General features: G+C 68.1%; 22 protein-coding genes and 1 pseudogene (1 of these 23 running past the window's edge). 9 read left to right on the plus strand and 14 right to left on the minus strand.

Annotation, left to right across the window (positions count from 1 at the left end; genetic code table 11):
* The 7 genes from WS69_RS29020 to WS69_RS29035 all read left to right on the plus strand — a co-directional run.
* On the plus strand, positions 1-2107 hold a 2107-nt coding region (locus WS69_RS29020), incomplete at its 5' end, for a hemagglutinin repeat-containing protein (RefSeq protein WP_442854930.1).
* Positions 2108-2110: 3 nt separating this feature from the next.
* Positions 2111-2326 carry a colicin E5-related ribonuclease gene (locus WS69_RS35200; protein ID WP_269434763.1) on the plus strand — a complete coding sequence of 72 codons (216 nt, stop codon included), beginning with the start codon at positions 2111-2113 and terminating at the stop codon, positions 2324-2326.
* A gap of 6 nt (positions 2327-2332) precedes the next feature.
* Positions 2333-2662: a toxin-immunity protein system imunity protein CdiI gene (cdiI, locus tag WS69_RS32725; protein WP_082716589.1), complete on the plus strand. Its 330-nt coding sequence runs from the start codon at positions 2333-2335 to the stop codon at positions 2660-2662.
* A gap of 97 nt (positions 2663-2759) precedes the next feature.
* Complete coding sequence (locus WS69_RS33930; protein WP_156438456.1) at positions 2760-3116, plus strand: hypothetical protein; 357 nt, start codon at positions 2760-2762, stop codon at positions 3114-3116.
* Between the two features lie 178 nt (positions 3117-3294).
* A complete protein-coding gene (locus tag WS69_RS29025; protein ID WP_059474090.1) occupies positions 3295-5055 on the plus strand; it encodes a ShlB/FhaC/HecB family hemolysin secretion/activation protein in 1761 nt (586 codons plus the stop codon).
* Between the two features lie 5 nt (positions 5056-5060).
* The gene (locus WS69_RS35585) at positions 5061-5813 is read left to right on the plus strand and encodes a hypothetical protein (RefSeq protein WP_197419329.1); all 753 of its coding nucleotides are present in this window, start codon (positions 5061-5063) and stop codon (positions 5811-5813) included.
* A gap of 306 nt (positions 5814-6119) precedes the next feature.
* A complete protein-coding gene (locus tag WS69_RS29035) occupies positions 6120-6320 on the plus strand; it encodes a hypothetical protein (RefSeq protein ID WP_059474092.1) in 201 nt (66 codons plus the stop codon).
* Between the two features lie 189 nt (positions 6321-6509).
* Here the strand turns inward: WS69_RS29035 and WS69_RS29040 are convergent, their stop codons facing one another.
* From WS69_RS29040 to WS69_RS29070, 7 genes are all read right to left on the minus strand, one after another.
* A complete protein-coding gene (locus tag WS69_RS29040; protein ID WP_156438458.1) occupies positions 6510-7298 on the minus strand; it encodes a hypothetical protein in 789 nt (262 codons plus the stop codon).
* Positions 7299-7363: 65 nt separating this feature from the next.
* On the minus strand, positions 7364-9826 hold the full coding sequence (locus WS69_RS29045) for a penicillin acylase family protein (protein ID WP_059474094.1): 2463 nt from the start codon (positions 9824-9826) through the stop codon (positions 7364-7366).
* 46 nt (positions 9827-9872) lie between these two features.
* Positions 9873-11633, minus strand: coding sequence for a cyclic peptide export ABC transporter (locus WS69_RS29050; RefSeq protein WP_231747252.1), 1761 nt, complete (start codon positions 11631-11633; stop codon positions 9873-9875).
* Entirely contained in the window at positions 11609-13627 is a 2019-nt protein-coding gene (gene fhuB, locus WS69_RS29055; protein ID WP_082716591.1) for a Fe(3+)-hydroxamate ABC transporter permease FhuB, read from the minus strand. Before fhuB ends, WS69_RS29050 begins: the two co-directional genes overlap by 25 nt.
* Positions 13624-14553: an ABC transporter substrate-binding protein gene (locus WS69_RS29060; protein ID WP_059474096.1), complete on the minus strand. Its 930-nt coding sequence runs from the start codon at positions 14551-14553 to the stop codon at positions 13624-13626. Before WS69_RS29060 ends, fhuB begins: the two co-directional genes overlap by 4 nt.
* A 1-nt stretch (position 14554) precedes the next feature.
* On the minus strand, positions 14555-15412 hold the full coding sequence (locus WS69_RS29065; RefSeq protein ID WP_197419330.1) for an ABC transporter ATP-binding protein: 858 nt from the start codon (positions 15410-15412) through the stop codon (positions 14555-14557).
* 10 nt (positions 15413-15422) lie between these two features.
* A complete protein-coding gene (locus WS69_RS29070) occupies positions 15423-17618 on the minus strand; it encodes a TonB-dependent siderophore receptor (RefSeq protein WP_059474097.1) in 2196 nt (731 codons plus the stop codon).
* 265 nt (positions 17619-17883) lie between these two features.
* On the opposite strand from WS69_RS29070, the gene WS69_RS29075 reads away from it, so the two are divergent.
* Complete coding sequence (locus WS69_RS29075) at positions 17884-18684, plus strand: AraC family transcriptional regulator (RefSeq protein WP_082716592.1); 801 nt, start codon at positions 17884-17886, stop codon at positions 18682-18684.
* A gap of 47 nt (positions 18685-18731) precedes the next feature.
* On the opposite strand, the gene WS69_RS29080 is transcribed toward WS69_RS29075, so the two are convergent.
* The 7 genes and pseudogenes from WS69_RS29080 to WS69_RS29110 all read right to left on the minus strand — a co-directional run.
* Positions 18732-24275 (minus strand): non-ribosomal peptide synthetase, encoded by a 5544-nt coding sequence (locus WS69_RS29080; protein ID WP_059474099.1) that lies wholly within the window; start codon positions 24273-24275, stop codon positions 18732-18734.
* Between the two features lie 7 nt (positions 24276-24282).
* Positions 24283-35343, minus strand: coding sequence for a non-ribosomal peptide synthetase (locus WS69_RS29085; protein ID WP_082716593.1), 11061 nt, complete (start codon positions 35341-35343; stop codon positions 24283-24285).
* Positions 35344-35379: 36 nt separating this feature from the next.
* Positions 35380-52539, minus strand: a complete 17160-nt coding sequence (locus tag WS69_RS29090; protein ID WP_059474101.1) for a non-ribosomal peptide synthetase — start codon at positions 52537-52539, stop codon at positions 35380-35382.
* A gap of 132 nt (positions 52540-52671) precedes the next feature.
* The gene (locus tag WS69_RS29095) at positions 52672-54117 is read right to left on the minus strand and encodes a peptide synthetase (protein WP_059474102.1); all 1446 of its coding nucleotides are present in this window, start codon (positions 54115-54117) and stop codon (positions 52672-52674) included.
* Between the two features lie 73 nt (positions 54118-54190).
* Positions 54191-54943 carry a thioesterase II family protein gene (locus WS69_RS29100; RefSeq protein ID WP_082716595.1) on the minus strand — a complete coding sequence of 251 codons (753 nt, stop codon included), beginning with the start codon at positions 54941-54943 and terminating at the stop codon, positions 54191-54193.
* Between the two features lie 9 nt (positions 54944-54952).
* Positions 54953-55201: an MbtH family protein gene (locus WS69_RS29105; RefSeq protein WP_059474104.1), complete on the minus strand. Its 249-nt coding sequence runs from the start codon at positions 55199-55201 to the stop codon at positions 54953-54955.
* 765 nt (positions 55202-55966) lie between these two features.
* Positions 55967-56801 (minus strand): annotated as a pseudogene (locus WS69_RS29110) (IS5 family transposase); the annotation flags it as partial.
* 482 nt (positions 56802-57283) lie between these two features.
* Between WS69_RS29110 and tssF the strand changes: the two are divergent.
* Positions 57284-57671 carry the 5' end (the start) of a type VI secretion system baseplate subunit TssF gene (gene tssF, locus WS69_RS29120; RefSeq protein ID WP_059474106.1) on the plus strand. 1463 nt of this gene lie beyond the right edge of the window, so the window shows 388 of its 1851 coding nt (coding positions 1-388); it begins with the start codon at positions 57284-57286; its stop codon lies beyond the right edge, outside the window.

Raw genomic sequence — 57671 nt, forward strand, 5'->3', positions numbered from 1 at the left:
CGTCGGTTCGAGCCATAGTTCGATGCAGTCGTCCGAAGACCAGACGATTCAGCGGGGTTCCAGCATCAATGCAGGCGAAACCACGAAACTGATCGCGACAGGCAACGGCACGCCGAAGGACGGCAACATCACGATCGCAGGCTCGACCGTGAACGCGGCCAACGTGGCGTTGATCGCGAACAATCAGGTCAATCTCGTCAACACAACCGATACGGACAAGACGCAAAGCTCGAATTCGTCGTCGGGATCGAGCGTTGGCGTGTCGATCGGCACGAATGGCATCGGCGTGTCCGCGTCGATGCAGCGCGCACACGGCGACGGCAATTCGGATGCGGCGATCCAGAACAACACGCACATCAACGCCAGCCAGACCGCGACCATCGTGAGCGGCGGCGATACGAACGTGATCGGCGCGAACGTGAACGCGAACAAGGTCGTGGCCGACGTGGGCGGCAACCTGGACGTGGCGAGCGTCCAGGATACGACCGTGAGCGCCGCGCATCAGTCGAGCGCGGGCGGCGGCGTCACGATCAGCCAGGCGGGCGGCGTCGGCGGGAGTTTCAGTGCGCAGAACGGTCACGCGGACGGCAACTATGCGGGTGTGAACGAGCAGGCCGGCATCCAGGCCGGTGCGGGCGGGTTCGACGTGACCGTGAAGGGCAACACCGACCTGAAGGGCGCGTATATCGCCAGCACGGCCGATCCGTCGAAGAACAGTCTGACGACCGGCACGTTGACGACGAGCGACATCGAGAACCACTCGCACTACAGCGCGAACAGCGCGGGCTTTAGCGCGGGTGCATCGGTCGGGCCGAGCAACAAGGCAGTGGGCCCGTCGTCGGTATCGGGCTCGGGCGGCGTGACGCCGATGGTGTTCCAGAACGACAGCGGCGACCAGAGCGCGACGACGAAGAGCGCGGTGAGCGCCGGCACAATCAACATCACGAAGCCGGGTGAGCAGACGCAGGACGTCGCGAACCTGAACCGCGATACGACGAATCTGAACGGGACCGTTTCGAAGACGCCCGATGTGCAAAAGACGTTGTCGCAGCAGGCCGATACGATGAACGCGGCGCAGGCGGCCGGACAGACGATTTCGCAGGGGATTGGTCTGTACGCTGACAACAAGCGCGATGCGGCGCTGAAAGCAGCCCAAGCGGCATATGACAGCGGCGACCTCGCCGGCGCGCAAGCGGCGCTGAACGAGGCCAAGGGTTGGATGGAGGGTGGTGCGTCGCGCGCGGAATTGCAGATGGGCGGCGGTGCGCTGATCGGCGGGCTCGGCGGCGGCAGCGCGCTCACGGCGATTGGTGGCGCAGCGGGTGCCGGCATGTCGTCGCTGCTGGCGAACCAGGCGGAGAAGATCAGCAAGTCGGTGGGCGATACCACCGGCTCGTCGCTGGTCGGCAATATTGCTGCGAACGTCGCGGCAACGGTCGGTGGCGCACTGGTTGGCGGTAGCGCGGGCGCGGCGATGGCGTCGAATGTGCAGCTTTACAATGCAGGTAACGATTCGAACAATCAAACGTCAAACGACATTTTTGCATCGTTGTCGAAGAAGGTCGCTCAAGCCATCGTCATGACGGCAGATGGCAAGGCCGGTGTCTGGAACGGAATGGTCAACGTCGCGGGCGTGATCGTCAACCTTCCGAACGGTGGGCCGTTTGCCACGCCGGGCGATCCGGGCTATGTCTCGCTTGACGGGCTGAAGAAGCCGTACAAATCGGGGACGTCGGTTGGTCCTGACGCGGAGTTCTGGACACCTGTCCTGGCGACACTGGGTCTCGGTGGCAAAGCGGCAGCCGGAACCGGTGCGACAACAACATCGGTGGATGGGGTCACGGTTGGAAACGGTGCGCTCAAAACCGCCAGTGGAGACTTGAGCGCAGCCGGCAATGCGGCAAGAACCCAACCGTATGGCAATGGCGCAAGCGCGTCACCCTCGCCGGGTACGGCGACAGCGGGGAGTTCGGGAGCGAATGCGCAACTTCCAACGGCCAATGGTGGAGTTGCGACGGCCGGTACATCATCGGCCACAAACGTGGGCAAGGTTGTTATCGACGGCAAGATCGGCGGCCAACTTGAGGCTCGTGGATGGACGCAGTAAGAAGTGCAAGCAGTCGTAAATGAGGGACCTGTCGGAACGACGATGGATAATCGATCCGCGGGGAAGACCCCAGATGGGGTGCCGAGAAATGATTCCGCATCCGTGTACGGTTCTAAGAGTGGTTACGTTGTGGTCAACGACCGGACCGGCGAAGTTGTCCAGGTGAGCGGCAAAAACGATCCTGGTTGGATTCCCGATAGTCGAATTAAATGGAAGTGAGTCGCGATGAATATTGATCTCCAACGACGCTACGATTCGTCGGATGACTTTTTCTCACTCGGCGGAAGCGTTGTGATGAAGCTGTCTGCCGATGCAGCAATTGCGGTTTGTGAACGGGCGGGTCAGCACGGTTTGGTTGTTGCTCGGGTCGAGGGAGGTATTTGGCATTTCCCTGGATTTGAAGCGAGGCTCGATTGCATTTGGGATGGAGTCGATCCGCCCGTTGATGTTGGTGTTGCGGAACAAAACAATCTAGCCGCGGCTGAGTTCGTTCGTTCAGAGAGTCAAGAGCACGATGTCTTTGTTGTGACGGCCCCCCAGATGACGGGCTGGTAAAAGTGATTGTGAACGGGATTGAGTTCGCGGTGCCTATCAGAGTGACACCGGGTTCGCCGCCGTCGGTTCCTACCGCATATCCAATACGAGGTGCGAAATGAAGTGGGGTCATGCGCATGAAGTCGAGGGGCCCGAACAACTACTTTATTGGGTTCTGACATGGGTGGTCGCACAGTCAGTGCCCTTGGATCATTGGCTGACTCCTATATTGCAGCCTAATGGAGGGTTGGGAGGCGATCCGGGATGGGAAATCGATCATATCCCAGACACAGATCACCCTGGGAGGTACAAGGTGTGGGCTGATCCTGATGTGAGTGGAATTGAGCCACCTGAAAGAATTTTTGACGCCGAGGTGTTTCGAAATGCCTTGAAGGTGACGTTGTTAGCCTTTGGGGATGAATTCCCTGAAAGGGAGAGAGAGGCTCGCGATGTTATTGTGAGATTTGATTTGTGAATTTAAATTTCACCAATTTTAAGATTGCTGGTTATTGGTGTGGCGCTGATGGGGATAATCGAGCGTGGTTGGGGCGTAGTCTACGAAATGACGTTGCATACACCATCTTAGAGTTCATTTTCTTCATTAAATTGCGAGAAATTTTCAGGCCGCCGGCAGAATCCAGGATTAAATTAAAATGAGAATAACTAAACGGCTGGTGGCGCTGTCGATCACGGCCTTGGTATCTCTCGCTGCGCAAGCACAACAGGCTCCGTCTCCGAACGACCAGGCCGCTGCTGCCCGCGCCAATGCAGAGCAGAACCAGCAAGTGCAGCAACGTCGCGACGCGCAGCAGCGCGACGCCACGGTGCAAGCGTCGGGCGTGCGCTCGGACGTGCCGCGTCCGGAAGCCTACCCGGTCCTGCCGACCGAGACGCCGTGTTTCCGAATCGATCGTTTCGCGCTCGACGTGCCCGACTCGTTACCGGCCGCTTCAAAGGCGCAAGGCGCATCAGCCTTGCCGATGGATCGCTTCGCCTTTGCCCGCGAGTGGCTCGCACACTACGCTGGTCAGTGCGTCGGCAAGCAAGGCGTCGACATCATCGTCAAGGGACTGTCGCAAGCCATCCTCGCCCGCGGCTACATCACGACGCGCGTGCTCGTGCCCGAGCAGGATCTATCTGGCGGCACGTTGAGGCTGGCCCTGATTCCGGGCGTGATTCGCCATGTTCGTTTTGCCGATGAGAAGCTACGCGGCACGTGGAAGACCGCTTTCCCGACTCGCGACGGCGACGTGTTGAACCTGCGCGACATCGAACAAGGGCTTGAGCAGATGAAGCGCGTCTCAAGCCAGGATGTGTCGATGCGGATCGCACCGGGCGACATGCCTGGCGAAAGTGATGTCGTGCTCGACGTGAAGCGCGGCAAACCATGGACCGTTGTTGCATCTATCGACAACTCGGGCACACGCGCAACCGGCAAGCTGCAAGGCAATGTGTCGCTCGGCATAGACAACCCGCTGGGCCTGAACGACATCTTCAACGTCGGCTTCAACCAGGATCTGGAATTCGGAGACAAACGTTTCGGTTCGCACGGCTGGAACGCGTTCTACTCGATCCCTTGGGGATACTGGACCGGTACGCTATCGGCCTATACCAGCACGTACTTTCAACCGCTCGCGGCCGTGAACCAGACGTTCGTTGCCAGCGGCAACATGAAGACGGTCGACTTCAAGCTCAACCGCGTACTGACCCGCAGCCGGAACGATGTGTTCGGTGCTCAGGTTCGCCTGACGCGCCGCTTCGGCGACAGCTACATCGAAGGCACGACGATACCGTCGTCACACCAGAACGCCACCTTCCTTGAGTTCGGGCTGAACGACCGGCACTATTTCGGCTCGGCGCAGTTCGATGGCTCGCTTGCCTATCGTCAAGGGCTCGGCTGGCTCGGCTCGACCGACAGCATGTTCGCGGTGGACGGCGGGCCGACTTATCGATTCAAGATGGCCGTGCTCGATGCGAATCTGTCGATACCGTTCGTGATCGGTACGCAGCCGTTCAAATACGTGACGACCTTTCATGGCCAATACACGGGCAATACGGTTTCGTACCTCGATAGCATCACGATCGGTAGCCGTTATACCGTGCGAGGGTTTGACGGTGAAACGCTGCTGGCGGGATCGCGCGGGTTCTACTGGCGCAACGAGTTACAAGTTCCAGTCGCGCAGACCGGGCTGTCAGCCTATGCCGGTCTCGACTACGGTCGTGTATGGGGGCCGGAACCGATTGCCTTGGTTGGCACGCAGCTCGCTGGGGCAGTGATTGGCGTCAAGGGTAGTATCGCAACGCGGTTCGGCGGATATGGTTACGATCTATTTGCCGGCACGCCTGTCTACAAGCCCTCGGGTTTTCCGACCGCGCGTGTGACCCTCGGTTTCCAAGTGACTGCACAATTCTGAAGACAATGAGCCAAGGCACTTCTCCGACACGTACACGTCGCAAGCCCGATGTTGCATATGCCCGTCTGGTCGAGGTTGCCGCTGAACGGGGGCTTACGCTTCTGACGCTCGAATGGCGCGGGCTGAAGTCCTACTATGAATTCCGCTGCGCGTCGGGCCATGACGTCACTCGCATAGGCACGGTCGCGATGCGAGGCACGATAACTTGCCTCGAGTGCGAGCAAATGCGCGTGCAGGACCGCTTTCGGGAGCTACCGAGTGAACGCGGTCTTGTTTGTCATGAGGGAACCTACCTCGGTCAAACGGCGCGGCAACATTTCACCTGTCGTTCTGGACACGAATGGACTACCGAGGCGCGCAAGATTCTAGACGGCCATGGCTGTCCACGATGTGCCAAAAACGAGTTGGCTGCTGAGCTTCTCCATTCCGATGGCTTGGAACGTCTTCATGACGCGGCGACGGAGCGCGGCGGTCGTTGTCTCACTGACACGTATAATCATGGCGTCGAGGCCGTTCTTGCCGAGCGGCTTGAGGCGTTGCTCACAGTCGGTGAGTTGCCCGATCTCAAGCAGTTGCAGCATGAATTTGCGCCGAGCCAAGCGCAGTGTCCGGACGTGGCGGTCGGCATGTCGACGGCGGCGCTCTACGACAGGTTGATCGGCGAGGAGGTCGTGTCGTCGGGCTCCAGGCCCTTGAACTCGGCCCAGGGTGCCCGAAAACGAGCAAGTAACGCTTCGTTCATGATCAATTCGCTTTGAACTCTTGATGACATCATGGATGCAGACGCTTGTTCAGCTTTGCCTAAACACAGGGTGAACGTCGAAAGGTTGCGCAGTAATCGAGTGTGATGACAAGCCAGGTAGGACCGGGACTCGCTAAACCTGCATGCCGTGTAGAGCTTCGAGCTCGCCAGGAGAATGAGGTGCGAGTCAGCGTATTTCATAGGGGCCCGCAGCGGGCAGTATCGGCTGCAACAAGGCCGGGTATAGAGCTGCAGCCCATCCTGTCAAGTCTGACCACACGAAAACCGTTGCAAACGGGACGCGTTCATATTGAGTGGCAGCATGAACCGGCTCACCGACAGATTGGCGCTGATCGCCTTCGCGATCGTGATTACGGCGGTCGTATGGGCGTTGCTACATTACTCTGGCGAATGGTTTTTTCCAGTCGCGACGCTGACTGCTCTCACGCTGCTCGTGATCCAGAACCAGAAGCTCAAAAAGCGCCTCAAGGACCTCGGTGACGACGGCGGAAGCCGAAAATAGGGTGTAGAGTCAGTCGTCCGACGCTCTCGTCCAGATGGTGTGGTCGTCCGCGGAGATTATTCGCGCTTCGCTGCCCGTGCTCCGGGCGCACTCGTGGGGCGAACAACGAATGCATTTCGCCCCGCCAGCAGCCACGTCCCGCGTATGCCGAACAAGTGCGGCCCGCTGCGCGATGTAGTAAACGGACGCTCAGATCTTTTTCCAACCGAACGCACGTATTTCCGTCACCGATTGCGCAACAGATACGGCAGCTCGGATCTCTCCAGGCATGGGGACATCGATGACATGCCAGCGCTGAGTTGCCTCGACCGTCACGAAGCGAGCACTCGCTACACTACTTAACGAGCATTGAGCAACGTCAGCCGGCAAATCTTTCGATGCGCCGAGCAAGCTGTGCAAACGGGCCTGCTGTTGCGAATGGCCCGCATGTCGACGCGCTTCCGTGACATGATCCGGCATGGTCATGGTCCATACGCTCGATCTGGCGCCCTCTGGTAGCACGGCAGTAACGCCAGGTATCGGCATCGTAATGCCGATCCCCAGTGCGGTCGATGCAACGCCGATCACGATCCAGATGCCGCCGTATGCGATGTCCGCACATAGCGGTTCCGAGTCCGTCAGGAACCGGATGCCGGGATGGGTTGCCTGGCCATCGACGAGTTGCACGTCTCGCGGATCCATGTCCAGCAAGTTCGATGCGATCCAGCGCAGCACCACGCGTCCGGCGATGAATCGCTTGAGCAGTGCAGCATTTGGTCCCAGTCTCGCCCGTTCACGTTCGCTCTCGGAGAGCCAGCTTTCGCCTTTCTGCACTGTCACCGGAAGCCATCCGTAACGGAATCGCCAGAGATGCAGTTCGCCTGCGTGAGGTGGACGAAGTTCGGCCGGGTATTGCCGAGTCAGGCGCTGAGGATAAAAGGCGAATGTGTTGGCGTCGATCATCACGTCGGGTGAGCATTCGCGTATCACTTGATGCATCGGCGAGGGCGCCGACGAAGAGACTCGCGGGAGCATGCGATTTCCTCCTTCATGCACGATGATGCCTAGCGAGACGGTATGTCGCGCGAAGTCAATCGGTGCGTGATCAGCATCGGATCGCGTTCGATTGCCGCGTCGGAAAATGGCACCTGCAGCCAGCGCTTCGCGGCATACGCGCGCGTGCCGTCAGCGTAGTGCGGCGAATCGGAGTCGTCGGACTCGGAAGAGGCGAGCAGCGTCCGCGCGGAGACGCCATCGTCTGCGAACGATACGATCTGCAGATAGGTGTTGCCGAGCAATGTCCCGCTGGCGGGTGACGCGTGCGGATTCGGCTGACCGGACACGCAGGCCGCCGTGAAATAGCCGGCTGCATCGCACCCGCCGAACAGTGCGATGCGCTCGTTCTTGCGCTGCACGTACAGCGTTGCGTCGCGCGGCGCGTCAAGCGCGATACCCGCATTGCGCAGCACCGCGATGGCTTCGTGCAGCGCGGCGGCGAGCTGGGCAGGGGCGGCGGCGATGCCGGCAGGCGTCGCCAGCGGCCGGCTTGGATCGAACGGTACGGCATAAAGCTGTTCGGGCGGGATCAGCAGCAGGCGCCGCCACAGCGCGTCCCACAGAGCGGCACCGGCTGCATCGCTGGCGCCGGTGTCGTTCCATGCGGCGAGCACGGCGCATGCTTCGCGAAGCTCGTCGGGCGATGCTTCGGCCGGTCGCGTGTTACCGCACAGGCGATCGAGGACAGGCTTCTTGTAGAGTCGAGCCGACATTGACGTGCTGTCGAGCGCGGCACTGCCCAGCGCGTTGGCCGACACGCCCTCCGGGTCGGCCTGAAGGCGCATGGCGATCGCGTGGCCGAGGCGTGTGCGCAATGATTGCGGCACATCCGTCTGGCCGACGATCCGGGCATAGCCCGTCAGGGGCGTCGCTGGGTTGGCGAGCCAGTAACTGCCGTTGAAGTTGCCGACATAATCGCGCCGTAGCAGGCTCGGCATCTGTTCGGCCGGGAGCGCCCCGGCTTGAACTGAACGCGTGTCGACTTGCCAATTGCACGCGGTGTTCGAGCCGTCAAGCACCGGCACGCCCGGCATCACATGCGCGATCGCCACGCCGGTCGACGGCGTGCAACGTTGGATGAGCGCGTCCGGCGCATCGGGAACCGCGCCGATGTCCGCATACCACGCGCGCGGATCGCCACGTCCGATCGCGAGCGTATTCACCCAAGGTACAGCCGCGTTCTTCCGCTGGATGCGAATGAAATCGTCAAGCGAGCTTGCCTGGTCCCATTCGAGGAAGTTTTCGAACACGCGGAAATTGTCGGCGTTGACGTCGCGTATCGCGAAGGCCTGCTGCGTGTTCCAGGCGAGCGCGGGCGACATTGAACCGAGATTGACGAGCGGACCGAATCTCGAACGGTACAGCGTGCGCGAGACCGTCTGAAGCGAGCCGTCTGCGGCACGCACGGCGACCTGGATGCGGGTCGCCGTCATCGCCTCGACGCGGCCGTCGTAGACATACGTGGTCGGCGAGCCCGGCGCGAGCTTCAGTCTGAACAGGCCGAAACGCTTTGCGGTCGACACCGTATGCGTCCACGCAACGTTTCGGTTGAAGCCGATGACGATCAGAGGGACGCCGAGAAAGGACACGCCGCTCACGTCAAGTTTGCCGGGAATCGTCAACTGCGCCTGGTAGAAGCGGTCGGGTCCGGTCCAGAACCAGTGCGGATTGCCGAGCAGCAGTGCACTGCTGTTCCGGGTGGCATCGGCGCCGAATGCGAGGGCGTTGCTGCCGATTCCGGCGTGTCCGCCGACGTAGGGCAGTGGTGCATCGCTGGCGAGGGCGCCGGCCGGCCGGTTGCCGCGCAGGGGGCGGGCGCCCAGCGTAGCGGCTGCCGGGGCCGTTGGCGCTACTGCCGTCGCGATCGCGCTGGCAAAGCGGGCTTCTCCACCCGCCAGATTCGCCGCATACAGGCGCCGATACACATCTGCGCTGGTGATTCTGCCCACCCAGGGCGCTGAGCGGCATGCGCCATGCGCCGCAGGCACGGCGGCGTGGGCAAGATCGTCGAGATAGCGGTTGTAGCCTTCGGCAAATCCGTCGATCAGCGCGCGCATGTCGCGGGTCTGCGCGCGCCGGTAGCGCGCGACGGCCGCATCGTCGTCGACGAAACGGAAGAAGAAATCCGCATCGAGATTGTCCGGTTGCCCGAAGGTTGCCTGGTCGCTGGGACGGGCATTGGCGCCAAAATAGCGCGAGCGTTCGCCGCGATACGTGACGAAGCTCTCGGCCATCGTGCACAGATTGTCCTGTGCCTGCACGTAGCCGTAGCCGTAGCCGAGGCTGCCCCAATCGTCGGCCTTCAGGTGCGGAATGCCGAGGGCGGTACGGCGAATCTGCACCTGATAACGGGTGTCGGAGACAGGGTGCTCGCCGCCCGGATGGACGCAGCTTTGCAATCCGAGCGCGAGGGGCACACATGCGAACCAGCGAAGAAAATGATTGCGGCGTGACGGTAGTTTCGACGGCATGAGATTCTTTACGGTCGGGGTAACGTGCCGATGAGGCGGAAGATCGTCAGGACACGCGTGCGGCCGCAGGCGCGGCAGGTTCGACGCGCTGCAGCCGGACTTCCTCGACGATGCGACCTTCGTCGAGACGGATGTAGCGATCGGCGGCGCCGAAATAGCGGTCGTCGTGGGAGATCACGATCAGCGTTTTGCCCTGGCGTTTCAGGTCCGGCAGGATCTCTGTGTAGAAAATGCGCCGGAACGTCGGGTCCTGGTCGGCCGCCCATTCGTCGAGCACCATCACGGGGCGGCGTTCGAGATAGGCGTGCACCAGCGCGAGCCGTTTACGCTGGCCCGTCGACAGATCCGTGGTGGAGAATGCGCCGTCGCGGATGGCGACTTTGTGAGCGATTCCGAGGCGCTCCAGATAGCGTTGCGCCTCGGCGGTGATGTCGGCTTCGCCGGGCAGCAGCGTGTCGAACAGATAGTAGTCCGAGAACACAGCCGAGAACAGCTGGCGATACGCGTCAAGTTGCTCGTCGCCCACGGGTTTTCCGTCGAGCCGCAATTGCCCGGCGTCGGGCCGGTAAAGACCGAGCAGCAGCTTGATCAGCGTTGTCTTGCCGCAGCCGTTCTCGCCGACGATGAAGAGCGTTTCGCCGCGCTCGATCGTCAGGCTGAGCGGCCCGAGCTCGAATCCGCCGCCGCCATGAACCGGTGTGTCGCGCTCGTCTTGCGGCTGTGCGAAGCGGTAATGGGCATCGGTGAGCGAGAGGGTGCCGAATGCACCGTTGCGCAGCGCGGTATCGGCCGCCGGGTTGCCATCGACGAGCGACGGTTCGCGGGTCGAGAAGCGGGCAGACAAGTCCGTGATGCGCTGGAACGCGACCTGCGCGCGTCCGATCGACGGCAGGGCCGCGACGATCTCCTGGATTGGCCCTTTCATGTACAGCAGTACCAGCACGAAGCCGGTCACGACCGCCCGGTCGGCGTCGGGCGACCAGCGCTGCAGGGCGAGCATCAGGCCGACGACGAAGAAGAACAGCAGCGAGCCGAACGCGTTCGCACTGACGAATACGTTGGCGGCGCGAACCCGCAGACGGCTGATCGCGTCGATCGTGCCCGACAGTTCGTGTCCGTACACGAAGCGGCGGCGCGGGCTGTTCAGGCGCAACTCCTTCGCGCCGTCCGTGATCGAGCGATAGTGCTTCTGCAAGCGGTCTTCCGCATCGCGCGCCGCGCCGAAGCGGCGGATGCCGACGCGTCGGGCCAGTGCCTGCACGATCGAGCCGAACGCGATCGCGACCAGCGCGACGAGCAGCATCGTGGGCGACAGGAAGAACAGGTAGCCGAGGCATCCGATAATCGTCGCGGTCGCGATCGCCAGGCTGGAGAACAGGAAGGCGAAAGCACTGATCGTGTCGATGTCCTGGTTCAACGCGGTGACGAGCCGATGCGTGCGGAACTGTTCGATCTGGCTGACCGGCGCGGCGATGATCTTCTCGCACAGATCCCGGCGTAGTGCCGCAATCACGCGCTGGCCGACGAGGTTGTTGCCGATGTCCGAGACGATCTCGCCGACGAGCGCGAGCGCGCACAGACCGGTGAAGCCCCACAGCAGCGCGGGCAGGGAGGCGGTGTCGTCGTGCAGCGAACGGTTGGTGACGGCAAGCAGCGCTGCGGTCGCGATGCCGCTCGCCGTGCCCATGGTGGTGGCGAGCGCGCTGATTGGCCAGAGTCGTTTGAGCAGTCCGAAAAGTTCTGCAAGCATCGAATGTTCCTCGTTTCTCTCGGGTTCCGGATTTAGCGGCGCCGGCTGAGCAGCCACATCAGATAAGGGGCGCCGATCAGCGTCGCGACGAGGCCGGCGGGCAACTCGCGCGGCATCAGCAGCGCGCGGCCCAGCCAGTCGGAAACGACGACGATCAACATGCCGATCAGCGCGGCCAGCAGCGCCTGCTGGCCCGGCCGGCGCGCACCCAGCAGGCGCGCGAAGTGAGGCGCAGTCAGGCCGACGAACGACAGCGGCCCGACGACCAGCGTGGCGGCGGCGGTCAGCAGGGCGACGAGCATCAGCAGCACGAAGCGGGCGCCGCGCGTGGCGACGCCAAGCGCGCGCGCCGACGCGTCGCCGAGCGGCAGGATCTGCAGCCAGCGATCGCACAGCGGCGCCAGCGCGCACAACGCGATGGTCAGTGCGGCGGCGTGCATCGCGTCGCCGGGCGTGATCGTATAGGTCGAGCCGGCCAGCCATTGCAGCAGCGCGGTCGCGCGCTCGCCGCCGCTCGCGATCGCGACGGCGACGACTGCCTGGAACAGTGCGCCGATGGCGATGCCGGCGAGCAGCACGCGGTCGGGCGCAAACCGCGAGCGCTGCGAAAACCACAGGATCGAGAGCAGGGCGGTCAACGCGCCGGCTGCCGTCGCGGCGATGCGCGCGGCGTGCCCGGTGTCGTAGCCGCCGACCACGAGCACGATCAGGCCGAGCGCCGCGCCGCCGCTCACGCCGAGCACGTCGGGGCTCGCGAGCGGGTTGCCGGTCAGGCGCTGCATCAGCGTGCCGGCGACCGCGAGCATCGCACCGGCCGCCGCCGCGGCGACGGCGCGCGGCACGCGCCAGACGGCGACGCGGGACAGTTCGGCAAGCGCACTGAAATGCCAGCCGTACGCGTCGCGACCGAAGTCCAGCGCCAGCACGCCTGCCGCGATCGTCAGCAGCACGAGCCCGAGCGCGCGTCGGCGCAGCGTCGAGGCGTCGACGATGCGAGCGCGGCTCGCATCCGTGTTGCGAGCGGGTAGCCGTGTGGCGCGATGAAGGCGGGCGAGAAGCAGCAGCATCAGTGGTGCGCCGAACAGCGCCGTCGCCGCGCCGGTCGGAATCAGGTCGCCCATGACGCCGGAAAGCTGCTGCACGGCCTGATCCGCGAGCCAGAGCAGCAGCGCGCCATAAAGCGGCGCGATCACCAGGCGCTTCGGCAGGCGCCGTGCCCCGGACATCTGCGCGAGCGCGGGCGCCGCGAGGCCGACGAAGCCGATCACGCCGACAGCGCCCACGACCGCCGCGCTCAGCGCCACCGCCAGCGCGAGCGCCGCCAGCCGCATGCGCTGCAGCGGCAGGCCGAGGCCGCGCGCGTTGGCGTCGTCGAGCCCGAACAGCGTCATGGGCTTCAGCAGCAGGAACGCGAACAGGCCGCCGATCGCGAGACGCGACGCGAGCAGTGCCACGTTGCTCCAGTCCTGCTGGACGAGCGAACCGCCGCCCCAGATGAACAAGCCGCGCAGGTAGGGCGCGTAGAACAGTTGCAACGCGACGCCGATCGAACCGCAATACAGCGTGACCACGAGCCCCGCGACCGCGACGCCGGCTGGTGCGAGGCCGCTGCGCCAGGACAGGCCGAACACGATCAGCGCGGCGAGCAGCGCGCCGCCGAAGGCGATCCATTGCGATGCATCGAGCAGAACGGGCGCCCACAGCGTCGCCACGGTCAGCGCGAGCTGCGCGCCGGCGGACACGCCGAGGGTCATCGGCTCGGCGAGCGGATTGCGCAGGACCTGCTGGAAGACCGTGCCGGCGAGCCCCAGCACGGCGCCGCACAGCCAGCTCACGAGCAGGCGCGGCAACCAGCTGTCGTGAACGACGATCTGGTGAAGGTCGCGCGCATCCGGCGACCACAGCGCGCGCCACCAGAGCGCGGGCGGCAGCAGGGCCGACAGGCTGACGATGCTGAGCGCGACGGCGATCGTCAGTGCGATCGCCGTGCACAGCGGCGGCAGCCACGAACCCGATGGAATGCGCGAGGCGCGCAGGCTGGCGATGTTCATGTCCTGCTCCGCGCGTCCGGCGTGCCTGCCTGCTTGAACGACGCAGTCAGCAGGCGGGAGAAGCGGGCGGCCGACGGCAGCATGCCGAAGCCCCAGAACGGCGGCAGCGGCGCGACGCGTCCGGCGCGGACCGCGGGCAGCGCGCGCCACAGCCGATTCGCCGCGAGCGTGCGCGCGACGCCGGCGGGCAGCGGATCGAAGAACAGCACGTTCGCGTCGGGCGTGGCGGCGAGCTGCTCGATGCCGGCCACGCCGATGCCCCAGTAGTCGGTCGGGCCGCGCCACGCGTTGGCGACGCCGAGTGCGTCCATCACGTCTTGGAACAGGCTGCGCGCGCCGTAGATGCCGATATGACGACCGTCGAAGAAACGTATCAGGTAGAGCGGCCGCGACGCATCGCGCGGCCGCATCGCGCGCCGGTACGCGGCGATGCGCGCGCTGTCCTGTGCGATCGTGCGCGCGGTCGCGTCGACCAGCGCCTGTCCGGCGCTCGCGCGGTCGCACAGTGCGGCCAGTTGCAGCGTGACGTTTTCCGAATGGCGGTACGGCGCGCCGGCATCCGTATACACCGCGAAAGCGCGCACCGGCGCGATGCGTTCGAGCATCGCGCGCTGCGATTCCTGGCTCGAATTGATCAGGATCAGGTCGGGCGCGAGCTGCTGGAGCAGTTCGAGGCTCGGCGCGAGGCGCAGTCCGACGTCGGGTACATGGGCGGGCACGCGCGGCGTGACCACACTGTCGTTGTACGCGCCGATCTCGGCGACGCCGGCGGGTATGACGCCCAGTGCAAGCAGCGTCTCCACGAGCCCCCAGTCGAGCACGACGAGCCGGGGCGCGCGGGCCGGCGCCGCGGCTCGCGTCGCCGGCAGTCCGGTGGCGAACAGCGACGCGAGCATCGCGGATTGCAGGAAGGGGCGACGCCGCATGTCAGCGCGCCACGCCGAGCCGGCTGCCGCTATGCGGGTGCACGACGATGTCCATCGGAAGACCGTAGATCGATTCGAGCACGTCGCCCCGCATCAGCTCGGCGGGCGTGCCGCTCGTGAGCAGCCGGCCGCTGTGCAGCGCGACGAGTTCGTCGCAGAAGCGGGCGGCCAGATTGATGTCGTGCAGCACGATGACGACGGTCAGGCGTTGGCGGTCGGTCAGCTCGCGCAGCAGCCGCAGCACCTCGATCTGATGTGCGATGTCGAGTGCCGACGTCGGTTCGTCGAGCAGCAGGCACGACGCGCATTGCGCGACCAGCATCGCGAGCCAGACGCGCTGGCGCTCGCCGCCCGACAGGTGATCGGCGAGCGTGTCGGTGAAACGCAGCGTGTCGGTGACGCGCATTGCTTCGTCGATCCTCGCATGATCGTCTGCGCGCAGGCGGCCGAGCGGACCGCGCCACGGATAGCGGCCGAGCGCCACCAGCTCACGCGCCGTCATGCCGGTGTCGAGCGGCGGATTCTGCGGCAGGTAGGCGACCTGCCGCGCGAAGTCGCGCGCTGCCCACGTGGCGAGGTCGGCGCCGTGCAATTGCAGCGAGCCGCCCGACGGCCGTTGCTGGCGGGCGAGCAGCTTGAGCAGCGTGCTCTTGCCCGAGCCGTTGTGACCGATCAGCGCGATCATCCGCCCAGTGGGCAGCGACAGGTCGAGCGGCTGCAACAGGACCCGGCCGTCGGCTCTGAACGATACGCCGTCGAGCCGATACAGCGCAGGCGCGGCCGCGCAACCGGCCGGCGTCGCATGCTCGGCCGGTTGTCGTTCGCATGACTGCCGGATCATGTCGGTCAGCACGTTCATCCCTCCGCGGTTACCAGCGATAGCGGGCCGTGGCGAGGACTTCCACGCCATCGCCGTAGTTACAGATGCCGCCGGTCTGGCACGATGCCACGTAGGTGCGGTTGAACAGGTTCTTGCCGTTCAGCGAGAACAGCCAGTGCTTGCCTGTGTCGTAGTGGACGGTCGCGTCGACCAGCGTGCGCGAGCCTACATGGATCGTGTTCGTCTCGTCGTAGCTCCCGCCGATGTAGCGCAGCCCGCCGCCGAAGCCGAGGCCGCGGAACGCGCCGCCGTGCAGCGTGTAGTCGAGCCATGCGGATGCCACGTGACGCGGAATGCCCCACGTTTGCAGCCCCTGCAGCGAAACCGTCGCGCCGGCGAGCGTCGTGCCGGTCAGGTTGGTGTCGGTGCTGACGTCGTTCAGGTACGTGTACGACGCGGCAACGTCGAGGTTGTCGGTCAGGCTCGCATGGCCTTCGAGCTCGAGCCCGCGCGCACGCACCTGGCCGATCTGGACGCTGTAGCCGAAGTGGTCCGGATCGCTGCTGGCGACGTTGCGTTCGCGCAGATCGAACAGCGCTGCGGTCACGAAGCTGTTGTAGCCAGGCGGCTGGTACTTGACGCCGATTTCATACTGCTCCGCGGTACGCGGGCGCAGCGGCCCGCCCGCATAGGTCAGGCCGATCTGCGGGTCGAACGATTTCGCATAGCTCGCATACGGAGCGATGCCGTTGTCGAACAGATAGACGACACCGGTCCGCCAGGTGAATGCACGCGACGATTGCGTGACGTCGTAGCCCTGCAGCGGATTGTTGTCTTCGGACGATGCCCAGTCCTCGCGCACACCCAGCAGGACGCGCCACTTTCCGTACGCGATCTGGTCCTGCGCATAGACGCCGAACTGTTTCATGCGCTCCATGTCGTCGGACGTGGTGTTGGGGGCAGCGATCGGCAGATACACCGGGTTGAACAGGTTCAGCGACGGCTCGGCGAAATTCGATCCGACGGTCTCGTTGTACAGCACGCGCTGGAAGTCGAAGCCGAACAGGACGGTGTGCGACAGCGGCCCGGTCGCGAATTTGGCCTGGACCTGGTTGTCGATGTTGAAGAACTTGCCGGTTTCCTCGTTTCTGAACGCATACCGGTTGACGGTGGTGTTCGACCCGGCGACATAGCCGTTCGAGAATGGGAAGACGTTCGCGAAATCGTCGCTCACGACCGTGTAGCGCAAGTTCTGGCGGAACGTCCAGGTGGGATCGAAGCGATGCTCGAACTCGTAGCCGACCGAATACTGGGTGCGCGTGTGGTGGTCGAAATCGGGGTCGCCGACGTTCGTGTGGCTCGAAATCCTGCCGTTCGGGTTGAACAGCACGCTGCCGACCGCCGGCACGTAGTTGTAGTAGCCGACGCTCGGATCGCGCTGATACTTCGCGAGCACGGTGAGCGTGGTGTTTTCGTCCGGTTTCCACGTCACGGCGGGGGCGATGTAGATGCGCTGCTGCTTAACGCCGTTGACCTGCGTATCCGCGTCGAGCCCGACGCCGGTCAGGCGGTACGACAGCTTGCCGTCCGGCGTCAGCGCGCCGCCGAGGTCGAAGCCGAGCTCGGCGCGATTATGGCTGCCGGTCGTGAAGAACACTTCGTGGATCGGCGTCGTTGTCGGTCGCTTGCTGACCAGGTTCGCGATGCCGCCGGGGTTGGCCTGCCCGTAGAGCACCGACGACGGGCCGTGCAGCACGTCGATGCGCTCGAGCCCGTACGGATCGAAGTTCGGGATCGCGTAGCCGAACCCGGTGTCGCTCGGCAGGCGCGTGCCGTCGAGGAACTGTTCGAGCACGAAACCGCGGCTGTACAGGTACGGCGCGCCGGCCGTGGAGTCGCCGCGGATTTCCGGCAGCACGCTCGCGGTGTAGCGCAAGGCTTCGGCGACGCTGCGCGCGCCCTGGGCGGTCATCTGGTCGTTCGTGACGACCGACACGGACTGCGGCGTCTCGATGAGCGGCGTGTCCGTCTTGGTCGCGGTCACGGCGGTGATCGGCACGTAGCCGCCGGCGTCGCCGGTGCGCGATGCGGGGCGCTGACCCGTCACGGAAATGGTCGGCAATTGCCCGCCGTTCGACGACGCATCGTTCGACGGCGTCTGCGCGTGCGCGGCGGAGATGCCGCCCAGCAAGCAGATCAATAACGCGTTGTTCAGCGCAACGGCTCTGTACACCCCGGTCGTCATGTAGCTTCCTTCAGTCGTTAGTGAATAATGGTGCGAATGATTCGTAATAACTTCTCGGGTGCTGCACTGCCCGGGCTCTGATCGGCCGTCGGCAGGAATTCAAAACGAGTGGGGGGGACAACGGAACGCGAAGCGCGTGGTCCTGAATCAGACCAATTGCCACTATAATCCGGGCTCTTGTTGTCAGTCAGGACAACATTGGCATAAAGATGGACATTTTTGTCTGATTCAATGCATTGTTTCGAAATTTGTAACTGATCAGGTCATGGCCAAACCCATGTTGCAGACCTTCGGCGACGGATTCGCTGCGAGGAAGGTGATCGCGCAGGCGATCGACTACGCCGACGGCACCCATGAAATCGCGCACGTGCACTATCGTGCGCAGCTCGTCTACGCGACGAGCGGCATCGTGCGCGTCGTCACGCCGTTCGGCCTCTGGATGCTGACGCCCGGCAATGCGTTGCTGATCGGTTCGCAAGTCGAGCACGAATTGCATATGGTCGGACAAGTCGCGATGCGCACGCTGTACATCGATCCGGACGTGCTGGCGCTGCAAAAGCAGGCGTGCCGGGTGATCCCCGTCGGGGATCTGCTGCGCGCGTCGATCCTCGGCCTGTTTGACACCGATTCCGACGACGTGGAGGAAAGCCGCACCGCGCTCATCGTGCCGCTGATCCTGCGGCTGCTGCAGGATGCGAAGGACGAGCCGTCGACCGTGCGCCTGCCGTTGCCGGCCCACGCGCGACTGCGGCAGATCTGCGAAAACCTGATCGCGCAGCCCGCCAGCGCCGATACGCTGGAGCGCTGGGCCGAGCGGGTCGGCGCCAGTTCGCGCACGGTCGCGCGGCTGTTTCGGCAGGAAACCGCGATGAGCTTCGGGAAGTGGCGCGAGCAACTGCGGCTCGCGGAAGCGATGTCGCGGCTCGCGATCGGTCATTCCGCGGCGCAGGTCGCGGAGGAACTGGGCTATGCGGACGTGCGCACCTTCACCGTGATGTTCAAGCGCGCGTTCGGCAGTACGCCGCAGCAGTTCCGGCAGCAGTTCCGCGAACCGGCGGCGGTGTGACGCGCGCCGGGCACCGGGCGCGCGCAGCGGCGGCGATGCGGTGCCGCTCATTCGAACAGTCCGCGCACGCTGTCGAGCAGCATCGGGTGATGCATGATGCTCGTGTGTCCCGCCGGCACTTCGGCCAGCACGGTTTCGGTCGTGCCGATGCGCGCCGCCCAGTCGCGCGGCTTGCCGCTTTCCACCGATTCGGTCGACCACCACAGCGCGAGCGGCGTGCGCAGCGCCGGCATCCGGAACGTATCGGCGAGGCGGCCGTGCTCGAGAATCACGTCGCATGCCGCTTCGAATAGCGCGCGCTCGGCGGCATGGAGGCCGAGCGCGGCGTGTCGTGCGATCCACGTGCGCAGAGCGCGGACTTCGTCCTGTACGTTGTCGTCCGCGTCGCGATCGGGCAGTGCGTCGATCAGGCCGGCCAGTGCGACCTGCTGTGCGTCGCGCTCCAGGCGCTCGACCATCGACACCAGCACCCGGGCGCCGAACGACCAGCCGAGCAAGCGATACGGGCCGTCTGGCTGCACGTCGCGGATGCGGGCGACATAGTCGGCCGCCAAGTCGTCGAAGTCCGCCGCGCGCCAGCGCGGGTCGCCGAGCCCGGGGGCCTGCAGGCCGAAAAACGTCGCCCGCCCGTTCAGCGCCCGGGCAAGCGAACGGTATTCGGCCACGAGGCCGTGTCCAGCGTGAATGCAGAACACCGCGTGCGGCGCGCCCAGGTCGTTCAGCGGAACAATGCCTGCCGGCAGCGGGCCGAAGCGGCGCTCCGGCCCCGACGCGATCTTTCGCGGCGGCGCGAACCGGCTGCGGGCGAGCGCGCCGAGCGCGATTTCGAGCCGTACGCGCTGTCGCCACAGAGCGAAGACTGCGCGGTCCGCATCGTCGGCAGATTCGGCGTCTCCCTGGCTGTCTGGCAGCGTGACGGGCGATACGTCAGCCGGCGCCGGAGTCGGCGCATCGCGGCGGCCGCTCTCCGCCGGTTGCGTCGCGTCACGGCCGATCAGATCGAGGAGTACCGCTTCGAACCGGTTCGCCAGCCGCGCAACGGTTGCCTCGCTCAACACCCCCGGGCTGTATCGCCAATGTACGTTCAGCCGATCCGACGACACGAGCGCGCCGATATCGAGCGCATGGTCCATTGTGTCGCGATCGTCGGTTTGCGGGCCGGCATGCTCGCCGGAGAAGCGGAAACGCCCGTTCGCCGGCAGTGTCTGGTCGAATCGGCCGAGATAGTTGAAGCGCAGCGACGGCGCCGGCAGCGCGGCCAGCGTCGCGCGGCTCGCGTCGTCGCCGAAGCGCAGCAGCGATCCCCACGAAAACCCCTTGTCCGGCACCGCGCGCAACAGGTCGCGCACGGACGACAGCGTGCGCGCGGCGTCGCCGTGATGCGGCAGCGCAAGCGGATACTGGGTCGTGAACCAGCCGATCGTGCGGCTTAGGTCGATGCCGTCGATCAGGTCTTCGCGACCGTGGCCCTCGAGGTCGATCAGCAGGCGCGATGCGCCGGCCCACGGTCCCAGCGTCTCGGCCAGCGCGGCCAGCAGCAATTCCTCGGTGCGTGCGTCGTCCGGGCGCGCGCCGCGTCGCAGAAGCGCGCGTGTGGCTTGCTTCGGCAACGCGACGGTCACGACCCGGCTTTTCGACAGGCGCCGGTCACCGTCGCCTTCGAGCGGAAGCGCGGCGCTCGCGCCGTGCAGCATGCGCTGCCACCACGCGAGTTCCCACAGGCGCTCGGCCTGCTGCGCATGGTGCGGCTGGCGGGACACCCATTCGCTCCAGGGCGTCGTGACGGGCGGCAGCGCATCGTCCGGGCGTGCATGGAGCGCCTGCAATTCTTCGAGCAGAATGCGCCACGAGACGCCGTCGACAACAAGGTGATGGACGACGATCAGCAGCCGCCGGACGACGCCGGCATCGACGTACGCCGCGCGCAGCAGCGGTCCGTGCCGGAGGTCGAGGCTGCGGTGCAGCACGGCGCCTGCGGCCGCCAGCCCGGTTTCCCATGTGTCCGGTTCGAGCCGGACATGCCGCAGCAGCGTGGCCGGTTCTTCCGGTGCGACGCGTTGTCTCCAGTGCTGCGCGGCCGGCGACGAGAGCGATGCGGCGTCTGTGCGTTCGAAGCGCAATCGGAGCGCGTCGTGGCGCGTGACCAGCCGGCGCAGCGTGGTCTCGAGCGCCGCAGGATCCAGTTCGTCGCGCACTTCCAGCAGCACGGCCTGGTTCCAGTGTGCGAGACCGTCGGGGTGCTTGTCGAAGAAGGTTGCCTGGATCGGCGCGAGCGGCTGCGCGTCGTGCCGCTCGGCGGCCGCGGGCACGGCGTCGTCGTCGATATCGCGGGCGACCTGCGCCATCTGCGCGACGCTCGGATGCTCGAATACCTGCTTGGGCGTGAGCAACAGGCCGGCATCCCGGGCGCGCGACAGCAACTGCAGGCTCAGGATCGAATCGCCGCCCGCCGCAAAGAAATTGGCGTGAACGTCGCCGATCTCGCAACCGAGCACCTGTTCCCAGATTGCCAGCAACGTTTGCTCGCGCCGGTTGCGCGGCGCGACGCACGCGGCACCGGCGCCGGCGGCGGACGCGGGCTTGGGCGCCGGCAGCGCGCGCCGGTCGAGCTTGCCGTTCGCCATGACCGGCAGTCGATCGAGCAGGACGAAGGCGGCCGGCACCATGAACGCAGGAAGGCGCCCGGCCAGCGCCGCGCGCAACGTATCGGCGCCGGTGCCCGTGGCGGCGACGACGTAGGCGACCAGCCGTTGCTGCGAGCCGTCCGTATGCAGTGCGACGGCGGCTTCCGCGACGTTCGCGTCAGCGCGCAGCGCCGACTCGATTTCGCCGAGCTCGATGCGCTGGCCGCGCAGCTTGACCTGCTGATCGAGGCGCCCGAGAAACAGGATGGCGCCGTCGTTGCCCACCCGGCACAGGTCGCCGCTGCGGTAGAGCCGCGCGCCGGGCGGCCCTTCCGGATCCGGCACGAACCGCTCGGCCGTCGGCGACGCGCGGCCGAGGTAGCCGCGTGCGACGCATGCGCCCGTGATGCACAGCTCGCCCGCGCCGCCGTGGGGCATCCGGTTGCCGTCGGGATCGAGCACGACGGCGCCGCGCTCGGGGAAGGGGCGCCCGATCGGCACGACCGCTCGGTCCGCGTCGAAGGCGGCAGTCGCATGCCGTAACGCGGCGATGGCCGTTTCGGTGGGACCGTACAGATTGTCGAGTGCGATATGCCGCAGCGGCCCATGGTGCCAGCGCCCGAGTTCGTCGCGGGGCAGCGCTTCGCCGCCCACCGTGATCTGGCGCAGCGCATGCAGCGCCGCGGGCGGCGGCGCATGGCGCTGCCACTGTTGCCAGAGCGCGGTCGGAATTCGCGCGAAGGTGACGCCGCCGTCGACGAGCGTCGCGTTCAGCGTATCGAGCGTCCAGGCCTGCGGCCCGCGCATGCGGACTGCGCCGCCGGCGAGCAGCGCCGGCAGCAGTTCGTGCAGCGCGACGTCGAAATTGATCGTCGACGATTGCAGCATGATGTCGTCCGCGCCGATGCGGTAGGTGCCGCAGAAGTCGCGCAGATGCAGGCTGAGCGCCTCGTGATCGAGCGCGACGCCCTTGGGGCGGCCGGTCGACCCGGACGTGTACAGCACGTATGCGAGCTGGCGCGGATGCACGGATTCGTCCCATCCCGTCGCGTCTTCGTGAGCGACGTCGCCGACGTCGACCTGCGTGCGGCCGGCCAGCAATTCCCCGAGCTGCGCGCCGCATTCGCGATCGACGACGACCGCGCGGATGTCTGCATCGTCGAGCATGTCCCGCAGCCGCTCGCGCGGATAATCCGGATCGAGCGGCACGTATGCGCCGCCGGCCTTCCAGACCGCCAGCAGGGCCGCTGGCAGCGCGGCGGAGCGCGTCATGCAGACGCCGACCCGGGCGTCCGGGCCGATGCCCGCGCGCTTGAGCCTGCGCGCGATCCGGTTGCTCCAGGCGTCGAGCTCGCGATAAGTCAACCGCGTTTCGCCGCAATACACCGCGATCGCATCGGGGCGCGACGCGGCGCGCGCGAGGATGCGCGGCACGACGGGCTCGAACGGTTCGCGGCGCAGGGGCTGCGACGACAGGGCCGCGCCGGATAGCGCGATGTCGCCCGGCAATTGCTCCGGATGCCCGGCGAGCTGTGCGAGCACGGCGCGATAGTCGCGGGCCAGCCGCTCGACGGTGGCTACGTCGAACATGTCGCACGCGTAGCTGAATACGGCCCGCAGGCTATCCGCCGCCTCGACGATGTTGAGCGTGAGATCGAAGCGCACGGTGCCGGCGTCGCTGTCCACCGGCGTCGCGCGGAGGCCCGGCAGCTCGACGCGGGCGGCCGGATCGGCGTAGTCGAAATTGAACATCACTTGGAACAGCGGCGCTTGCGACAGATCGCGATCGGTTTGCAGCGCGTCCAGCAGTTGCGCGAACGGCAGGTCGGAGTGAGCCTGTGCGTCGAGCACGGTGTCGCGCAGTGTCCGCAACTGCTGCTGCAGGGACCGTGCCGGCGCGAGGCGGCTGCGGATCACCAGCGTGTTGACGAAGAAGCCCATCACCGCATGCGTCTCGGCGCGCTCGCGTCCGGCCACCGGCACGCCGACCCAGATGTCGGTTTCGCCGCTGTAGCGGTGCAGCAGCAGGTTGAACGCATGCAGCAGCGTCATGAAGAGCGTAGCGTCGTTGCGGCTCGCGAGGCGCCGCAGTCCGGCGGCGAGCGCCGGATCGAGATCGACCGCCACGCGAGCGCCGCGGCCGTCGCGTGCCGCAGGCCGGGGCCGGTCCGCCGGCAGCGACAGCACCGGCGCCGGCCCGGCCAGTTGCGCGGACCAGTACGACAGATGCCGGGCCAGCGCGTTGCGGTCGACCCACTCGCGTTCCCACGATGCGACGTCGCGGTACTGCAGCGCAGCCGGGGCCGGCGGCGGCGCGTCCTGCCGCTGCGCTGCACCGTACAGCGACACGAACTCGCGGATCAGCAGCCCCATCGACCACGCATCGGACACGATGTGGTGAATCACGATCTGCACGACGTGCGATTGCGCGCCGATGCGCAGCACCTCGAAACGCATCAGCGGATCGTGTTCGAGATCGAACGGGGCCGACGCGGTCAGCCGCAGGTTCGCGCGGAGCGCTTCGCTGCAGGCGTCGTGCTCTTCAGGCGAGGCTGCCGCGCGCAGGTCCCGATAGACCGCGCGCGGCCCACCGTCGACCGTGCGTACGTGCTGAAACGGCACGCCGCCCGCTTCGCCGAACGCAGTGCGCAGCGCTTCGTGGCGCTCGACGAGCGCGGCGAGCGCCGCGTCGAGCGCTGTGACGTCGAGTGGCCCGTCGATTCGCAGCGCGCGGACGATGTTGTACGCGCTGCTGGCGGGATCGAGCCGCCACATGAACCACAGGCGCTCCTGCGCGTGCGACAGCGGCGCGTGGGCGGGGCGTTCGGCGAGCGGCACGATCGGCAGAACCGAGCCGTCGATGCCATGCTCGCGCAGTCGCGCCTTGAAGCGTGCGCGCTTGTCGGCGGGCAGCGCGGCATAGCGTTGCGCGATGTCGAGATTGTCTTGTCTTGCGTCGGCGAGCATGGGGGTCTCAATCCAGTTCGGCCAGCAGCTGTTTCATCGTGTCGCGCTGCGCGGCGTGTGCCTGCCGCGCATGCGCGTCGGCATCGGCGGCGTCGGCCAGGTGCGCGGCCAGCCGCGCGACCGTGGGCTGCGCGAGCACGGCCGCCAGCGCGACCGGCCGCTGCAGCGTGCGCGTGAGTCGCGCGGCGATCTGCACTGCGAGCAGCGAATGCCCGCCGAGTTCGTAGAAGTTGTGGTGCACGGATACCGTCGACACGCCCAGCACGTCCTGCCAGACGTCGGCGATGGCCTGCTCGACCGGATCGCGGGGCGCCACCGGCTGCGCGTCCGCAGCGGATTCGGGCGCGGGCAGCGCGCGGCGGTCGAGCTTGCCGTTCGGCAGCAGCGGCAGCCGGTCGAGCGTGACGAAGGCAGTCGGCACCCAGGCTTCCGGCAGCCGGGCGCGCAGCGCGTGCGCCAGCGACGCGGGGGCGGCGTCGCCCACGACGTACGCGACCAGGCGCTCGCGCTCGCGTTCGCCATCGAGCGCGACGAGCGCGTCCGTCACGCCTGTGCACTGCCGCAGCGTCGCCTCGATTTCGCCGGGCTCGATGCGCTGGCCGCGCAGCTTGATCTGCTGGTCGATCCGGCCGAGGAACTGCGCTGTGCCGTCCGCGTCCAGGCGGCAAAGATCGCCGGTTCGATAGAGGCGCGAACCGGGCGGGCCGTCCGGGTCCGGCACGAACTGCGCTGCCGTCAGCGCCGCGCGGCCGAGGTAGCCGCGCGCGAGACAGTCGCCGCTGATGCACAGCTCGCCGATTCCTCCATGCGGTACGCGCAGGCCGGCTTCGTCGAGCAGCGCGACGCCGCGCCCCGGGTAGGGGCGCCCGATCGGCACGATCACGTGCGTCGCGTCGGCCGGGCCGGTGCGGTGATGCAGAGCGGCGACGGCGGTCTCGGTGGGGCCGTACAGGTTGTCGAGACGGATGCCGGCGAGCGGCCCCGCTTGCCAGCGCGCGAGTGCGTCCCCGGCGAGCGCTTCGCCGCCGACGGTGATCTGCCGCAACGCCGCGAGTGCATCGGCGGGCGGCGCGGCGAGTTGCCATTGACGCCACAGCGATGTGGGGATGCGGGCGAACGTGATGCCGGCGCCGACGAGCGTCGCATTGAGCGAGTCGATGTCCCATGCGTCGGGGCCGCGCATCTCGACTCGTCCGCCCTGCAGCAGGGCGGGCAGCAATTCGTGCAGTGCGACGTCGAAATTGATCGTCGACGATTGCAGCACGACATCCTGTGCGCCGATCGCATAGACCGACTGGAAATCCGCGAGGTGCAGGCTCAGCGCGCGATGGCTGAGCGCGACACCCTTCGGCTTGCCGGTCGATCCGGACGTGTAGATCACGTACGCGAGCTGACCGGGTTCGATCCGCGGCTGCCAGCCGGCGGGCGCCGGCGCGACTCTCGCGTCGCGTTCGACCCGGATCACGCGGCGCCCGGCGAACCATCCGCCCAACTGGCGGATGCACGCATCGTCGGCGACGACGTGGTGCACGCCGGCGTCGTCGAGCATGTCGCGCAGGCGTTCGGGCGGATACACGGGATCGAGCGGCACGTACGCGCCGCCCGCTTTCCAGATGCCGAACAGCGCGGCGGGCAGGCCGACGCCGCGCGTCACGCATACGCCGACGCGCTCGTCGGCGCGCACGCCGGCGCAATGCAGTTGCCAGCCGAGCTGGTCGCTCCATGCATCGAGCTCGCCGTAGCCGAGTGTTTCGCCGCGGCAGGCGATCGCGACGGCATCGGGCTGCCGTGCCGCGCAAGCGGCGAAGCGCGGCATCACCGGCGAGAAGTCGTAGACGCGCTGCGGCTGCGAATCGAGCGCGCCGCCCGATAGCGCAATGTCGCCGAGCACGGCGGCGCGGCCGTCGGATGCGGTTGCGCGTTCCGTCACGGCGTCCGCCAGTTGCGTGAGGATCCGCGCGTAATCCGCCGCGAGCGCGTCGACCGTTGCGCGCTCGAAGCATTCGCCGTCCCACGACCATTGCAGGTCGAGCCGGGTGCGGGGCAGCACCGCGAGCGTCAGCGGGTAATGGGTGCGGTCCGCGCTCAGCACGCTGCGAATGGACAGGCCGTCGTCGTCCGCGCCGGCGATCTGGTCGAGCGGATAGTTCTCGAACACGAACAGCGTGTCGAACAGGTTGTCGCCGCTGCGGCCGGTCCATTGCTGGATGCGCGTGATCGGCGTGTGCTCGTGCTCGCGCAGCGCATGGTTGAGCGCCTGCAGGCCGCGCAGCCAGTCCGTCGCCGGCGTGCCGGCGGGAACATCGACCCACAGCGGCACGCTGTTGATGAAGAGGCCGGTCATGCGCTCGACGCCGGGCAGGTCCGCCGGGCGCCCGGACACGGTCACGCCGATCGCCGCCCGGCGCCGCCCGCCGTATCGTGCGACGAGAATCGCCCACGCGCCCTGCATCAGCGTATTCAGCGTGACCTGCGCGCGTTGCGCCGCCTGCAGTAAGCGCGCGTGCAGCGTGTCGTCGAGCCGGGTCGACGTATCGTGCGAGCCGGGCCGCGGCGAACGCGGGCGCGCGAGCGCCGGCGCGAGCAGCGCCGCTTCGTCGGCGTCGGCCGCGAGCGATCGCCACCAGCCGGCATGGTCGCGCGCGGCCGCGTCGTGCATCAGCCACCGGACGTAATCGCGGTACGGCGTGGCGGCGGCCGTGTCCGCAGGCGGCTCTGCGCCGCCCGCGCGGACGCGATAGGCGGCGCAGAGCGCGGCCAGCAATTGCGCGCTGCTCCAGCCGTCGAGCAGTGCGTGATGGCTCGTCCACACGAGATCGTGCGCGCCGTCGGGCCGCGCGAACAGGGTGACGCGCATCAGTGGCGCCGCGCCCGGCTCGAAGTCGGCGCGCACGTCCGATGCGAGCCACGCGGCGAGCCGGGCATCGTAATCGGCGCCGGCCTCGCTGAAATCGTGCGCCGCGAAAGGAAGCTCGACATGGCGATGCACGACCTGCAGCGGCCCGCTTTCCTGGCCGAGTTCGAAGTGCGTGCGCAGGACCGGGTGGCGGTCGAGCATGTCTTGCCATGCGAGGCGCAATGCCTGCGAGTCGAGCGCGCCGTCGATCGTCAGGCGCAACTGGTTGACGTACATCCCGGCGCCCTTGTTCAGCAGGCTGTGAAACAGCAACCCTTGCTGCAGCGGCGTGGCGGGATAGATGTCCTCGATGTCGCCGAGCGGCAGCCGCATCGCGTCGAGCGTGTCCTGACGCAAGCGCGCGAGCGGGAAATCGGCGGCGGTGGCGCCGGCAGGCGCCGCGGCGCAATGGTCGATCAGTGCGCGCAGCGTCTGCGCGGCCTGCGACGCGATCCGCTCGACATACGCCGGCGCCAGCAGGCCGGGACTGAAGCGCCAGTGCAGGTCGAGCGCGCCGTCCACCACGACGGCGGTGAGGTCGAGCCGATGATCCATCGTGTCGTGACCGGCGATCGGCGCACCGGCGAAGTCTGCGGAAAAGCGCAGGCGCGGTTCGTCCGGCGCGCCGTTCGCGGCTGCGGCAAGCGCCTGGTCGAACTGCCCGAGATAGTTGAAGCGCACCTGCGCGTGGCGCCATGCATCGGCGCTTGCCGGCAGGCGGCCGGCCGAGCGGAGGCGGCCGAAATTGAAACCGTGCGCCGGCACGGCGCGAAGCGACTCCTTGACGGCGATCAGCGTGGCGGTCTGCGTCGTCGCGTGCGGCAGCGCAAACGGATGCTGCACCGTGAACCAGCCTACCGTGCGGTCGAGATCGCAGTCGTCGAGCGGCGCGCTGCGGCCGTGCGCCTCGAGCTCGATCAGGATCGGCGCGTCGTCGGCGCCGATGTCGGACGACTCGCGCAGCGTGTGCGCGAGCGCGGCCAGCAACAGGTCGTCCGGACGGGTTCGATACGCGTGCGACGTATGCTGCAGCAGGCGTCGCGTCGTATCGGCGTCGAGTGCCGTGGTGATCGTGCGGCTGGCCGAGAGGCGGCGGTCGGCCGCGGGGGCGACGGTGTCGCGCCAGGCGTGCCGCGCGTCGCGCAGTGTCCGGGTCCAGTAGTCCGTTTCGGCCTGTTCGTGGTTCGCGCCACCATCCTGTGCGGCCACCCATGCGCTCCACGGCATCGTGATCGCGGGGAGCGGCGCGCCGGCGTACAGCGCGCGCAGGTCGTCGAGCAGCACGCGCCATGACACGCCGTCGACCGCGAGATGGTGGATCGCGATCAGCAGGCGGCGACGCGGGCCCGCTTCGAACCAGGCGGCGCGCAGCAACGGGCCGTGCTCGATGTCGAGACTTTGCTGGATTGCCGCGCCGCCGCTTGCCAGCGCGTGCTCCCAGTCGGCCGGGCTGATGGAGACGGACTGCAGCAGCGGCGCATCTTCGTGCTCGATCACGCGCTGGCGCCAGCCGGTGTCGTCGCGCACGAAACGCAGCCGCAACGCGTCGTGGCGCCGGACCAGCGCGGCCAGCGCGGCATCCAGGCGCGCAACGTCGAGCGGGCCGGCCGCATCGAGCAGGACCGACTGGTTCCAGTGCGATTCACCGTCGGGATGTTTCGCGAAGAAAGCCGCCTGGATCGGCGTCAGCGGCAGCAGGTCGTGCCGCTCGATCGCATCGGGCGTGCCGCTGCGACGCGCCGTCATCAATTGTGCTTGCTGCGCGATCGTCGGGTGCTCGAAGATCTGCCTGGGCGTCAGATGCCAGCCCGCGCTGCGCAGCCGCGAGATCAGCTGCAGGCTCAGGATCGAGTCGCCGCCGGCCTGGAAGAAGTTGATGTGGACGCTGGCGACGGGGTGGCCGAGGACGGACTGCCAGATGTCGAGCAGGGCGGCTTCGCGCGGCGAGCGCGGGGCGACGGCGGGAGTGTCGTCGTCCTGCCAGGCGGGGTGGGGCAGCGCGCGGCGGTCGAGCTTGCCGCTGGGCGTGAGCGGGAAAGCGTCGAGCGTGACGATGGCCGACGGCAGCATGTGGGCGGGCAGCGTGTCGGCCAGTTGTGCGCGAAGCGCGGCGCTATCGGCATTGCCGGTCACGTAGCCGACGAGTTGCTGCCGCGGCGCTTCGCCGTGCAGGGCGACGGCGGCGTTCTTCACGCCGTCGCAGGCGCGCAGCGCGGTTTCGATCTCGCCGGGCTCGATGCGGAAGCCGCGCAGCTTGATCTGCTGGTCGAGGCGGCCGAGCGGCTCGGGGCGGCCGTCTTCGCGCAGGCGGCAGAGGTCGCCGGTGCGGTACAGGCGTGCGCCCGGGGGGCCGTCGGGATCGGGGACGAAGCGCTCGGCGGTCAGGCCGGGTCGGCCGAGATAGCCGCGGGCGAGGTTGGCGCCGCCGATGCAGAGTTCGCCGAGGCCGCCGTCGGGGACGGGGAGGCCGTGTTGGTCGAAGACGCGCAGCACGGTGTGGGGCAGCGGATCGCCGTGGGTGATGGGCTGGCCGTCGAGGACGGGTGCGCCGGCCGAATAGATGGTGGTTTCGGTGGGCCCGTAGAGGTTCCAGAGGGTCACGCCGCGCGCGATGAGATCGGAGGCGAGATCGTCGGGGAGGGCTTCGCCGCCGCTGAGGCCGAGTAGCGGCGGATGAGCGACGTTGAGATCGTTTCGCCAGCCGGCTTCGACGAGCATGCGCCATCCGGAGGGGGTGGCCTGGAAGACGGTGGCGCGGGACGCGTCGAGGCGCTGGGCGAGCGCGATGCCGTCGCGTGCGGTGTGGGCGGAGACGAGTTCGACGGGAATGCCGCGCACGAGGGGGAGACAGAACTCGAGCACGGAGATGTCGAACACGGGGGCGGACTCGCTGAGCCAGAGATCGCCGTCGCGCAGGCCGGGCCGACGGGCGATGCTGGCGACGAGGCGATCGAGCGCGCCGTGGGTGACGCCGACGCCCTTGGGTTGTCCGGTGGAGCCGGAGGTGTAGATGACGTAGGCGAGCTGGTCGGGGTGGACCGGAGCAGGCGTAAAACGCGAATGGGCCGCTGCGCCGCGCAGTGCGGACGGATGGATGACGGCGAGCTTGTCGAAAGCGGCGGGATGCTGATCGATGACGGCGTGAGCGACCCGGGCATCGGCGAGCATGGCGGCGATGCGGGTTTGAGGATAGGCCGGATCGATTGGGAGATAGGCTGCGCCGGCCATCCAGACGCCGAGCATGGCGGCGATGAGAGCGGGGGTGCGCTCGAGGCAGACGGCGACGCAGGCATCGGGCTGCACGCGATAGGCGCGCAGGCGCTCGGCGATGGCGGAAGCCCAGTTGAGCAGTTCGGGACCGGTCAGGGAGTCGGCTTCGCCGACGAGTGCGATCCGGCCGGGGTGCGACGCGGCCATGTCGGCGATGCGTTGCGCGACGGGCACGAACGCATGGCCGTCGAGCGGCACGGCGGTACGCGCCGGCGCACCCAGCGCTAGCGAACGCAGCTCGATACCCGGCGTCGCGATCACCCGATCCAGCGTTTCGACGAAATGGTCAGCGATCTGCTCGATCATGCGCGTCGCGAAAAGATCGTCCGCGAAATCGAAATGCAGCCGGACATGGTCCGCCGCGCCTGTCACGTCGAGCTTGAGGTCGAACTGCACCGCATCCGCCTGCGCGGCCATCGGCTCGATGCGCAATCCGGGAATCGGCTGAGCGACATCCGCCGCCTGCTGGTAATTGAACATCACCTGAAACAGCGGGGAGGTGTTCAGCGCGCGATTCGGCTGCAGCGCCTCGACGAGCCGTGCGAACGGCAGGTCGGCATGCGCCTGCGCATCGAGCGCGCGTTGCCGCACCTGGGCGATCAGCGCAGCGAATGTATCCGCGGCGCCGACGTTCGCCGTCATGACGAGCGTGTTCACGAAGCAGCCGACCGTGCGTCCGGTGTCGGCGTGCGTGCGGCCCGTGACCGGCACGCCGACGCGAATCCCGTCCTGGCCGGCATAGCGTTGCAGCAGCACGTCGAAAGCGGCCAGCATCACGATGAAAAGACTGGCCTGATGCGACGCCGCGAGATCGCGCAGCGCCCGTAGGCGCGCGGCGTCGATCGTGCGCACGATGCGGCCGAGCCTGCGTTGCCGCTGCGCGGCGCGGGTCCGGCTGAGCGGCAGTTCAAGCACGGCGTCGTCGTTCCCGAGCATCCCGCGCCAGTAGTCGAGCTGGTTCGCGAGTTCGGCGCTGTCGGCATGGCGGCGCTGCCAGCATGCGTAGTCGCCGTATTGCGCATCGGGCGCCGGCAGCGCGGCGGCCAGGTCGCCGCCGGTGCACGCCGTGCGATACAGCACGGCCAGTTCGTCGATCATCAGATCGAGCGATTCGCCGTCGCCGATGATGTGATGCAGCGCGAGGTGCAGCACGTGACGAGCGTCGCCGGCGCGGGTCAGCGTGACGCGCAGCAGCGGGCCGTCCGTCAGGTCGAACGGCGCGCGCGCGGCCTGCTGCCACAGCGTCGCGACAGCGGCGTCGCGCATGTCCGCCGGATTCGCGCGCAGATCGTGCTCGGTCCATGCAAAACGCGGCAGCGCGTGAATCTGCTGGTAACCGACACCGTTCTCCTCGCCGAACGACGTGCGCAACGCTTCGTGCCGGATCGACAGCGCGTCGAAGGCCCGGCGCAGCGCCGCGGCATCGAGCGCGCCATGCAGATTGACCGCGCAGGTGATGGTGTACGCGGTATCGCGCGGGTCATACTGCCAGAGGAACCACAGACGCTCCTGCGCATGCGACAGCGGCACGCGCGTCTCCGATGCGTCGCGTCGTGCGATCGGCTGCCGCGATGCCGGCGTGACCGTGCCAGCCGCGTCGATCCGCTCCGCCAGCGCATCGAGCCGTGGATGATCGAAGAACGCGCGCAGCGGCAGGCGTACGCCGAACGTCTGCTCGATGCGTGCTCCGAGCGCAATGGCCAGCAGCGAATGGCCGCCGCGTGCGAAGAAGTCGTCGCAGGCCTCGACGCGATCGACGCCCAGTACGTCACGCCAGAGGGCCGCGAGGCGGAGACCGGTCGCCGTCAGCGGCGTGGCGGCGTCGCCGGCAGGCGCATCGAAAGCAGCGTCGTCCGGCACGGGCAGCGCGCGGCGATCGAGCTTGCCGTTGATCGTCAGCGGCATCGCGTCGAGCACGACATAGGCCGACGGCACCATATGTGCGGGCAGGCGAGCGGCCGCGTGCTCGCGCACATCCCGCCGCAACGTTGCGATGGCGCGGCGCGCCACCAGGTAGGCGACCAGTTGCGCGCCGCGCCGCGGATGGTCGTGCACCACGACTTCGGCCGCGGCGATGTTCGGATGATTCAGCAGCGCCGCGCGCGTCTCGCCGGGTTCGATCCGGAAGCCGCGCAGCTTCGCTTGCGCATCGTTACGTCCGAGATAACGGAGCTCGCCGTTCGCAAGCCGTCGCGCGAGATCGCCGGAACGATAGAGGCGCGCGCCGGACCGGCCGTAAGGATCGGGCACGAAGCGCTCGGCGGTGAGCGCCGCGCGATTCAGATAGCCGCGTGCAAGCCCTGCGCCGCCGACATACAGTTCTCCCGTCGCGCCCGGCGGAACCGGGTTCAGATCCGCGTCGAGCAGATGGAGTTGAAGATCGCCGAGCGCGTCGCCGATCGGGCTTGCCGCCGCACTCGACGCGCCGTGAATATCGTCGCTGTGCAGCGCGCGATGCGTGACGTGTACGGTCGTTTCGGTGATGCCGTACATGTTGACGAGTGCCGGCGCACCGGCGCCGCGGGCGTGCTGCCACGCGGCGAGCGCGGCCGGCTCCAGCCGCTCGCCGCCGAACACGACGACGCGCACGTCGCCGAATGTTTCGGGAGCATCGAGGTCTGCCTTCATCAACGCATCGAACGCGGACGGCGTCTGGTTCAGCACCGTCACGCGCTGCTCGCGCAGCAGGCGCTGCATCGCGGCGGGATCGCGGGTCGTCCAGTACGGGACGACCACCAGCCGCCCGCCGTGGACCAGCGCGCCGAAGAGTTCCCACACGGAAAAATCGAACGCGTGCGAATGGAACAGCGTCCACACGTCCTGCGCATCGAAGCGGAAGTGCGCGGCCGTGCTGTCGAACAGGCGCGCGAGATTGGCATGGGTGATGCCCACGCCCTTGGGGCGCCCGGTCGAGCCGGACGTATAGATTATGTAGGCGAGCTGCTCCGGATGCGGCGCGGCGTGCGGCATCGGCGGTGCGGCGTCGGCGCCGCACGCGTCTTGCAGCGCGGTGGCGTCGATCATCGTCATCCCGCGCGCGGCGGCCCAGTCCCCCAGCGCGGCGAGGCCTTCGGCGTCGGCGACGATGCTGCGCACGCCGGCGTCGAGCAGCGTATCGTGCAGGCGCTCGGCGGGATAGCGCGGATCGAGCGGCACGTAGGCCGCGCCCGCCTTCAGGATGCCGAGCGTCCCGGCGACGAGGGCGGAGGAGCGGCCGGTGCACAGGCCGATGTGCGCGTCGGCCTTCCGGTTCGCGGGAAGCTGCGCGACGATTCGCGAGCCGATCCGGTTCGACCAGCTGTCGAGTTCGCGGTAAGTCAGCGTGCCGGCGTCGGTGGTGACCGCGGGCGCGTCGGGACGCAGCCGCACGTGGTCGGCAATCCGCTGCAGCACGTCGCGCGGCGGAGGCGCGCCGTCCGCGAGCCCGGCGGCCGGCCGCGCTCGCACCGCATCGCCGACCTGCAGGTCGGCGATGCGGTGCGTCATGTCGTTTGCCAGTTGGGCGAGCAGCGCGAGGTAGTGATCGGCGAGCCGTTCGATTGTGGACGCGTCGAAGCGCTCGGTGGCATAGATGACGTTCAGTCGCGCGCCGTGCGCGTGCTCGACGAGATTGAACGACAGGTCGAACTGCGCGCTGCCGGTTTCGACCGGCCGCGCAGCGACCGTCAGCCCGGGCAGCCGCGCGAGCGCCGCGCGGTCGCTGTGCTGCATGCTGAACATCGCGTGAAAGAGCGGCGCGTCGTCGGTGCGCGACGCGCGCAGCGCCTGTACGAGACGCGCGAACGGCAGTGCGCGGTGCGCTTGCGCGTCGAGCAGCGTCTGGCGCGTGTGCACGAGCAGCGAGTCGAATGTCTGCGTGCCGGTCACGTGCTGACGCACGACGAGCGTGTTGACGAAAAATCCGATCAGGTTTTCCGTGCCGACATCGTCGCGCCCGCTCGAAGGCACGCCGATGCGCAGGTCGGTCGCGCTGCTGTAGCGGTACAGCAGCACGCCGAACGCAGCGAGCAGCGCCATGAAGAGCGTCGCGTCGTGCGCGGCGGCCCGGCTTTGCAGGCGAGCAAGCCGCGCGGCATCGATGTCGCGCTGTACGCGTGCGCCGGCGCCGGTGGCGTGAGACGGTCGCGGCCGATCGAATGGCAGCGGCGACGGCGGCGTGTTCGTGCCCAGTTGCGCGCGCCAGTAGTCGAGATGCACCTGCAGCGCGTCGTCGTCGAGCCATTCGCGTTGCCAGGCCGCACAGTCGCGAAACTGCAGCGCGGGTGGCTCGGGTTGCGCCGGCTCGCCGCTCGTCGCGACGCGATACGCGTGCACGAGCGCCCCGATCAGCACGGTCATCGAATGCCCGTCGGTGACGACATGGTGCAGCGTCAGCAACAGCACGTGCCGCGCGTCGCCGATCTGGAACAGGTCGGCTCGCAGCGGGGGGCCGGATTCGAGATCGAACGACTCGACGGCCGCGTGCCGTAGCGCTTCGTCGAGCGTCTGCGGAGCGCCGCGCAGGTCGTGCAGCCGGAGTGCCGGCAGCGGCGCGTCGCGGACGGTCTGGCGCAACGTGCCGTCCGGTTGCCGGACGAACCGGGTGCGCAGGCTCTGGTGCTGCTGCGAGACGATGCGCAATGCAGCCGCGAGCGCGGCGACATCGAGGTCGCCGTCGAGATCGATGGCGCCCGGCATGTGGTAGGCGGGATTGTCCGGCTGTAGCTTCCACAGGAACCACAGGTGCTCCTGTTCGAACGACAGCGGCGCGTCGTCGCCGGCGGTCGCGATCGGCACGATCGGCAGCGTGGCGGGATCGATTTGCTGAGCGACGACCCGTTGCCGGAAGGCGGCGCGCCGTTCGGGCGGCAGCGCGGCGTATCGGAGCGAGATGGTCCGCATGTGCGGCGTGGCTTGAGTCATGAAGTCGAATCCAGGGTGGGAGATGGAGCCATGGCGTTACTCGAGGTCCGCAAGCAGTCGGCCAAGCACGACGGCGTCGGCATCGGCGGCGCCGGCATGCGCGTCCTCGGCGTCGAGGTAGTCGGCGAGCGCGCGGATCGTCGGATGGCGGAACAGCACCGCGAGCGGCACGGTGCGCGCGACCATCTGGTTGATGCGGGCTGCGACCCGCACGCCGAGGATCGAGTCGCCGCCGGCCTGGAAGAAGTTGATGTGGACGCTGGCGACGGGGTGGCCGAGGACGGACTGCCAGATGTCGAGCAGGGCGGCTTCGCGCGGCGAGCGCGGGGCGACGGCGGGAGTGTCGTCGTCCTGCCAGGCGGGGTGGGGCAGCGCGCGGCGGTCGAGTTTGCCGCTGGGCGTGAGCGGGAAAGCGTCGAGCGTGACGATGGCCGACGGCAGCATGTGGGCGGGCAGCGTGTCGGCCAGTTGTGCGCGAAGCGCGGCGCTATCGGCATTGCCGGTCACGTAGCCGACGAGTTGCTGCCGCGGCGCTTCGCCGTGCAGGGCGACGGCGGCGTTCTTCACGCCGTCGCAGGCGCGCAGCGCGGTTTCGATCTCGCCGGGCTCGATGCGGAAGCCGCGCAGCTTGATCTGCTGGTCGAGGCGGCCGAGCGGCTCGGGGCGGCCGTCTTCGCGCAGGCGGCAGAGGTCGCCGGTGCGGTACAGGCGTGCGCCCGGGGGGCCGTCGGGATCGGGGACGAAGCGCTCGGCGGTCAGGCCGGGTCGGCCGAGATAGCCGCGGGCGAGGTTGGCGCCGCCGATGCAGAGTTCGCCGAGGCCGCCGTCGGGGACGGGGAGGCCGTGTTGGTCGAAGACGCGCAGCACGGTGTGGGGCAGCGGATCGCCGTGAGTGATGGGCTGGCCGTCGAGGACGGGTGCGCCGGCCGAATAGATGGTGGTTTCGGTGGGCCCGTAGAGGTTCCAGAGGGTCACGCCGCGCGCGATGAGATCGGAGGCGAGATCGTCGGGGAGGGCTTCGCCGCCGCTGAGGCCGAGTAGCGGCGGATGAGCGACGTTGAGATCGTTTCGCCAGCCGGCTTCGACGAGCATGCGCCATCCGGAGGGGGTGGCCTGGAAGACGGTGGCGCGGGACGCGTCGAGGCGCTGGGCGAGCGCGATGCCGTCGCGCGCGGTGTGGGCGGAGACGAGTTCGACGGGAATGCCGCGCACGAGGGGGAGACAGAACTCGAGCACGGAGATGTCGAACACGGGGGCGGACTCGCTGAGCCAGAGATCGCCGTCGCGCAGGCCGGGCCGACGGGCGATGCTGGCGACGAGGCGATCGAGCGCGCCGTGGGTGACGCCGACGCCCTTGGGTTGTCCGGTGGAGCCGGAGGTGTAGATGACGTAGGCGAGCTGGTCGGGGTGGACCGGAGCAGGCGTAAAACGCGAATGGGCCGCTGCGCCGCGCAGTGCGGACGGATGGATGACGGCGAGCTTGTCGAAAGCGGCGGGATGCTGATCGATGACGGCGTGAGCGACCCGGGCATCGGCGAGCATGGCGGCGATGCGGGTTTGAGGATAGGCCGGATCGATTGGGAGATAGGCTGCGCCGGCCATCCAGACGCCGAGCATGGCGGCGATGAGAGCGGGGGTGCGCTCGAGGCAGACGGCGACGCAGGCATCGGGCTGCACGCGATAGGCGCGCAGGCGCTCGGCGATGGCGGAAGCCCAGTTGAGCAGTTCGGGACCGGTCAGGGAGTCGGCTTCGCCGACGAGTGCGATCCGGCCGGGGTGCGACGCGGCCATGTCGGCGATGCGTTGCGCGATGGGCATGAACGCATGGCCGTCGAGCGGCAGCGCCATCCGTAACGGCGCGCTCGGAACAAACGTTCGCAACTTCCGCTGCGCAGCTGCGACTTCCGGCGTACCGCATTGTGCGAGTTGCGTCAGCAGTTCGACGTAAGCGCGGGCCAGCCGGTCCACGGCGGATGCGTCGAGCCGCAGTCCGTTCCATTCCCATTCGAGTCGCAGCGTCGGCTTCGGAACCACCATCAGCGTCAGCGGATAGTGGGTTCGACCGGTCGACTGCACGGCGCTCACGTTCAGCGCGCCTTCCTCATCGGCGCCCAGCGCATCGAGCGCTGCGTCGAGCGGGTAGTTTTCGAACACGAACAGACTGTCGAACAGCGCGTCGCCGCTGCGTCCCACCCAGCGTTGCAACTGCACGAGCGGCGTGTGTTCGTAGCGCCGCAGGTCCGCGGCCTGTTGCTGCAGCCGGCGCAGCCACGCACCGACCTCCGCGTCGCCGGGCAGGTCGGCCCAGACGGGCAGGCTGTTGATGAACAGCCCCAGCATCCGCTCCGCATCGTCGAGCGCTTCCGGGCGGCCCGACACGGTGACGCCGAACGCGACCTGCTCGCGGTTCCCGAAGCGGGCGAGCAGCAGTGCCCACGCGCCTTGCATCACCGTGTTGAGCGTCACGCCGAACGTGCTGGCAGCGGCGCGCAACCGCGCGTCGAGCGTCGCGCCGAGTTCGCGTTCCGCGCGAAACGCGCCGGGCCGCGGCACGGGCGGCGGCGCGAGCGATGCGGTCAGTGTCGCGGGATCGTCGCAGGCCGCGGCTGCCGCGCGCCACCAGTCACGCCCGTCGGGCTGAGCCGCGAGCCAGTCGACGTACGCGCGATAGGGTGTCGTGCGGACTGCGTCCAGGCCTATCGCGTCGTCGAGTGCGGCGCTCGATGCGCGATAGGCTTCGCCGATTTCCGCCAGCAGCCGTGCCGCGCTCCAACCGTCGAGCAGCGCATGGTGCGTGGTCCACACGAGATCGTGCCGGCCGTCGGGGCGCGCGAACAGGTCGATGCGCATCAGCGGCGCGTGCGTCGTGTCGAAACCGCGCGCGAGATCGTCGCGCATCCATGCCGCGATGCGCGCTTCGTACGCATCGATGGTGTCGTCGCGCGCATCGTGCATGCCGAAGGGCAGCTCGACGGTTCGTTCGACGACCTGCCACACGGTATCGTCGCGCCATTCGAAGCGGGTCCGCAGGATGTCGTGGCGGGTCGCCGCGCGCTGCCACGCGGCGCGCAGGCGCGCGACATCGAGCGAGCCGGCGAGCGTCAGGCGACGCTGCGTTACGTACATGCCGCCATTGTCGTCGTGGTTCTCGCGTTGGGCGAGGCTATGGAACAGCAGGCCCTGCTGCATCGCTGTTGCCGGATACGCGTCCTGCACCTGCCGCGGGTCGAAGCCGAGCGCCGCGAGCGCATCCGCGTCGAGCGGCGTCGTGGCCGGCGGGGGCAGCGCGCCGGCTGCATCCGGACGAAGCGGCTGGGCGAGCACGGCGAGCGCGCGCACGGTAGGCTGCGCGAACAGGTGGCGCGACGTGATGACGAGGCCGGCACGGCGCGCTTGGGCGATGATCCGGAACGCGTTGATCGAATCGCCGCCCGCCGAGAAGAAATCATCGTCGATACCCAGCGCGGGCTGGTGCAGAACCTGCCGCCACACATCCAGCAGCGTGCGTTGCAGCGGCGTGTCGGGCTCGGCGGCGGCGCCGGCCGCGCCATGCTCGCGCGGCTCGGGCAGCGCACGGCGGTCGATCTTGCCGTTGCGGGTCAACGGCAGCGCGTCGAGCACCACGATCGACGCGGGCACGAGCGCCGCGGGCAGACGGGCGGCGAGCGCATCGCGCAGGGTTGCCGCGTCGAGGGCCGCGCCGACCGCGTACGCGATCAGCCGTGTCCGTTGCGACGCATCGGGCCGGCCGATCGCCACCGCGTCGCGCACGCCCGGCAGCGCGCGCAGATGCGCGGCCACTTCGGCCGGTTCGACGCGATAGCCGCGGATCTTCAACTGGTCGTCGGTGCGGCCGAGGAATTCGAGCTGGCCGTCGTCGCGCATGTGCGCTTCGTCGCCGGTGCGATAGAGGCGTGCGCCTGCGACGAACGGGTCGGGGATGAACCGCTCCGCGGTGAGCGCGGCCCGCCCGCGATAGCCGCGCGCGGCGGCGTGTCCGCCCGCGTGGATTTCGCCGCGCGCGCCCGGCAGCGCGGGATGGCCGTCGAGATCGAGCAGGCAGACGCGCGCATGGCCGAGCGGCTCGCCGAGCGGCAGCGCGCCGTCGGCGCCGCGTTGCGACGTCGTGACGCCGATCGTCGTCTCCGTGGGGCCGTAGTGGCCGAGGATCGCGCAATCGGGCCGCAACTGCGCGACGCGTTCGAGCAGCGTGCCGCCGGCTGCTTCGCCGCCCAGCAGCAGCGCGCGGCGCGGCAGGACCGAGGCGGCGTCGGCGGCTTGCAGCAGGCCTTCGAGATGACTGGGCGCGATCTTCAGCAGGTCCGCCGGATGGGCGCGGCACCAGTCGGCATACCGGTCGGCGTCGAACGCACGCGCGTCGTCGATCAGGTGCAGCGTCCAACCCGACCAGAGCGCGGTCATCAGCGTCGAATGGCCGAGGTCGGCGGCGGGCGTCGACAGGTAGGCGGCGCTGCTTATGCCGTCGGGCAGCCGCGAGAGCAGCGCGTCGACGTACGCGGCGAGCGCCCGGTGCGACACCAGCACGCCCTTCGGTGTGCCGGTGGAGCCCGACGTATAGATCAGGTAGGCGCCGAGATCGGCAGGCAGCGCGGCGGGCGAGGGCAAGGCGGCATCGGCGGCCGGTGCATCGGAGCCGGTTGCGGCGGCGGCGACGAACGCGACGTCGGCGGGGCGCCAGCCGGCGTCCGCTTCCGCGATCACGCAGTGCGCGCCGGCATCGCGAATCTGCCAGCCGAGACGGCCGGCCGGCGCGGACGGATCCAGCGGCGCATACACGCCGCCCGCGCGCCAGACCGCGAGCATCGCGACGACCAGCTCCGCGCCGCGCGGCAGTACGACCGCCACGACCGTCTCCGTGCACACGCCGCCCGCCACGAGGCGAGCCGCGAGCTCGGCGGAGCGGCGCCAGAGCGTCGCCCAATCGAGCGCCTGCGTTGGGTCGCGCAGCGCCATTGCGCCGGGCTGGTGCGCGGCATGCCGCGCAACGCGCGCCAGCAGGCCGCCGTGCCATGCGGGGGCCGACGGCGCGGCGCCGCCGTCGGCGGGCACGTGCACCGCGCCGAGCGGGCGCGCCGCATCGGCAGTCAGCGCGGTCAGAGCGAGCTGAAGCTGCGCGAGCAGGCGCCGCAAGGTCGCGTCGTCGAAGTGCCGCGGCTGCGCGGCGAGCGTCAGGGTCAGTTCGTCGCCCGGTACGGCGATCAGACTCAGCGCAAAGTGATTGCGCCCATCGTGCGCGTGGCCGTCGGCGCCCGCGGCGAGGCGTTCGATCGCCAGACCGCCGGCGAGCGGCGCGCGCAACGACGCATCGAGCGGATAGTTTTCGAATACGAAGATGCTGTCGAACAGCGGCTCGCTCGCCGCCCCCGCGATCTCGTGCTGCAGGGTCGCGAGCGGTGTTTGCGCGAGCGCCTGCAGCGCCAGATTGCTTGCCTGCAGGCCGTTCAACCAGGCGTGCACGGTTTGTGCGGGGGGCAGCGACACCGATAGCGGCAGTGTGTTGATGAAGAGTCCGGCGGTGTCGCCGGCACCCGGCCAGCCATCGCTGCGCCCGGATACCGTGACGCCGAACGACACCTCGCGGCGGTTCGCGTGGCGCGCCAGCAGCCAGGCCCATGCGCCTTGCACGAGCGTGTTCAGCGTCACGCCGCAATCGCGCGCGAAACGCTCGGCGTGTGCGTTCAGTGCGGCGGGAAGCCGGATCGTGTGTTCGAGCGGAGGCGGTTCGCGACTGGGGCCGGGCGCGGTACGCAGCGGTGCGGCGGCGGTTGCGCCGGTAAGCGGCAGCGGCGTGCGCGACCAGCCGGCGAGCCGCTCGCGCCAGGTCGCGAGCGCCGCCGAGCCGTCGCCGCGTTGCCGGTCGAGCCAGCGCACGTAGTCGCTGAACGCCGGCGCTGCGGGCAGCGCGCGTAGCCGTTGCGTCGAGGGGGGCGCGTGGCGCGCGGCGTCGTACGCGCGCAGCACGTCGCGCAGCACGAGCCCGATGCTCCAGCCGTCGAGCTGCGCGTGATGGAAGCGCCAGACGAACCAGCGGCAATGCGCGCCGCGCTCGATCAACCACAGTTGCGCCTGCGACGCATGCTCGAAATCGAAGCTGCGGGATTGTGCGTCGCGCCAGTGCGACGCAAGTGCATCGCGTGCCGTGCATTCGTCCAGATGGCGCCAGTCGAGCTTCTGCACCTTCACGTCCGCCCGCGCATGAACCAGCTGCACCGGCGCATCGAGTCCCTCCCATCGGAAATCGGTGCGCAGCGCGGCATGCCGGTCGACGGCGGCTTGCCACGCGGCGGCGAACGCATCGGTGTCGAGCGGTCCGTTCAGCTCGAACACGCGCTGCAGATAGTACGGGTCGCGCGTCGCGCGCTGCGCAAGCGACAGCAGCCCTTGCTGCAACGGCGTGGCGACGCAGAGATCCTGAAGCGCGGCGCGTTGTGCGGCCGTCAGACGCAGCGCGTCGGCGAGGGCGCGATCAGGCATCGCGGGCGCCGGCCGGTCGTCGCTCTGCACGGCGCTCGCGGCGGGTGTCGCGACGCGGGCCAGCCGTTCGACGGTCGGATGTTCGAATACCTGCTTCGGCGTGACGACGAGGCCGGCGTCGAGCGCGGCGCCGGCCACGCGCAGGCTGACGATCGAATCGCCGCCGGCCGCGAAGAAGTCGGTCGTGACGCCGAGCGGGCCAGTCGGCAGCAACGCGCGCCATATTTCGAGGAGACGCGCCTCCGGTGCGTTGCGCGGTGCGACGGGGCTTTCCGCGTCGTTGTCGGGCGCCGGCAGCGCGCGCCGGTCGAGCTTGCCGCTCGACGTCAGCGGCAGCGCGTCGAGCTTGACCCACGCGGCGGGAATCGACGGGGCCGGCAGGCGCTCGGCAAGCGCGTCGCGCCAGCGCGCGGGATCGGCCGCGGGTTGGTCCGCGCACACCACGTATGCGACGAGCCTCGGCGCGCCGCCGTCGCTGCGCAGCGTGACGGCGGCATCCTGGATGCCGTCCAGCGTGCGCAGCGCGGCCTCGATTTCCGCCGGTTCGATCCGGTGTCCGCGCAGCTTGATTTGTTGATCGAGTCGACCGAGATAGTCGAGCCCGCCGTCATCACGCCGCCGGCACAGGTCGCCGGTTCGATAGAGCCGCGCGCCCGGCGGCCCGAACGGATCTGGTACGAAGGTCGCGGCGGTGGCGGCCGCTCGGCCGAGATAGCCGCGGGCGAGATTGTCGCCGCCGATGCACAGCTCGCCCACCGCGCCGGCGGGCGTTGGCAGCGCGTCCGCGTCGAGCACGCGCAGCACCGTGTCATGCAGCGGCCGGCCGAGCGTGATGGGCTCGCCGGGGGCGAGGGGCGCCATGCTCGACCAGATCGTCGTTTCGGTCGGGCCGTACAGGTTCGAGAGCGTCAGGCCGCGCGCCAGCAGCGCCGCGGCGAGATCGGTCGGCAGCGCCTCGCCGCCGCACAGCGCCTGAAGCGGGCCGCGCAGCGCGAGGCCGGCGCGGGCTTCGCTGGCGATCAGCATGCGCCAGCCGGCCGGCGTCGCCTGCATGACGGTGGCGCGACTGTGCGCGAGCAGACGCAGCAGCCGGGCGCCGTCCAGTACCGTTTCGCGTGTCGCCAGTTCGACACAGGCGCCGCGCGTGAGCGGCAGATGCAGTTCCAGTCCCGCGATGTCGAAGGACAGCGTGGTGACGCTGAGCCAGACGTCCCGCTCGCCGAAATCCAGACGCTCGCCGACGCTCGCGAGCAACCGGTCGAGGCTGCCGTGCGTGACGCAAACGCCCTTCGGTTCGCCCGTCGAGCCGGACGTATAGATCACGTAGGCGGCTTGCCGCGGGTCGACAGGTTGCGGCCAGCCGCGAGGCGCTTCGTCGTCCACGTCGTCGGTGCGCACCAGCGTGCGGCCCGCAAGGCAGCCGGCGAGGCGCGCGGCACCGGCCGCGTCGGCGACGACGAGATCGACGCCGGCGTCGTCGAGCGTGCGGCTCAGCCGCTGCGGCGGATGGCTCGGGTCGAGCGGGACATAGGCGGCGCCCGTCTTCGCGATGCCGTAGAGCGCCGCAACCATCGCGCCGGAGCGCTCGACGCATACGCCGATACGGTGCTCCGCCTGCACGCCGAGCGTCATCAGGCGACGGCCGATGCGGTTCGACCACGCGTCGAGCGCCGCATAGCTGAGCACGTCGCCGTCGCAACGCACCGCCGGTGCGTCAGGGCGTCGCGCGGCCTGCGCGGCGAGACGCGCGCCGATCGGCTGAAAGCGGTGATCGGCGAGACGGTGCGGCGTTTCGTGCGAGGCGACGGCGGCTGGCAGGTTCCCGACGGCCGAGTCGCCGGCCGCGCAGAGTGCGGCAAGCATGTCGCGCCAGCCGTCCGCGACGCGGGTCAGCAGGGATTCGGTGATCCGCGCGCGATCGGCCAGCCAGACGACGCGGCCCTGCGCGTCGTTCGACACCAGCATCGTCAGCGGGTAGTGGGTCTGTTCGACCGACGCCACGCCGCTGACCGTCAGGCTGCCGAAGCGGCCGCGCAACGCGGCATCGACGGGATAGTTCTCGAACACCAGCAGGCTGTCGAACAGCATGTCGCCGGTCCTGCCGCTCCAGTGCTGAACGTCGGCCAGCGGCGTGTGTTCGGCGGCATGGCGCTCGCCCTGTGCGGCGTGCAGCGTGCGCAGCCACGCCGAGACGGGCTGTGCGGCCGGCACTTCGATCCACACGGGCAGGCTGTTGATGAGCAACCCGACCATGCGCTCCACGCCCGGCAGTCCGGCGGGGCGCCCCGAGACCGTCGTGCCGAACGCGACGTGGCGGCGATTGCCGCGCCGCGCGAGCACCAGCGCCCAGGCGGCCTGCACCAGCGTGTTGACCGTCACGCGGTGGCGTTGCGCCGCGGCGCGTACTTGCTCGACGAATGCGCCGCCGAGGATCTGCTCGCGGGTGAGCACCGCGTGGGGCGCGTGGCCAGGCGTGCCGGCGAGCGACTGATGCTGGAGCAGGGGCGCCGGTTCCGGGTGGCGCGCGAGCTGCGCGAGCCACCAGTCGCGCGGCGGCGTTTGCGCCGCGAGCCATTCGACATAGCGCCGATACGGGACTGCGTCGACGTCCGGCGGCGTGCGGCCGGCTGCCCGCGCGGCGTAGTCGTCGGCGATCTCACCGAGCAGTTGTGCGCTGCTCCAGCCGTCGAGCAGCGCGTGATGAATCGTGCGAACCAGATCGTGGCGTCCGTCCGGCCGCGCGAAAAGCGCGATGCGCAGCAACGGCGCGCGAGACAGATCGAAGCCGCGCCGCCGGTCGGCTTCGCACCATGCGTGCAGCGCCTGCTCGTATTCTTCCGGCGTGCGTGCGGACCAGTCGAATGCGTCGAACGGCAGCGCGACACGGCGCTGTACGATCTGCAGCGGATCGGCGCCGCCGGGGACGACGAACCGCGTGCGCAGAACGTCGTGCCGCGCGACGGCCGCCTGCCACGCCTCGCGCAGCGCGTCGCGTTGCAGCGCGCCATCGAGCGTCAACCGCAACTGGTTCACGTACACGCCGTGTTCGCCGTCCGACAGCGCATGGAACAGCAAGCCCTTTTGCAGCGGCGTCGCCGGATAGACGTCCTGCACGTTTTCGGCGTCCGGCAGCAGCGCGTCGAGCGTGGCCGCATCGAGTCGAGCGAGCGGAAAATCCTCGGCGTCGAGTGGGCGCGCCTCCGTCATGCAGCGGCGGGCGAGCGCGGCCAGCTGCGCTTCGAAATCGGCCGCCAGCGCGTGCGCGGTGTCGCGATCGATCCGTCGCGGGTCGTAGCGCAGCGCGACCGTCAGACGCTGGTTCGATACCCAGGCGTTGATGTCGAGCGCATGGTCGAGCGGGGTCGCGGCACTGACTGCTTCGCCGACTGCTTCTTCCATCGCGAACGACAGCCGGCCCGCCAGCGCGCCGGTGCTCGGCAGGCTCTCGTCGAAGCGGCCCAGGTAGTTGAAGCCGATCTGCGGGGCCGGCAGCGTATCCGCGAAGCGTGCGCGCACGCGATGCCAGTGGACGCCGCGTTGCGGAATCGCACGCAGTGTGCGGCCCGCGGAAGCGAGCGGATCCGCTTGCAGGTCGCACCACACCGGGAAGCGGGTGGTGAACCAGCCCACCGTGCGACTGACGTCGCGCGCCGGATCGTCTCCCGCTTCGCGACCGTGTCCTTCCAGTGCGAGGAGCGCGCCGCGCGCGCCGCTCCAGCGCGCGAGCGACGCATTCAGCGCGGCGAGCAGCAGCGCTTCGGTGCTGGTGCGCGCGGCGGACGGTGCGTCGCGCAGCAGCGTCGCCGTGAGGGCCTCGGGCAGATGCAGCGTGTGCGTCGCGCTGTCGCGCAGCAGCGGCCGCGCATGCGGGCCCGCCATGGGCGCGCCGGTGACGATCGCCGCAGCGTCGTTGCCGGGCAGCGCGCCGCGCACGTCGGCATCGCGCAGCATGCGCTGCCACGCGGCGAACTCCTGGTCGAGCGCAGCCGCATCCGGCGAAATCTGCTGATGCCCGACCCATCGGCTCCACGGCAGGCTCGACGGCGGGATGACCGGCGCATGCTGCGCGAGCGGGTCGTAGGCCTGCCGGAACGTGTCGAGCAGCACGCGCCACGATACGCCGTCCACGGCCAGATGGTGGATCGTGAACAGCAGGCGGCCCTCGTCGCCCCGCAGGCGGACATACGCCGCCTTGAACAGGCGGCCGGCCCGGATGTCGAGGCCGCGTTGCAGCGCCGTGCCGATGTCGAGCAGACGCGCGGGCCATTGCGGCGAGTCGCTCGCGTCGTCGAAATCGACGACGTCGAGCAGCGCCGCCGTGCCCGGCACGTGCTCGGGCGGCCTCACCTGTTGCCGCCAGTCGTGCGCGTCGCGCAGGAAGCTCAGGCGCAGCGCGTCGTGTGCTCGGACGACGGCGTGCAGCGCCCGTTCCAGTGCCGCCGGATCGAGCTCGCCCCGCACGCGAAGCGCGATCGTCTGGTTCCAGTGCGATTCGCCGTCGGGAAAGCGCTCGAAGAACCACGCCTGCATCGGCGCGAGCGGCAACGGATCGTGCCGTTCCGCGACGGGCGCGGAACAGGGCGATCCGTCTCGTGCGACGTCGGACGCGAGGGCGGCCAGCCGGGCGATCACCGGCTGCGCGTAGAACTGCTGCAGGCTGAAATGAATGCCGCGTTGCGCGGCGCGCGCGACCACCTGCAGGCTCAGGATCGAATCGCCGCCGATTGCGAAGAAGTCGTCGTCGACTCCGATCGCGTCGGCGCCGAGCACGGTGCGCCAGATGTCCAGCAACTCGGCTTCCCGCGCGGTGTGCGGCGCACGGCCGGCGCGACCGCCGACGTCGTTGGGTTCGGGCGGCTCAGGCAGCGCATGACGGTCGATCTTGCCGTTGAGCATCAGCGGCAGTGCGTCGAGGCGCATCAACGTCGACGGCACCATATGCGACGGCAGGCGCGTCGCCAGCCGGTCGCGCACGGCCTGCAGATCGAGCGACGCCGCGCCCGTCACGTATCCGGCCAGCGTCACGCGTCCGTCCTTCGCACGCGCTTCCACGGCCGCGTCGCGAACCCCCTCGCATTGCCGGAGCATGGCTTCGATCTCGCCGGGTTCGATGCGAAAGCCGCGCAGCTTGATCTGCCGGTCGATCCGGCCGAGAAAATCGATGCCGCCGTCGGCGCGCTGGCGGCACAGGTCGCCACTGCGGTAGCAGCGCGCACCCGGCGTTCCGTCCGGGTCCGGCACGAAGCGCTCGGCGGTCAGCGCCGGCTGGCCGAGATAGCCGCGCGCGAGCGTCGCGCCGCCGATGCACAGCTCGCCGACACCGCCGGGCGGCACGGCGTTGCCGTCGGCGTCGACGACTTGCGCGCTGCGCGATGCGAACGGCTTGCCGATCTGCACGACGGTCTGTTCCGCGTCGGCTTCGCTGGTGCGGTGGCGCAGGCATGCCACCGTCGTTTCGGTCGGACCGTACAGGTTGTCGACGTGAATCGCGCGCAGCGGCCCCGCTTGCCAGCGCGCGAGCGCATCGCCGGGCAGCGCTTCGCCGCCGACCGTGATCTGCCGCAGCGCGGCGAGCGATGCGCGCGCCGGCGGCGTTTGCAGCCATTGCTGCCAATAGGCGGTCGGGATGCGGGCGAACGTGACGCGAGACTGGCTCAACTGCCGGCTCAGCGTGGCCAGATCCCACGACTGAGGGCCGCGCATCACGACGCGGCCGCCTTGCAGCAGTGCGGGCAGCATTTCGTGCAGCGCGACGTCGAAGTTGATCGTCGACGATTGCAGCTGGCAATCGCGCTCGGTGATCGCGTAGGCCGCGATGAAATCGGCGAGGTGCAGCGACAGCGCGCGATGGCTGATCGCGACGCCCTTGGGCAGGCCGGTCGAGCCCGACGTATAGATCGCGTAGGCGAGCTGCTCCGGGTGTGGCGGCGCGAAACGATGCCGGGTGCGTACCGGGTCGCGACGCCGTGCCGCGTCGATGTCGAGCGGCGTGCAGGCGTCGAATACGTCGGCGAGCCGCGCGAGGCAGCCGGCGTCGCCGACGACAACCTTGACCCGGGCGTCGTCCAGCATGTGCCGCAGGCGTGTCTCGGGGTAGACCGGATCGAGCGGCACGAATGCCGCGCCGGCCTTCCAGACGCCGATGAGTGCTGCGATCATGCCGAGTGAGCGCGCGGTGCACAGGCCGATGCAGGCATCGGCGGCGACGCCGAGGTCGAGCAGGCCGTGCGCGATCCGGTCGGACCACTGATCGAGTGCCTGATACGTCAGTGCTTCGCCGTCGCATTCGAGCGCGATCCGCTGCGGCCAGGTGTCTGCCGCTCGCGTGAACAGTTCGGTGACGGACGCGGGCGCGGCGGCGTCGTGCTGCGCGCGGCCGGGCGCAGGGGCGGGCCGGCGCAGCGCGACGTCGCGCAGGTGACGCGCCGTGCCGTCGGCCACTTGTTCGGCCATCGCGAGATAGGCGTCGGCCAGTTGCTCGATCGCGCCGCCTTCGAACGACTCGAGCGGGTAGTCGAACGTCAGTTGCACACCGGTGCGGTCGCGGTGGAGGTTCAGCGCGAGATCGAACGGCGTCGCCTCGGCGCCGTGCTCGAAGCGCTGCAGTTCAAGCGTGGTCGACCGCAGCGCACGGCGCCAATCGACCTGGTCGAAATTGAACACTGCCTGGAAAAGCGGTGCGCGGCGCTGTTCGCGCGCGGGCTGCACGGCAGCGACCACGCGGTGGAATGGCACGTCCTGGTTGGCTTGCGCGTCGAGCAGCGCGTCGCGGGCGGCGCGCAGCAGGTCGTCGAAGGGCAGCGAGCCGGCGAGCGCGAGGTGAACGACTACCGTATTGATGAAATAGCCGATTGACGCATCCGCGTCCGCGTCGCGCCGTGCATTCATCGGTACACCGATCCGGACGGCGGGTTGGCCGCCGTAACGGTAGAGCAGCGCGGCGAAAATCGCCATCAGCGTCATCGGCAGGGTGGCGCCGTGGCGGCGGCTCAATGCGTCGATACGCGCGACGAGCGTCGCGGACAGGTGTCGCGTGATACGGCCGCCCACCGTGTCGCCGGCCGCGTGGCGGCGCGTCGCCGGCAGGATCGGCGCGGGCTGCTCGCCGCCGAGGCGCGACCGCCAGTAGTCGAGTTGCGCATCGGTTCTCTCCGCGCTCAGCGCGCGGCGCGCGCGCTCGATCGACGGGAAATACGTGGATCGCGCCGGCGTGCTGGCCGGCGCATGTCTGTCGTAATGGCGGAACAGCGATTCGACGAGAAGCGCGAGCGACCAAGCGTCGGCGATGATGTGATGCAGCGTCAGTTGCACGATGTGCTCGTCGGGGCCGATCCGCAACAGCGCGACGCGCAGCAGCGCGTCGCGGTGCAGATCGAAGGGCGCATGCGCGATCGCGATCAACTGATCCTGCAGATATGCCTCGCGGCTTGCCGCGTCGAGCGACGAGAAGTCGGCGTCGTGCCAGTCGAAGCGAGGCGCCGCCGTGCGGATCTGGCACGGCACGCCATCTTGCTCGTCGAAGCGGACCCGTAACGCATCGTGATCCGAGCCGGCGCGGACAAGCGCATCGCGCAAGCGTGCGGCATCCAGCACGCCGCGGGCGCGCAACGCGCCGGATACGTGATATGCGGTGCTGGCCGGATCGAGTCGCCACTCGAAATACAGACCTTCCTGGGCCGGAGAGAGCGGGAGCGGCACGCCGTCCGTCACCGGCAGCGCCACGGCCGGATCGGGTTCGGCATCGGCGTGCGGGTTCACGTCGAACGCGGCGTCGAGGTCTGCATCGCCGAGATGTCGCGCAAGCCGGGCAGCTTGCGATGCGATCGTACGGGACTCGAACACGATGCGCGCGGAGGTTGCGGTGCGACAGACTTCGCCGATGCGTGCCGCGACGCGCGCGGCCTTGAGCGAATCGCCGCCGAGCTCGAAGAAATCGTCGTCCACGCCGATGGGCGAGTGTCCGAACACGGCCTCCCACACTGTTGCGAGATGGCGTTCCGCGGCCGACGACGGCGCGCGATACGGGGCCTGTCCGCGCGCGGCGCCGGCGTCGTTCGATTGCCGATAGACGGCGACGGTGGACAGCGTGCCGTCGCGCCAGCCCGACGCGCACGCGCTACGGCGCAGCTTGCCGCTCGACGTGCGCGGGAGCATGCCGGGCGCAAGCAGCAGGATCACGCTCGCCGGCTCGCCGTGCGCCTCGGCGACGGCCCGGCGGATCTGCGCGAACAGCTCGCCGGGGTCGGCCTTCGCGACGGCATGCGGCACTTCCGCTGCGATGCCGATGCCTTCCGCTCCGCCTTGGTCGACCGGGAAGGCGATGACGCGCCCCTTGCGCACGCGCGTGACCTGCTTGCCGAGTGTCGCCTCGATGTCCTGCGGATAATGATTCTGCCCGCGGACGATGATCAGATCCTTGACGCGCCCGGTCACATGCAATTCGCCGTCCAGCATGCAGCCGAGGTCGCCCGTGCGCAGCCACCGGCCTGCGGTATCCGCGACGAACGTCTCGGCGCTTGCCGCCGCGTTGCAACGGTAGCCGGTGGCGACGCTCGGCCCGTTGACCCATATCTCGCCGATCAGCCCTTCGGCGAGCGGCGCATGCGTGCCGGATTCCACGATGCGCACCGCATGGGCCTGTGCGACGCGTCCGCAGCTGACCAGCGCGGCGTGCTCGTTCGCGCGCGCGGCGGCGCCGTCGGCGAGCGCGGCCGTAGCGACATGGCGGACCGTCATGCCCTGGCCGGGCTCGGCGCCGCTGACGAACAGCGTGGCTTCGGCCAGCCCGTAGCAGGGGAACAGCGCGCTTTCGTCGAAGCCTTGTTTGGCGAAGCGCGCGGAGAACTGCGCGAGCGTCTCGGCCCGGATCGGTTCGGATCCGCAGAACGCGACCCGCCAGCGATCGAGCGCGATGCCTTCGAGCTGCGCGTCGCGCACCCGTTCGGCGCTGAGCTGGAACGCGAAATTCGGTCCGCCGCTGACCGTGCCGCCATACTTGCCGATCGCTTTTAACCAGCGGGCCGGCGCCTCGAGAAAATGCTGGGGCGCCATCAGCACGACCGGAAAGCCGGTGAACAGCGGCGCCAGCAAGCCGCCGATCAGCCCCATGTCGTGAAAGAGCGGCAGCCAGCTCACCATCGTGTCGGCGGACGTGAACGCCATCGCCGCGCCGATCGCGCGTTCGTTGGCGGCCAGATTGGCGTGACTGACCATCACGCCCTTCGCGGCGCTGGTCGAGCCGGACGTGTATTGCAGAAAGGCAATGGTGTCGCCGTCGATGCGAGCGGCGCGATCCGCCGCTGTTTCGCTGGCGGCCGGCGTCGGCGCATCGATGCACAGCGTCAGTGGTGAACCGGCTGTACCGTCGGGGCGCGGGCGGTCGGCGTCGAGTGTGCGGACAGCGTCGACATGCGCTGAGTCGGTGACGAGCAGGCGCGGTTCGGCATCGTCGAGAATCGACAGCAGTCGCTCGAACGGCTGAACCTGAGCGGGCTCGGGCGGATACAGCGGCACGGCGATGATGCCGGCGTACAGGCAGCCGAGAAAGGCAACCGCGTAATCGAGGCCGGACGGCAGCAGCAGCATGGCCCGCTCCTCCGGCGCGGCATGCACGAGCAGCGTGGCCGCGAATTGCCTTGCACGCGCATCGAGCTCGCGATAGGTCAGCGTGCGTTCGTCGGTTTCGCCGTCGGCGAGAAATCGGATCGCGATTTGCTCCGGCTGCTGCGCGACGTGCTTCGACAGCGCCTCCAGCAAGGTGACCGGCGCGGACCGGGGCGCTTCGATCGATTCGGCCGGCCCGTCGGCGGATGGCGTGGCGGCCTGCTCGCGCGGCGGCGCGCCATGCGTGATGCCGTCGGCGCCCGCTGCGTCACCGTGGCGATGCGCGTCGATGGCGGCTTGCATCAGCCCGGGGTTGCGCCGCAGGAACGGGCACGCGCCGAAGTTCGGCACGTCGGCGTCTTGCAGGAAATACTGCTTCCATTCGCGATTTTCCGTATCGCCGAAGTAGCCGAGATCGGGGTGAGGCGGCACCTCGTCCCACACATGCAGGCGGCGCCGGACCTCGGTGCGCGCCTGGGTGCTGATGGCCCGATTGGTGACCTTGTCGACGAACACGGCGCGCGGCTGGAACAGCAGCACCATGCCGGGCCCCAGATTCCGGCTGTGGCGCTGGCCGAAGGACGGGCACGCGCAGACCACGAAGGTTTGCAGGCCGGCGAACGAAAATTCCCAGTCGGGGTGCGATGGATCCAGCTGCTCGCCGACCTTCGGGTCGGGATCGTGATCGTGCAGGTACTGCAGCGTGTGCCAGAACGCGTCGTGATACGCGTCGTGAGACAGCGGCTGTGGATCGGGTTCGAAGAAGACGGCGATGTTGTTCTTCTCATACTGCGGTTGCGTGGCCAGCTCGGCGAAGGTGGCCATGGTCGCGGGCAGCAGCGAGATGTCCTTGCCGTCGACCCACGAATAGAACATTTCGCCGCGCTTTTCGGCCTGTGTGCCAAAGAAGCATGGATAGCCGGGATCCATGACGTCGGCGCGCATCCGTTCGTATGACGTCGTCAGCCAGTCGGGAATCGGGCGATCGAACGCGTGGGCGCCGACGCGCCGGCCGCTGATGATGCGGGATTGCCAGTCGGCCGGGTCGATTGCATCGCCTTCCGGATCAGGGCGAACAGGGTCCTTGTCAGACAGCATCAAATGCTCCAGATGTGCGTGTGCTTGCACCGGGGCGCCGCGTGCGCTCCGGATGGCTCGGTCCATGAGGGGAGGCTCTGCGTCGAGCCTTCAGCTGATCGGCGGAGCGGCTTGCCCCACCGATCGACGACATCAGGTTGCGACCGCCGTCGTGGCCGCTCGGGCGGTTGCCGGAGGGGCGAGCTCCGCGATCCATTCGTCGGGAATGATGGGCTGGTGGTAGGTGCACGAATCCGACGTCACGGTCGAGCCGTGCAGCCGGCCGTCAGGTATCAGCACCATGTCGCCGGGGTGCATGGCGAGCTCCATCCCGAGGTTGCCCCAGAACAGCATGTCGCCGCTTTCGATCACGACGAGCCGGTGCTCGTTGTGCACGTGCGTGGTTGAACAAAGTTCATGCGGCTCGATGAACGTATCGCGGTCGATGTCCGGATGGTCCATTTCGATCTTGTCGTAGATCTGGCGTGCGTAGTCGCAGTACGTAGCGATCGACGACAGCCAGTCGAGTTGCTCGCCGAGATCCCAGCGGGCTCGCTCGGCCAGGCGTTGCGCGCCGGCCACGCCCTGCGAGAACTGATGAAGCGCACGGGCGCCGTGCCGTTCCAGGAGCGTTTCGACCGTCCGTTCGAAACGGAACCGCAGCGCCTTGCCCAGTGCGATCAGATCGTCGCCGGCCGCGAGGTTCGGCGCGATGTGCGCGCAGGCCTTGAGCAGGGCGCCGCCGAACGCAAGATGTTCCGCTTCGGCGACGAATGCCGAGCCGGCGAGCGCGAACGCGCGATCCGGCCGGGAACCGAGTGCGTAGAGCAGGTTGCATCTGGCCAGGGTGGTCGGCAAGTAGAACTGCCAGTACGAATGGGTCTGGCGCGTGACGCCGCACATCGCGGCGATGCGCGCGAAGCGGGTATCGTCGGGTAGTGAGCTCGCAAGACTCGGGCGCAGCTCGCTTGCGAGCCAGTCGAAGTAGCCGGAGCCGGCGGCGCGTGCGAGCGCGGCGCGCCGCGATGGCAGCGTCGCCCAGCGTTGCAGCACGATGAAACGCAACCCTTCCTCGAGGAAGTGGCGTTGCAGCAGCTTCTCGAAGCGGGCATGCCAGAACTGGAGCTCGTCGTGCAGCGTTGCGTCCAGGCGCGCGCTCAGCATCTCGAGCGTCTCGGCGGGCCGCGCCTCGTTGCCCAGATATTCGAACGCGTAGGCTTCGAGGTAGGGCCGCAGGCGCGCCCCGAGAATGCGCGGCTCGTCGGCATAGAACGCGGCCCAGCGCTGCTGGTCGCTTTCGTCGAGCCCCGGCGCGCGCGCAATGTCGAGCTCGTTGATCGTCAGCAGCGTACGCTGGCTCGCGAGCGACGGAAGGCGGCTGACGTTGCCGGCCCGCACTGGCTTCTGATACTGCAGGAAGTTGAAATCCTCGGGGCGCAGCGGGCGCCGGTAGAAATCGTCGTTCAGCACCAGCTCGTCGACCGTCGCGCTGCGAAACGGCTCGTAGGTCGCGAATTCACGCAGCAGCGCGAGGAACATGTCCCGATGCGCATGCTGCGCGGAAAAATTGAATAGCGGCAGTGAGTCTCTCGAATTCATGAAAAGCGGCTCCGATTATCGGAATTGGCCGGCACGCAGCGGACATGCGGATGACTGCGCGCCCATCTTCGTTTCAGTCGACCGGCTGAATATCGGCGTGTGTTCGATGCGACAGGGCGTTGTTCAGGGATACTTCGATCGTTCCGATCAAATCGGCACGATGACTGTTGATGAAAAAATGGCCGCCTTCGAACATCGAACGTTCGAAACCGCCGTACGTTTCGTCTCGCCATGCGTCGAGTGTCGCGATATCGCGCGTGTCGTCGTCGTGACTGCCGCCGAACGCATGAACCGGGCAGCGGAGCAGCGCCCGTGCACCGGCCCGTGGCAAGCGCCAGGTGCCGTAAAGATGGAAGTCGTTGCGCACCACGGGCAGGATCAGTTCGACGAATTCGCGATTCGCAAGCAGTTCGGGCGCGGTTTGTTCGAACGACCTGAGTTCGTCGAGCACGTCGCTCTCGGAGCAGGTCAACCAGTCGGATCGAGGTGCGTGGTGCCGAGGCGCGACACATCCCGACACACCCAGCCAGCAGGGCTCCGAGCCCGTCCTGCGCCGCAGTTCGTGCGCCAGTTCGAACGCGATCAACGCTCCGAGGCTATGCCCGAACAGTGCGTACGGTCGGTCGGGGGCGGCTTGCACATCCTTGCTCAATCGATCGATCAGCGACGACCAGTCCGGGATCAGCGATTCGTGATGGCGGACGCCGCGGCCCGGCAAATGAATCGGCGCGATGCGCAGCCACGCTGGTGCGAGGCGCGGCCAATCGCGGAAGATCGCGGCCGCTCCACCCGCATACGGCAGGCAAAACAAGGTGATCGATTGCATGGAGACGGATTAGTGCGTGGTTGGCGCGGTGGAGGGCGTGTCGTCGGCCTGGGTCGATGCTTCCATTGCACGACGCAGGCTGAGCGGGCGCATGTCCACCCACACTTCGTCGATATAACTGAGGCATTCGGCCTTGCTGCCCTGCTTGCCCGCGGTCCGCCAGCCTGCTGGCAGACTCTTGTAGGTCGGCCAGATCGAGTACTGTTCTTCGTGATTCACGACTACGTCATAGACGGTGTTTTCATCGCCCCAGCTCATGATGACCTCATTAGTTATCCGAAATATATGACAGGGTCATATAGTCGGATGAGGGTTGAAATGAAAATGAAATGATTTTCTAGGGAATTCGGCAAGGAGGTTAAGATTCCTTACTGATTCATAACGGCTTGCGAGAAAAGGCTGGCGTTATACATGGAAAGCAGAATAGGGTACCCGCGAAAGCTCGTCAAGAAATGAGAATCATTCTCATTTAAAATTGGATTCGCGGAGTGGAACGCATCCCGACGTTGGTCTGCGTCGAACGGGTCTGCCGATGGCCTGCACCGTCGTATTGCCGATTCGGCGGAAGTTCTGCATGACCGATGGCGAGACTGACGTGATGTCATGCCAAGGCGAATCGGGTTCGGTCGTTGAAGTATTTGGCGATTTTGATTCGTTGAAACCACGCTTGGCCCGACCGATTGATCGCATCCGTCGGAGCGGAGCGGGGCGGCAGCAGCCAACTGTGTCTGCTCAGATCGGAGTCGTGCGATCCCAGTCATTATCCGGACACCGGCATGGACGATTTGCTTCGTGCGGTCTGCCGGACACCGGACGGGATCGAGAGCAGCGATCCTTTGTGGTCATCGGCACGTTCAGGCTGCCCAGGTCGGATAACGTCGGCAGCCTGGAGAATATAGATGGCAGCATCACGCGTTCGGCCGGATCGCGTTTTGCCACGGCTCGGCGGGCTTGCCTTGGTACGCCGAAGTTCGAGTGGCAACGGTGCCGTCCGCAGATCGCCGCGCAAGACCATTCACCGCTATGGGCAATTCTGCGAAGCAACAGGCTGCCCATCGCGATATGGATCATGGCCTCGGAGATGTCGGCACGCTGCTCGTAGTCGCGCACCAGTCGACGCCTGCGCACCATCCAGCCGAAGGTGCGCTCGACGACCCAGCGGCGCGGCAATACGACGAAGCCCGTCTGCTGTTCGTGGCGCCGTGCGATCTCGATCACGAAATCCAGGGTCGCGGTCTTGTCCATGAGTGCCGTTCGGTCGTATGCGCCGTCGGCAAATAAGTGCTTCACGGCCGGCCAGCGCTTTCTCACGGCTTCCAGCACGGCCTGCGCACCCGTGCTGTCCGCGATGTCCGCCGGCGTCAGGTCGACCATCAGCAGTCGCCGCTCGGTATCCACTGCCGCTCGGTATCCCCTGCGATATGCCGTTTCCGGCCGGCGATCTTCTTCCCCGCATCGTAGCCACGCTTGCCGGCCGATGGCGCCTTCACCGACTGGCTGTCGATGACGACTGCGCTCGGACACGATTGTCGCCCCGCACGTTCCCGATCCAGCATGACTACCACGTCATGCAGCGTGCGAAACAGGAAACGACGCATCAGTCGGCGAAACCACCCGTACACCGTTTGCCAGGGCGGAAAATCCTTCGGCAGCATGCGCCAGCCGCAACCGGCGCGCACCAGGTAGCGCAATGCGCTGACACCTCGCGCAAATCGCACTTCCGACGACGCCCGCCTGAAGCCGCTCGAGGCAGCAATTCCCTGATCGCAGCCCACTCGACGTCCGTCATGCCACTTGGGTACCGCTTCGTTTTGCGAGCCAGCTTCGCTTGCCGTTCATGATGTTCTTTTTTCCACATGCCTCCTTTAAATCATGTCCGAGCCCAATTTTCAAACGCGCTCTAACTCAGAACGGAGGGTGCATCGTGCAGCGCGGCTCCGTGCAGCGCGGCTCGACCGGGAAAGCGCCGTGCGCTTCGTCGTCGCGACGTTCCGGGCGCTCGGCGCGAGCGGGACGCGCCCGCGCGGCGAGGGCGCGGAATATCCGCGGCATCCGGTCGCCGGTATGATCGCGATGACGCATTCGACGTTCGCCGCTTGCTACGATCGACGTCGCCGCGAATGGCACGATCGGCCAACGCACGGGGCGCGACGTGGACTGCACCCGAATGTTCCGGTAAAGTGGGCCGTCGCGTCGGCCCTGGCTGATTGTCCGCGCAACGTTCGTCCATTGAGGGGCCGCCCGGCGGCTCCGGCCGTTCGCGAATCCGCCGAACGAGGTGGGCCGTCGTGTCGTCGGCATCGGTTGACCGGCGTGCGACGGCACTTTCGAGAATCGCTGATGGATGAACTCCTCTCATACTACGAACGCGAATTGGCGCTTCTGCGCCGCCATGTGCGCGATTTCGCCGAGCGCTATCCGAAGATCGCGAGCCGCATGCAGCTCGCGAGCGGCGCCGACGGCAGCAGCGAGGATTCCCAGGTCGAGCGATTGTTCGAGTCGTTCGCGCTGACGGGCGCACGTGCGTCGCGGCACATCGAGGACGACTACTCCGAATTCACGAAAGCGTTCGTCGAGGCGCTGTATCCGCATTATCTGCGGGCCTTCCCGTCGTGCGCGATCGCCTGCTTCGACGTGGATGCGAGCCGCGCCGCGCAGATGTCGACGTCGGTCGTCGTGCGGCGCGGCACGGAGCTGTCCAGCCGGCCCGTCAAGGGCGCGAAGATAT

Source organism: Burkholderia sp. BDU5 (genome assembly GCF_001522845.1).
In the GTDB taxonomy this organism is placed as follows: Bacteria; Pseudomonadota; Gammaproteobacteria; order Burkholderiales; family Burkholderiaceae; genus Burkholderia; species Burkholderia mayonis.

Bases quoted from the DNA above. Each gene is read 5' to 3' on its own strand.
- WS69_RS29025 (WP_059474090.1), top strand. From the start codon at position 3,295: ATGAGAATAACTAAACGGCTGGTGGCGCTGTCGATCACGGCCTTGGTA.
- WS69_RS29060 (WP_059474096.1), bottom strand. From the start codon at position 14,553: ATGCGGCGTCGCCCCTTCCTGCAATCCGCGATGCTCGCGTCGCTGTTC.
- fhuB (WP_082716591.1), bottom strand. From the start codon at position 13,627: ATGAACATCGCCAGCCTGCGCGCCTCGCGCATTCCATCGGGTTCGTGG.
- WS69_RS29070 (WP_059474097.1), bottom strand. From the start codon at position 17,618: ATGACGACCGGGGTGTACAGAGCCGTTGCGCTGAACAACGCGTTATTG.
- WS69_RS29035 (WP_059474092.1), top strand. From the start codon at position 6,120: ATGAACCGGCTCACCGACAGATTGGCGCTGATCGCCTTCGCGATCGTG.
- WS69_RS29075 (WP_082716592.1), top strand. From the start codon at position 17,884: ATGGCCAAACCCATGTTGCAGACCTTCGGCGACGGATTCGCTGCGAGG.
- cdiI (WP_082716589.1), top strand. From the start codon at position 2,333: ATGAATATTGATCTCCAACGACGCTACGATTCGTCGGATGACTTTTTC.
- WS69_RS29045 (WP_059474094.1), bottom strand. From the start codon at position 9,826: ATGCCGTCGAAACTACCGTCACGCCGCAATCATTTTCTTCGCTGGTTC.
- WS69_RS29065 (WP_197419330.1), bottom strand. From the start codon at position 15,412: ATGAACGTGCTGACCGACATGATCCGGCAGTCATGCGAACGACAACCG.
- WS69_RS29040 (WP_156438458.1), bottom strand. From the start codon at position 7,298: ATGCATCAAGTGATACGCGAATGCTCACCCGACGTGATGATCGACGCC.
- WS69_RS29100 (WP_082716595.1), bottom strand. From the start codon at position 54,943: ATGCAATCGATCACCTTGTTTTGCCTGCCGTATGCGGGTGGAGCGGCC.
- WS69_RS35585 (WP_197419329.1), top strand. From the start codon at position 5,061: ATGAGCCAAGGCACTTCTCCGACACGTACACGTCGCAAGCCCGATGTT.
- WS69_RS29090 (WP_059474101.1), bottom strand. From the start codon at position 52,539: ATGCTGTCTGACAAGGACCCTGTTCGCCCTGATCCGGAAGGCGATGCA.
- WS69_RS29095 (WP_059474102.1), bottom strand. From the start codon at position 54,117: ATGAATTCGAGAGACTCACTGCCGCTATTCAATTTTTCCGCGCAGCAT.
- WS69_RS33930 (WP_156438456.1), top strand. From the start codon at position 2,760: ATGAAGTGGGGTCATGCGCATGAAGTCGAGGGGCCCGAACAACTACTT.
- WS69_RS29105 (WP_059474104.1), bottom strand. From the start codon at position 55,201: ATGAGCTGGGGCGATGAAAACACCGTCTATGACGTAGTCGTGAATCAC.
- WS69_RS29085 (WP_082716593.1), bottom strand. From the start codon at position 35,343: ATGACTCAAGCCACGCCGCACATGCGGACCATCTCGCTCCGATACGCC.
- WS69_RS29080 (WP_059474099.1), bottom strand. From the start codon at position 24,275: ATGCTCGCCGACGCAAGACAAGACAATCTCGACATCGCGCAACGCTAT.